This window comes from Mycolicibacterium komossense, from assembly GCF_025822605.1.
GTDB classification, from domain to species: Bacteria; Actinomycetota; Actinomycetes; order Mycobacteriales; family Mycobacteriaceae; genus Mycobacterium; species Mycobacterium komossense.
This window is the reverse complement of record NZ_JACKTY010000014.1, coordinates 1-57,671: the sequence shown is the minus strand read 5'-3', so window position 1 is coordinate 57,671 and position 57,671 is coordinate 1. Positions and strand designations below refer to the sequence as shown.

Sequence of the window (57,671 nt, the reverse complement as noted above, 5' to 3'; positions counted from 1 at the left end):
AGCTCACCGGCCGAGACAAGGACAAGCCCAAGGCACTGTCTGGGGGCCAGCGCCAGCGCGTAGCCCTGGCTCGCGCTCTGGTCAACCGTCCCGCGGTGCTCCTCCTCGACGAGCCGCTGGCCGCGCTAGACCTCAAGCTGCGCAAGGCTATGCAGTTGGAGCTCAAGCGTATTCAACGAGAAGTGGGCATCACGTTCGTGTTCGTCACGCACGACCAAGAAGAAGCGCTGACGATGTCGGACCGGATCGCGATCATCAGCGACGGCCGACTACACCAGTGCGGAACACCAGAGGACATCTACGAACGGCCGGCCACACGATTCGTCGCCGAGTTCATCGGTACGGCCAACCTGATGTCTGGCACGTACGCCGGCACCGGCATCACGCTGCCAGGCGGGGTGCCGCTTCACACCGGACCACTCGAGGGCTGCACGATCGGCGACGAGGTCTCGATAGCGGTACGGCCGGAGAAGATCTGGCTCTCGGATCTCACGCCCGACATGGTCCAGACCGATGGCATCCTCAAGGCCACCGTCTACGGCGGGGCAACCACCACCTACGTGCTGGAAATCGCTCCGGGAGTGGAGGTCTCGGTGTTGGAGCAGAACTTGCACTCGGCCAGGACCGAAGAGCGCTGGGCCGACGGCGAACGAGTCAGGATCGGCTGGCACGCCGAGCACAGCCTGGCACCACTGATCTGAGACTGGAGCAATCGCAATGACTTACGACATCCTGATCCTCGGCGCCGGGTTGGCCGGCCTGTGCGCCGCCCGTGACCTAGCCGCAGGCGGGGCCGACGTGCTCGTGCTGGAGGCTCGTCAACGGGTGGGTGGTCGCGTCGAGCAGGTAACGCTCGACGACGGCCGCATCGTCCAACTCGGCGGCGAGGTGATCGGCAATTCGCATACCGCCTACCAGCAGTTGGTCGCCGAGCTGGGACTCACATTGATCCCGAGTTACGTCGCCGAGCCGGGCGAGCTGACCTATGTGCTGCACGAGGGCACGTTCGTCGGCGACACCCCCAGCTGGTTCACCGATGCCGACCATGCCAGCATGCAACACGTCGAAGACGAATTCGCCACGCTCTGCGCAACGGTCGACGCGGACGATCCGTGGTCGCATCCCGACGCGCTGGCGCTCGACGCGATGTCTGTGACCAGCTGGCTGGGCGTAATCGGCGCCACCCCAAATGTCTGTCGCGCTTTGGAGGCCGGCCAGCTCGGTCTGTCCTCGGGATCTTTCGAACGCACGTCGCTACTGGCACTGCTGCGCAAATGCGCCAGCACGTCGACCAAGCAGCTGTACTCGTATGACGAATGGGAGAACATGCGCGTCGCCGAGGGTTCGGCGACCGTTGCCCTGAACATGGCGGCCGGACTGGAGACCCGGATCCGGCTGGGATCGGCAGTGCGCTCCGTCAAGGTGGCACCAAGTGGCTGCACAGTCCAGCTCGATTCCGGCGAGATGATTTCCGCGGGCGCCCTCGTCAGTGCGTTGCCCGCCGGCCCGTTTCGCGATATCGCCGTGGAGGGCGTCTCCGATGAACGGCTGGCGTCGCTGCATCGGCAGCGGCACGCGCTGGCCGCAAAGTTCGTCGCCGCCTACGATCTGCCCTTCTGGCGTGACCGCGGACAAAACGGACTCACCGAGTCCGAGGGCATCCTGGGGTCGTCATGGCCGCAGAACTACGGCGTGCTGTCCTGCCTCGTGCCGCCGGAGCGGCTCGCCGCCTACTTGTCGGCCTCCGCGCAGCACCGTCGGGAGGAGTCGCTCGGCGAACTACACGACTGGTTCGGCCCCCAGGCACTGACGCCGATCGCCACCTTCGAACGACTGTGGGGCACCGATCCGTGGACGCAGGGCTACGTCACTCATTGGCGACCCGGCGACGTCCACCGAGTGGGACCGTTACACGGCACCCACGAGCCACCGTTCTACGTGTGCGGCTCCGACCAGTGGGTGGCCGGATACATGGAGGGCGCGGTACGCACTGGACGCGCCGCGGCGCGCGAAGCCCTCGCGCGCGGCTGAACCAGCCGCAGAGCATCCACGAAAGGAGCTCCCGGCACGGGGATTGGCGCGAATCTGCTCCACCCCGCCGGTTCGGTCAGGTCGTTTCGAGGATGGCGACCGCGGCAGCCACATCACCCTCGTGGGTGAGCGACACGTGGATGGTCACGTCCATCAGATGCTCGGCGATGGCACCGGTGAGTCGGACCTTAGGTCTCCCCCACATGTCGGTGACCACCTCGATATCCCGATGGATAGCCTCCGGCAGCACCGGGCGTTGCGCGAACCGCGAACCCGACCACGCCTTGATGACCGCCTCTTTGGCCGCCCACCGCGCGGCGAGATGCCGCGCGGCGACCGAACTCTTGTCGGCCGCATCCCGACGTTCACCCGGGGTGAACGTCTCCGCGAACACCGTTCCCGGCTGGTCCACCTGCTCGGCGAAGTCGGGAATGGAGACCAGGTCAATCCCCACTCCGACTATCGACATATCGCACCATTCACGGCGCCGACACTAACCGATGGCTTACCCGATGTAGATGTCATCGTCCCCAAGTCGTGCTGCAGGGTTCAGCAGCATCGCCGACTCCTGGCGCTTCTCCGGCGAATCGTGGTCGAAACGACGATCCGCCGGCTTCTCGTACATCGGCTTGCCGCCGGCGATCGCCGACGCCAGTCGACGCTGTCCCGCCAACACACGAAGCTCGGCCCTAGCGGTGTACGAATCCCGTTCCTCCGGCGTCAGCGTGGCCAGGAAGGCTTCCGGATGCACCAGTGCGATCAGACCTGACACGTGCCCGAACCCGAGGCTGGTCACCAAACCGGCCTTGAGCGGGAACTTCTCACCCAACCGCAAAGTCTCACGCGGCCAGACGAAGTGACCGGACGTGGCCATCTCGTCGTCCACACAATCCAGGCTGCGGTTCGGTGGGATGACCCCGTCTCGAAGCACCTGGCACAGACCCATCATCTGGAACACGGCGGCGCCACCCTTGGCATGCCCGGTCAGTGTCTTCTGCGACACGATGAACAACGGGTTGCCCTCCGAGCGGCCCATCGAGTCGGCGAGCCGCTCGTGCAGCTCCGTCTCGTTGGGATCGTTGGCCAGCGTCGAGGTGTCGTGCTTGTAGATGACGGCGATGTCGTCGGCACCCACCCCCAACTTGGCCAGCGAGCGGGCCAGCACCGAATCCTTGCCGCCCCGACCGGCGCCGAGTGCGCCGAGTCCGGGAGCCGGGATCGAGGTGTGCACGCCGTCGGCGAACGACTGCGCGTAGCCCACCACTGCCAGCACCGGCAGGCCCATCTTGACGGCCAGGTCGCCGCGGGCGAGCAGGATCGTGCCGCCACCTTGGGCTTCGACGAAGCCGAGCCTGCGCCGGTCGTTGGCGCGGGAGAACTTCGAATCGCTGATGCCCTTGGCTCGCATCGCCTCGGTGTCGGCAGTGGCCGCCATGTCACCGAAGCCGATGATGGCCTCCAGCGTCAGGTCATCGAAGCCACCGGCGACGACCAGTTCGGCCTTACCGAGGCGGATCTTGTCGACACCCTCCTCGACCGACACCGCCGCGGTGGCGCAGGCGCCGACCGGGTGGATCATCGCACCGTAGCTACCGACGTAGGACTGAATCACGTGCGCGGCAACAACGTTCGGCAGAACTTCCTGCAGGATGTCGTTGGGCTTGCTGCGGCCGAGCAGGTTGCCGTGGTACATGGTCTGCATCGAGGTCATGCCGCCCATGCCGGTGCCCTGTGTGCTGGCCACCAAGCTCGGGTGCACCCAGCGCATCAGCTCGGTCGGGCTGAAGCCGGCCGATAGGAACGCGTCCACGGTCGCGACGATGTTCCACAGCGCCACCCGGTCGATGGAATTGACCATATCCGGGGTGATGCCCCACACCGTCGGATCGAACCCGGTCGGGATCTGCGCACCGACGGTACGGCTCAGCTTGGTTTTGCGGGGCACGCGAATCTCGGTGCCGGCCTTGCGGATCACCTGCCAGTCGCCGGACCCTGGGACCGGGCGGGCCACGGTGTGCTCGGCATCATAGGAGACGAACGCCCGCGCTTCGGCCTCACTGGAGACGACGAACGAGAAGTCCTTGTCCAGGAACACCGAGACCATGATCGGCGACGCATGATCGGGGTCGATCGCGCCGTCGTCCACGAATTCGCGGACCCCGCACCGTTCGACGACGGTGTCGTGGTAGCGCTCGACCAATTCGGCCTCGGGCACCAGCTCACCGGACGCGGTGTCATACCAACCCGGCTTCGGGTCGTCCTCCCACTTGATCAGCCCGGTGGTCCAGGCCAGTTCGAGGACGCCGGCGGCTGACAGCTCGTTGTCGACCTCCATCTCGAAGCGGGTCCGCGACGATCCGTACGGGCCGAGTTCGGCGCCACCCACGATGACCACCAGGTCGGCCGGATCGACATTCAGCGGAGCCCAGGCCGGCGGCGGCGCCGGGGTGTAGCCACGCGGGGGCGACGGCAGGGCGTCGATGGTGCCGCCCAGGTCTTCGTCGGCCTCGGCAGGTACCTCAGCTTCCATGTCCTTACGGGCCTTCGCGGCCAGTTCGGCCATGTCGATCTCGATCTCGCCGAGCCCGCCGGTGAAGTCGACATTGACCGGCGACGACGCAGCGGCAACCTTGTTCTCGACGGTGCACAGGCTCAGCAGCATGGCTGCCATCTCAGCCGACGTGTAGGTCGTCACACCGGCCTCTTCGACCGCACTGACAATGGCGTCGTTGTGCCCCATCAGCCCGGTGCCCTTGGTCCAGCCGATCAGCGCATGCGCCAGGCTGACCCGCTGCGCCCAGGACGATTCCGCACTCCAGCGGGTGACGAGGGCGTCCAGCGCGGCCTTCGACTCACCGTAGGCGCCGTCACCGCCGAACATGCCGCGGTTGGGCGAGCCCGGCAGCACGACGTGCAGTCGGGACGCGATATCGCGCTCGGCACCGATTCCGGACAGTCCACCGATGAGCCGCTGGACAGCCCACAGCAGAACCTTCATCTCCATTTCGGAGCGGGCACCGGCTTCCGACATGTCGCCGGCCACCCGCGGTGCCGCGAACGGGAACAGCAGCGTCGGCGTCTGGGCATCCTTGAGATGAATCGCTTGCGGCCCAAGGCTTTCGGTCTGCTCACTACCCACCCAGGAGACCAGCGCGTCGATGTCTGCGTAGGACGCCATGTTGGCGGGCACCACCCAGAGCGTCGCGCCGAAGCGGGCGTTCTCGCGGTAGAGCTTCTTGTAGAAGGCCAACCGGGAATCGTCGAGCTTCGAGGTGGTCGCGATGACGGTGGCACCGCCTTCGAGAAGTTGCGCCACCACCGACGAGGCGATGGAGCCCTTCGAGGCACCGGTCACCACAGCGGTCTCGTTGGTGTAGCGCCCCTTGCCGGGGTTCTCGGCACCGGCGGCGATCCGGCCGAACAGGGACGCGTGCACGTTGTGGCCGGCAGCCAGGGCCCGGCCCTGCCACCAATTCGCCTGCGTGGCAACGACGTGACCCGCACCCTCGAACCGCTCGGAGAGCCGCGGCCAATCGGCGTCGATCTCGTCCTCGTCGGCCAGCCACAGCTTGACCAGATCCTCGCGAGCACTGGCCCACCGGTCGTCGAACACCACGGCCTTCTTGGAATCGAAAGCCGGCGCCACCAATCGTGGCCAGTCCGAACCGAGTTCGGCCGACACCAGGTCGATCAGTTCGGCATCGGTGGACTTCTCCGGAGCCGACACCGGGGCGTCGAGCCCGAGCTGGCCGAGGATCGTCCGCGCCGCCGAGGCCAATACGCCATCGGGGCCGGTGACGGTTTCGGCGAATTCGGTCAGAGCGGCGGAGTCGACGACACCGCCGGCGGCACCGCCCGCGGACGGCAGGGACACGGGCACACCCTTGCGGGCACCCACTGCCATGACAGCGGCATCGATCACCTTGTCGACGGACGCAGCGTCAGCGAGTGCACCCTCGTGCAGTCCGCCGAGAGCACCGCCGCGGACACTCGATCCGTCGCGCGTTCCGAGCGCCACTTCAGCGGTGACGTGTTTGACCCAGCCGGGACCCAATTCCCATGCCTTGGTGACGCGCTCGGCGATGTAGGCCGGCCGCTTACCTGACGGGCCGAGGATCGTGCGCAGCTGATCGTTGATCGCATCGGAAAGGACGGGACCGAACGGTTTGTAGGTACGCGCCAGCTTGGTCACCTGACCCTTGAGCCCGGCAAGGTCTGCTTCCGCGGCACCGTCGATGGCGCCGAGGTTCAGCTCCGAACCAAGGTCGACCAGCAGCTGGTTGCGTCGCGAGGACGCGCCGTCGGTGATCGACTCGATGGAGTCGAGCGCCTCGATCTGATCAAGCCGCATCTTCGCCGACAGCGCGATCAGCGCCACCGTCGCGTCGGCGGCGTCGAAAGTGATGTCGTCGGGACGTGGGCCACCCGACGGTGCTGCCGGTGCCGCCGCGGGAGCTGCTGCAGGAGCGGCAGCTTCGGAGGCAGGCGCCGAAGGCGCCTCGTCCATCTCCGGCTCCGGCTCCGGATCGGTGTCGGTCGCGAACAGCACCGCAGCGTCGCGCTCGGAGTTGAGCACTTCCACTGTGCTGTGGGCGTACTCGGGCAGCTTGAGGGTGTTGGTGGCCAGGCCGGCGACCGTCGGCGCGGACTTCACGCCGATCTCGACGAACCGTTCCACACCCAGGCCGCCCGCGGCCTCCTCGATGAACAGCAGATCCTGGGTCTCGATCCAGCGCACCGGGCTGGCGAACTGCCAGGCCAGGAGCTCGATGACGATCTTGCGGCACAGCTCCATCGGCTTCTCGTTACGCCACGTGTCGTAGTCGGCGAGAATCTCGTCGAGCGGCTCGGCGGGCACGAGATCCCTGATCTCCTGGACGAAATCACGATCCAGGGTGAACGGGCGCGGCACCAGGTTGGGGATGTAGCGACCGACCAGCAGTGCCGGGTCGGCGTCGCGCGGCATCACCCGCTCCAGGCTGCGGCGGAAGTCGTTGACGCCCACCCGCAGCACACTTGAGTGGAACGGGACGTCGATGCCGGGCACCAGGATGAACGACCGCTTGCCGCCGGAGAGCTCGCGACGTCGGTCCACCTCTTCCTCGAGGGCTTCCAGACCGCGGACGGTGCCGGCGATCGCGTACTGCGCACCGCGCAGGTTGAAGTTCACGATCTGCAGGAATTCACCTGTGCGCTCGGCGATTTCGGCGACGAACGCGGTGACGTCGTCATCGTCGAGATCTATCTGCGACGGCCGGATGGCGGCCAGGCGGTAGTTGGACCGGCCCTTCTCGTCGCGGGGCACGATGTCGTGCATGTTGGAGCCGCGCTGGAACACGACCTCCAGCAGTGCCTCCAGCTGGTAGACGCCGCTGACGCAAGCCAGTGCGGTGTACTCACCGACGGAGTGGCCGCACGCGATGGCCCCCTCGACGAACGCACCCTGCTCGCGCATCTCGGCGACCTGAGCCGCCGCGACCGTCGCCATGGCGACCTGCGTGAACTGCGTCAGGAACAGCACGCCTTCGGGATGGTGGTAGTGCACACCCGCCGCGATCAGGCTGGTCGGGTTGTCGCGCACCACATGCAGCACGGAGAAGCCGAGCTTTTCGCGGGTGAAGATGTCCGCGTCGTCCCACATCTTGCGGGCGGCCTTGGAGCGCGAGCGGACCTCCATGCCCATGCCCTTGTGCTGAATGCCCTGGCCGGGGAATGCGTAGACCGTCTTCGGCGCGGCAAGGCGTGCCGTCGCCGACATCACCAGGTCGGACCCGATCCGGGCGGAGATCTCCAACACCTCGGCGCCGAGGTCGACACCGACACGGTCGACCCGGAAGTCGACCTCGTCACCGGGTTTGACCATCCCGAGGAAGCGGGCGGTCCAGCCGATGAGGCGGGCGGGCGGGGTGGCCCTGCCATCCGTGGCGGTCACGACGTGCTGGGCGGCGGCGGAGAGCCACATACCGTGCACGATGGGCGATTCCAGGCCGGCGAGCAGCGCGGCTGCACGATCGGTGTGGATCGGGTTGTGGTCACCGGAGACCATCGCGAACGGCCGCATGTCGACCGGCGCGGTGATGGTGACGTCCCGCCGACGCCGGCGCGGGGTGTCGGTCGCGTTGTCAGATACCGCGCCACCGGCCCGCAGCGGGTCGGTCAGCTCGGCCTCACCGGTGCGGCCGCGGATCGCGAAACGCTCCTCCAGGGTGGCCAGTATGCGGCCGGCAGCGCCTGCCCCTTCTCTGACCACGACCGAGACCGGGACGACGCGCCCGACCTCGGTGTCGTAGGCCACCGAAGCCGTTGCGGTGACCGTCAATTGGGCCTCGACACCCGGCAGGGAGTCGACGAGCTCGGCGGCGTGGTCCAGGTGCACCAGGCTCAGCAGGCCTTCGATCACGGGGAAGCCGGAATCGGTGACGGCCGAACCGATCGCCGAGAACACGGCCGGCCAGCAGCGGCCCACCAGTGCGTCGGGAACCACGGTCAACGTCGGCGCCAGCGGTGCGCCAAAGGTGGCGGTGACGCCGGTGTGGTCGGCGACCCGCTCGGGATCCCAGTCGACCGTGACGGTGACTGCACCCTCGTGAGCGACCGGCAGTGCCTCGGGTCCTTCGACGCCGGCGGCGATCGCCAGCACCGAGCGCATGGCGGCCGACGCGTCCTCGACTGAGACCACCGGGGCGCCGCCGTCGACGGTGGTGGCCGGCAACGTGAACTTGATATCGATCCAGGTGTCCGAGAGCGGCACGCTCAGCACCACCTGGTCGGCGGCGACGACTTCGAGTCGCGCACCGGTGGAATGGTCTGTCGCGCTTTGCTTGTCGCCGCTGGTGTGCACCTGCCACCCGGCTGGATCGGCGATGCGGTGCGCGGGGTTCGACGCGGTCCGGCCGGCCCACAGCACATCGGGGGCGTCGAGCACCAGCGCAAGCGGTCCGCTCACATCGGTGCGGGTCTGCAGACGCGAGATCACCGCAGGTGGCTCGACTCCAGCAGGCAGCGCCTGGACTGTTTCATTTATGGCGGCCTGCTCGAAGCGGTTCAGCAGGTCACCGATCGGCTCGTCGACCCGGGTGATCCCGGCGACGGCGGCGGTGCCGGGGATGATGCACACCTGGTCGGCGGTGTAGCGGGCGTCATGCGCCTGCCACAGCGAATCGCTGCGCCACCAACGGCGCACGTCTTTGTCGATCACGGGCACGAAGTTGACTGGCTTGCCCAGCGTCTTGCACAGCGTGATGAAGAACGGGACGTCGGCCGGGTGCAGGATGACGGTGTCGACGTCGGGGTACCTGGCAATGAGAGCCGCGATCGCGGTGTCGGGATCCTCCAGCAGCGCCTCACCCTCGGCGGTGGCGCCGAAAAGGGTTTCGATCGGACCGTAATCGCGGGTGTTGAGCCGTGATTCGGCGCGCTGCAGCATCTCGGTGAAGCGGTCTCGCCAGCTGATGTCCAGCCACGGCGAATCGGCTTTCTTGGTGTCGGCGGTGGAATCGCCTGCGCCGATGGCCAACTCGACGTAGCGACGCAGCCACTGCCCGTATGTCATCTCGGCGACATCGCCGAAGTACGGTTTGGCCGTATCAGCCATCGCGGCGATGATCTCGTCGCGGCGGGCGGCCACTGCCTCGGCGTCACCGGCGACGTCGTCGAGTAGGCGGCCGCAGCGGGAGGCGGCGTTGTCGATCTCATGGATGTCGGCGCCGAGCTGGCTGCGGCCAGAAGCCATGCCGCCCTGCGCTTTTCCGGCACCAACCCAGACGTCAGTGCCAACGGTGTCGACCAGCAACTGCTTGACCGCAGGTGAGGTGGTGGCCTCCAGTGCGGCCATCGCGGCGGTGCCGACCAGGATGCCGTCGACCGGCATCAGGGGGAATCCGTAGGACTGCGACCAGCGACCGGCCAGGTAGTCGGCGGCCTGCTCGGGAGTGCCGATACCGCCGCCGACGCACACGGTGATGTTCGACCGGCTGCGCAGCTCGGAATACGTGGCCAGCAGCAGGTCGTCGAGGTCTTCCCACGAGTGGTGACCACCGGCGCGGCCGCCCTCGATGTGGACGATGACGGGTTTGGTCGGGGCTTCGGCGGCAATCCGGATGACCGATCGGATCTGCTCGACGGTGCCCGGCTTGAAGCAGATGTGGCTGATGCCGATCTCGTTGAGCTCGTCGATCAGCTCGACGGCTTCTTCGAGGTCGGGGATGCCGGCGCTGACGACCAGGCCGTCGATCGGTGCACCGGACTGACGGGCCTTCTGCACCAGGCGCTTTCCACCCACCTGCAGCTTCCACAGGTATGGGTCCAGGAACAGCGTGTTGAACTGGACCGCGCGACCGGGCTGCAGCAGCGTGGTCAGTTCGGCAATGCGGTCGTTGAAGATCTTCTCGGTGACCTGACCGCCACCGGCCAGTTCGGCCCAGTGGCCCGCATTGGCCGCGGCGGCGACGATCTTGGCGTCGACGGTCGTCGGCGTCATACCCGCCAAGAGGATCGGCGAGCGTCCGGTGAGGCGGGTGAACTTCGTCGAGAGTTTGACCGAACCGTCGGGCAGAGTGATCAGGGACGGCGCGTAGCTCGACCACGGGCGCGCCACCTCGGGCACGGCTCCGATGGTGAACAGGTTGCGCTGGCCCCCGCGGGTGGCAGCCGGCACGATGCCGATCCCCAGGCCGCGGATCACGGGAGCGGTCAACCGGGTGAGGATGTCGCCAGGACCGAGGTCGAGGATCCACTTCGCGCCTGCGTCGTTGAGCCTGGTGATCTCTTCGACCCAGTCCACCTGGCGGACCAGGATCGCGTCGGTCATCTCGCGGGCCAACTCGGCGTCGATACCGACGGCCTCGGCCCAGCGTCCGACGATGTCGATGCCGTCGGCCAGGCGTGGGGTGTGGAAGCCGACCTCGACCGCAACCGGGTCGAACACCGGGGCGAAGACGGCGCCGCCGCGGAGTTTGGACTTGCGCTCGGCCTCTTCCTTCTCGGCGATCTGTTGGCAATACAGCTCGAAGCGGGAGAGCTGTTCGGGAGTGCCGGTGATGACGACGGATCGGCGCCCGTTGCGGATGGACAGCACGGGCGGCAAAACGGTCCGCACGTCCTGGGAGAACTCTTCGAGCAATGCCTGGATGCGCTCGGGGTCGGCGTTGGTCACCGACACCATCGGCGGCTTGTCCCCCAGGACGGAGATGCCGCGCCGGCGGGCCACCAGGGTGCCCGCCGCACCGATCAGCTGGGCCAGTGCGAGCAGCTGGACGTCCTGGGCTCCGCGAGCTTTGAGGGCCGCGACGGCCAGCACGCCCTGGGAGTGTCCGGCGACGGCCACCGGCGGGTGTTCGGTCAGGTCCATGCCCTGGCGCTTCAGCGCCCGGACGGCGGCGATCTGGCTGAGCAGCACGCCGGGAACCGAGACCGCCGCAGAGGTCAGCTGCTTGGCGCTGGGCACGGCCTCCTCGGCGGCCAGCGCGCGCACCCAACGCAGCGGCTCGAAGCCGATGGGCCGCACCACGACGAGTTCGCGTGCGACGGGCTCCAGCAGGAGGTCGGCCTCACCAGCCAGGGTCGCCAGTTCGGACTCGATACCGGCCGAGGACACCAGCTCTTCGAGGGTCTCCAGCCAGGCGCTGCCCTGACCGCCGAAGGCGACGGCATAGGGCTCGCCGGCGGTCAGGCGATCGACCAGGGCGTGGGTAATATTCGCGGGCTCGGCAGCGCTGCCATCGGGGGTCGTGGATCCGTCAGCAACTCTGTCGTGCTCGAAAATTGTCACCTTGTGTATCTCCCTAGTGCTTTTCGTATGTTTCGCGTCGTCGCCCAGCGCTGGCCGCCGGCGATCCGGACCTGCGCTGCCTTGCGGAGGTGGTCGGTGATTCTCCGTCGAATCGCGTCTTTGTTTCGCGCATTTCGTCGCGGCCTCTCAGTCCGGGCCGGACCGAGATCGGTGCGCCACCGGCGTTCGATCCCGACCCGTTCTGGGCCCGGGCCCGGGGGCGTCCCCGACTGCACTAAGAGTGTCATGAGAGCCAAGGACATTCTGGCGCCCGATATGGTTACTGGCGAGTTCTACGCACGAGTAACCACGCGTTGGATAACAAGGCGCTTCACTGCGGCGCTCGGCTTGGAGGACAAACGTCCTGCATGCAGGTGGTTACGGTCGAGTAGCTACAACCGCGCAGATCAAAGCAGTATTGTTATCTAATCGTTATGTGAAAGTTTCTCCTAACCGGCGGCGCCAAAAGGCCATCCGCAGACGGGGGCTACATAGCCCCCGTCAATGAGTCCGAAGTCACACCAGCCTCAAAAACTCAGAGGAAAGTTTGCTGGAGCGGGCACCCGGCAGGGCCCCCAGCGTCGGCTCAGGCCGTCGTCGGAGCCCCGATTCAGTCCCACTGCCCGAAACTGCGCTGCATGATGTTGTTCACATCCACCCCAACGCCCGCGACAGACCGCCTGTCGATCTCCACTTGATGCAGGTGTGCGGCCGGGTGGGCGAAGCCCTGAGGCGATCCCCAGTTGTGCTGCCAGAACCAGCTGCCAAGCCCGTCCTCTAAAGCCCAGTCGATGACCTTCGAGTTGCCGTAGACGCCGACCCGCTGATGACCGAGCACTGCCTCCCACCCCTTCAGATATGGGGCTACCTGCTGTTTGTATTGCCCAGGGGTGGGGTCATCGTCGATCGACGCGTAAATGGGTGCGCCGTAGGATCCGCCGGCCGCCAGATGCAGTTGCCAACCCCGCTTGGCATGCGCGACACCTGCGTCCTGACCACCGAGCCAGTCGGCGGTGTCCTGCTTGCCGTACTGGTAACAGGAAACGATCTTCAGCCCCTTGTGATATAGGTCACGGGCCTCGGGAAGCTGTATCGGCTTGCCCAACATCCAGTCCGCGCCGGGTCTCCTGTCGGAGACATAACGGATAGCTCCGATAGCGCCCGAGGCGACCAAGGCATCGGCCCCGATTACGCCCGCAGCGTAGTCCAGCAAGACACCGAGGGATGCCGCGGACGAGGCGGGGGCGGCCACCGAGGACACGACGGCGCCGAGACCGAGGACAGCCGGGGTCGCGGCCGCGAGCTTCAGCATGTCGCGACGGTTGATCGACACGCGCCTCAGAGTACGACAACTACCTCAACAATCTCATCAACACCGCAGGTCACAGGTGCACCAAAATTTCGCCGTGTTCGGGCGCCACGGCGGCACCGACAGATGCTACTTCTGCTGGGGATTCCGGCGACAAGACGCCATGGCGACCACGAAATCCGCAATGGCGCTGCGATCCGACAACGGTATCCATAGGATCCCTGCATGCCATCTGGGACAGCCTCGCTGCGTCAGTGGTCTGATGGCGATCAGAATCCCGCTGACCCGATAACCGACCCGCAGATCGAACTGATCGGTGTACGCAAGGAGTTCGGGGGCGCCGCGGGCGCCGGGGGTCACGCAGACACCGTGGTGGCCGTCGAAGGCGCCGATCTGACGGTGGCCGACGGTGAACTGTTCGCCATCCTCGGCCCGTCCGGATCGGGTAAGACCACCGTGCTGCGGATGATCGCCGGCTTCGAACAACCGACCGCGGGCGTGATCCGACTCGGCGGCCAGGATGTTACCGCCCTGCCCCCGGCCAAGCGCGACACGAACACGGTGTTCCAGCAGTACGCGCTGTTTCCCCACATGACAGTGGCCCAGAACGTCGAATACGGGCTGCGGGTCCGCGGCGTCGGTAAAGCCGAACGACGCCAACGCGCGGGCGCCGCCCTGGAGATGGTTCAGCTTTCTGGGCAGGCGGCGCGCAAACCTGCGCAGTTGTCCGGCGGCCAGCAGCAGCGTGTCGCTCTGGCTCGCGCCCTGGTGGGACGACCCAGAGTTTTACTGCTGGACGAACCACTCGGCGCCCTCGATCTGAAACTGCGCGAACAGATGCAGGTCGAACTCAAGGCGATCCAGCGAGAGGTCGGCATCACCTTCGTGATCGTCACCCACGACCAGGACGAGGCACTGACGCTGTGCGACCGCCTCGCGGTCTTCAACAACGGGCGCATCGAACAGATCGGTGCCGCCCGCGAGGTCTACGAGAATCCGGCGAACCGGTTCGTCGCCGATTTCGTCGGCACCTCCAACGTGCTCGACGGAGTGGCTGCCGAAACCGTGCTCGGCCGCTCGGGTACCTACGCAGTCCGGCCCGAACGCATCCTTGTCCTCGACCCGGCCAGCACACCGCCTGCCGGCATGCGCAGCATCGAGGCCACGGTCGACGAGGTCGTCTACGCCGGACCCATCACGCGGATCGCGGCCCGCAGCGAGGGCGGGGTCGCGCTGACCGCGACGCTGCTGAGCGCCGAAGCATCAGACGACCTGGCGCACGGCGTGCCAGTGGTGCTCGCCTGGCCTGACAGCGCTGTACGAGACCTCCACAACTGACCGTCCGACCCCACTTGCTCCCCACCGCCCCCACCCGCTCCCCACCCACCGAAGGAGATCCTCGATGACACCCAGGACATCCCGAATCCGCCGCCTCACGTTCGCACTGGCGGCGTGCGCGGCACTGATCGCTGCCTGTTCGGGCTCAGACTCCTCCGGCTCGTCGGGTGCACCGCCGAAGATCGAGCCGGCGAAGACAGTCGGCAACGGCGAGGGCGAGCTGAATCTCATCGCCTGGGCGGGTTATGCAGAAGACGGCTCCAACGACCCGAAAATCGACTGGGTGCACCCCTTCACCGAGAAGACGGGCTGCAAGGTCAACGTCAAGCTCGGCAACACTTCCGACGAGATGGTCCAGCTCATGCGCTCGGGCCAGTACGACGGCGTCTCGGCCTCCGGTGACGCCACCCTGCGGCTGATCTATGCCGGCGACGTCGCGCCGGTCAACACCGACCTGGTGCCCAACTACGCGACCATCTCGTCGTTCCTCAAGGACAAGCCGTGGAACTCGGTCGGCGGCCAGATGTACGGCATCCCTCACGGCTGGGGCGCGAACCTGCTGATGTACAACACCGATGTGGTGAAGGGGGCGCCGGATTCGTGGGGCGCGGTGTTCCCCGGTGCGCCGGAGTTCAAGGGCAAGGTCACCGCGTACGACTCGCCGATCTACATCGCCGACGCGGCGCTGTACCTGTCGAAGACGAAACCCGAACTGGGAATCAAGGATCCGTACTCGCTCACCAGTGATCAACTCAACGCTGCGGTCGATCTGCTGACCCAGCAGAAGGGCAATGTCGGCGAATACTGGTCGGACTACACCAAAGAAGTGCAGGCCTTCGAGACCGGGACCTCGGTGATCGGCACCACCTGGCAGGTGATCGCGAACACGATCGGCTCCGACAACAAGGTCCAGGTCAACACGGTCTTGCCCAAGGAAGGGTCCACCGGCTGGTCGGACACCTGGATGGTGTCATCGAAGGCCGCCCACCCGAACTGCATGTACAAGTGGATGGACTGGATCACTTCCCCCGAGGTGAACGCACAGGTGGCCGAGTACTTCGGTGAAGCACCAGCGCAGACGAAATCCTGTGCGCTGACCTCCGATAAGTCGTTCTGCGACATCTACCACGCCACCGACGAGAAGTACGCGGCTCAACTCCACTATTGGACGACCCCGCAGACCAAGTGTGTCGACGGCAGCGGTGACAACTGCACGTCCTACGACGAATGGGTGACCAAGTGGCAGCAAATGAAAGGATAAGCAGGGCCGACGCGTCGGTGAGGCCGAGGTGAATCACCGGTGAAAAGGCGGGCCGGTCTGGCTTTCCTGCTGGTGCCGCCACTGGCCTGGTTGGGCGTCGCGTATCTCGGTTCACTTGCCGTGCTGCTGGTTTCGGCGTTCTGGGGCACCAACTCGTTCACCGGCGCGGTGGTCCGCACCTTCACTACCGACAACATCGCGCGGGTGTTCACCGACGCGGTGTTCCGGACGGTGACGCTGCGAACGGTCGGTGTGGCACTGACGGTCACGGTGATCTGCATGCTGCTCGCAATACCACTGGCGCTGTACATGGCGAAGATCGCCTCGCCGGCCGGCCGGGTGGCTCTGGTGATCGCGGTGACGACGCCGCTATGGGCGAGCTACCTGGTGAAGGCCTATGCGTGGCGGATGCTGCTCTCACCGGAGGGGCCGCTGTCCTGGGCCACCGGCTACACACCGGGGTACGGGCTGGTCGCCACAGTGATCACGTTGTCGTATCTGTGGTTGCCCTACATGGTGATTCCGGTATTCGCAGCGTTCGAGCGGGTGCCCGACGCGCTGGTCGATGCCAGCTCCGATCTCGGTGCCTCCAGCCTGATGACAGTGCGTTCGGTGATGGCGCCATTGGTGTTTCCCGGTATCGCCGCCGGGTCGATTTTCACCTTCTCCCTGTCGCTCGGTGACTACATCGCGGTGACGATCGTCGGTGGGAAAACCCAGATGCTCGGCAACATCATCTACGGCCAACTCGTCACCGCCAACAATCAGCCGCTGGCCGCCGCGCTGTCGATCATCCCGTTGGCGGCCATCGTGTTGTACCTGCTGGCGATGCGACGCACCGGGGCGCTGGAAAATGTGTGAGGTCTGATGCTGTCCTCGGGTATGCGACGGGCCACCAGGATCTGGACCGTCCTGGTGCTGGTATTCCTCTATGCGCCATTGCTTCTCGTCGTCGTCAACGCTTTCAACTCATCGAAATCGTTCGCCTTCCCGCCGAGCGGTTTCACGCTGCAGTGGTGGAAGGTCGCCCTGCACAGCGACGGGATGTGGCACTCGCTGGCCAACTCCGTCGTCGTCGGCCTTGGGGCGACGGCGGTCGCGCTCGTGCTGGGCACGATGGCCGCCTTCGCGGTTCAGCGTTACGAGTTCTTCGGCAGGAATGTGATCAGTTTCCTTGTTGTGCTGCCGATTACGCTGCCCGGCATCGTCACCGGTATCGCGCTCAACGCAACCTTCACATCAGCGCTGGGCGTCACCCTCGGCCTTGGCACGGTCATCGTCGGACACGCCACATTCTGCGTCGTGATCGTCTTCAACAACACCCAGGCGCGGCTGCGTCGCCTCGGCACAAATCTCGAAGACGCTTCTTCCGATCTCGGTGCGTCGAGTTGGCAGACGTTCCGGTTCGTCACTTTCCCGATGATGCGTGGGGCGCTCGTCGCCGGTGCGATCCTGGCGTTCGCCCTATCGTTCGACGAGATCGTCGTGACCACATTCACGGCCGGGCCGACCGTACAGACGCTGCCGATCTGGATCTTCGGCAATCTGTTCCGGCCCAACCAGGCGCCGGTGATCAACGTCGTCGCCGCGGCTCTGACCCTGGTGGCGATCGTGCCGGTGTGGCTGGCCCAGCGGATCGGCGGCGATCCCGCGTCGACCAGGGTCTGAGCCGGTTCGACTAGCCGGCTGCTCGTTCCGAACGGCTCAGGTCTGCGTCGCGCCGTCGGGTCGCCGCTGTGATCGCCCGCAAGCCGAGGAGGTCGGCGAGGTCGTGTCCCTCACGCACCGCCTCGAAGAAATCAGCGATGTGGGCCGAATTGAATCCTTTGCCGAGCAGTCGGTTGATGACCTGCAGCTGGGTCAGATGGCGGTCGCCGTAGACGGCCGTCCTGCCGACTCGACGGGGCGGCTCCAGCAGCCCTCGCTCGCGGTAGGCGCGGATATTGCGTGAGCTGACACCCGACACCTTCGCCAGCTCCTCGATCCGATATTCAGCCATTACGGCGATCCGGCGTCTGGCCGTGGCAATGCATGGTCGAGATTTTATACGCCTAGACGCAGACTTAGCAAAGTTTCAGAGTTTCGCGTCACGAATCTCTGACCCAACTCAAATGAGCCACTAACAGCGGCAACTCTCCGGCGACTCACAGACACCAGACGCCGACGATCGAAATCAGCCAAGAAATCGCGCACACTGCCGAGGACCGGTGTCAAATTCCGGTGAGTGATATCACCGAACGTAGATGCCGACAAACCGACGACGATGGGGCACGATGTCAAAGCCGGACAACAGCACATTTGGAGAAATCCGGCGGCGTTCATCCGCCGGCCCCACCGTTGCCGGTCGTCAAGGCGGGTGACCCGTCCTACCCTTTCCGGTGCCCCCAACGCGTACCTCGAAAGGCGGACCCAAGCGTGCGTGCCTGGATCGTGTGGTCCACCGGCCTGCTGGCTTATATCGTCGCCGTGCTGGACAGGACCACCCTCGGCGTCACGGGTCTCGACGCCGCCGAGCGCTTCGGCGCCAGTCCCAGCATGCTATCGACGTTTGTCGTGCTCCAGGTCGTCGTCTACGCCGGCGCCCAGATTCCTGCCGGTCTGCTGTTGGACCGCTACGGGTCCAGGGTGATGATCGTCAGTGGCGGCACCCTGATGGCCGCCGGGCAGCTGACGATGGCTCTGGCCGAATCGCTGCCGGCGGCCGTCATCGCACGGGCGATCGTCGGACTCGGCGATGCGTTCACCTTCATCTCGGTGCTGCGCCTGGTTCCCTACTGGTTCACCGAGCGGCAAATCCCGCTGGTGACGCAGTTGACCGGCATCTTCGGCCAACTCGGTCAAGTGCTCTCGGCGCTGCCATTCCTGGCCCTGGTGCTCGGGCCCGGCTGGAGTACCGCATACCTGTCGGTCAGCGCCTTCGGGGTACTGGCGGTGGTGCTGAGCCTCACCCTCGTCAAGGACACCCCGACCGGCCGGGCCGCTCCGGTGAAATCGGCAACAGTGCGCGAGACACTCGCCGGCCTCAAGACGACCTGGCTCCGGCCCGGTACCCGGTTGGGGTTCTTCACCCACATGGGCACCCAGTTCTCGGTCACTGTCTTTGCGCTGATGTGGGGCGTGCCCTATCTGACCGTCGCTCAGGGACTGTCGCGCGGCATCGCGGGAACTCTGTTGACGGTCTCGGTCGCCGCCGCGATAACCTCAGGCATCGTCATCGGCATCTTCACCGGACGGAACCCGCACCGCCGTTCCCACGTGATCCTCGGGATCATCGTCAGCAACGCGCTGATCTGGACAGTGGTCCTGGCGCTGCCGACGCGTGCCCCCTTGTGGCTGCTCGTCACTCTCGTCGTGGTCATCTCCGCCGGTGGTCCGGGTTCGATGGTCGGATTCGATTTCGCCCGCACGTTCAACCCCAGTCGGACGCTCGGCACCGCGGTGGGCATCGTGAACATGGGCGGATTCCTGGCCTCGCTTGTGGTCATGCAGTCGATGGGAATGATCATCGGCGCCGCGGGCGGGTATTCGTTCGCATCGTTCCGGCTGGCTTGGATGGTTCAGTACGTGGTCTGGGTGATCGCCATCGTCGCGGTACTCATCACTCGCAAGAAGGCCCGCAGGACCATCGGGGAAATCGACGAAAGCCAGTACCTGCTGGAGTTTTTCGACGACGGTCGGCTGGCGCGGTAACCCAGCTCCGGCCGCGGACGCGATCGTGCGACACGACCGACCGAGAGACGTTCTACGGTAGTGAGATGACTGCACTGAGCGATGATGTGATCGAATTCCTTTCGACCGGTACCCGAACCGGAATGCTCGGGTACCTCGCCTCTGACGGACGTCCGCTGGTGGCGCCGGTCTGGTTCGTCGTCGAAAACGGCGAGCTGGTGCTGAACACGGGCAAAGACACCGCGAAAGGCCGCGCGCTGGAACGTGACCCGCGAGTGGTGCTCTGCGTCGACGATCCCCATCCCCCGTACTCGTTCGTACAGGTTCAGGGGATCGCCACTCTGTCAGAGGAACCCGATGAGCTCCTGGACATCGCGACCAGGACCGGAGGACGCTACATGGGCGCCGACCGGGCCGAGGAGTTCGGGCGTCGCAACGGTGTGCCCGGTGAGCTCGTCGTCCGCATCAGACCGACCAAGGTGATCAAGGGCTTTGATACGGCGAGTTGACTAGTACTGGATGGCCTCGATCAGCGGACCGGGCTCATCCATCAACGCCCAGAACCGATCCCGGATCGCGACGGTCACCGGACCCGGCTCGCCAGCCCGATCGCCACGGCCGATCGGCTCACCATCGAGCGAGTTGATCGGGGTGACGCCACCTGCGGTGGTGACGGCCATCAGTTCGTCGGCCTCATAGAGCTCGCGGCTGCTGACGTCGCGCAAGGTGGCGTCGATACCCATCTGGTCGGCGAGTTCGAAGACGGTCTTGCGGGTGATGCCCGGCAACGCGTTACGCGACGGTGACGCCAGCTTGCCGTCCTTGACGATGCAGACGTTGAAACCGGGGCCTTCGGCCACGAAGTTGTCGGAGTCCAGCAGCACCGCCGTCCGCGCCCCGCGGTCCTTGGCCTCGAAGCTGGCCGCCGTCAGGTCGCCCCACTGATAGTTCTTGATCGTCGGGTCGACGGTGTTGCGGCCCGCGCGACGGACGTGGCGCGGCACGATCGCCGTGGTGCCGAAGATCTGCTCAGCCGGGGGGAACGCCCACAGATACGGAATGGCGTAGATGTACACCTGATGGGTGAGCTTGGTCAGATCCTTCTCCCCCTTCTTCTTGCCGTAGCCCCGCGTGACCGTCAGGTTCACGAACGACTCACGCAGCTGGGACATCGACACACACTTCTTGGTGATCTCAGCTAGCTCTTCCTTGCTCATCCCGGCATCGAGGCGCAGCTTGCTCGCTCCGTCCAACAGTCGGTCGAGGTGGTCGCCCAATCGGAAGATGTTGCCGTGCCACACATGAGCCACTGTGTAGGTGAGATCCGAGTGCCCGAAGCCGGTATCGAAGATCGAGATCTTGGCCTCTTCGGCGGGCATGTACTCGCCCTCGATCCAGGCCACGCCGCCGGCGAAGGGACTGGTGGTGTCGAGCTCGTAATCGCTGTACTGGATTACCGATCCGGGCGGGGTGTCCTCGCGGATGGCGCCGGGCTCGACGGCGACGAGATTGCTCGAGAGACTGGTGGTGGAGTGTTCGAGCGAAGACTGCGTAAGGGTCATGTCAGCTAATTCCTTTGATTGTCAGCGTGATTCAGGCGAGGTGAGTCTTGGAGAAGTCGGGGCCGGCTTCGCCGGTGGCCAGTCGCTTGCGCAACCCGGTGAAGGCCCAGAGGGTGGCGAGCACGAGCAGGCCGAGAAACACATAGCCGTTGCCCGCGAATTGCGGCAGGAAGATCAGCGCCGCGCAGACCAGGGTGAAGCAGATGGCCGCAACCACGGCGACGGGCACGCGCGCCTTGCCGAGGTCGAACGTTCCCGGCTCGGGAGTCGGGATGGTTCCACGGCGGCCGGCGATCAGCACCGCGATTGTCTGCAGGAGGTACATCGCGCAGACCGCCAGCGACGAAAGTCCGAGAATGAGGAAGAACGCTTTCTCGCTGACCAGCGCCGATAGCAGCAGGATCGTCGAGAGCCCGAAAATTCCGAGGACGGCGTACGTCGGTGTGCGGTTCGACGGGGACACGTGCCGCCAGATGTGGGAGAACGGCAGCATGTTGTCACGGGCCATCGAGTAGGTCAGCCGGGTGGCCACCAGGATGTTCGCCAGGATGCAGGCCAACACGTTGGTCAGGGCCACGGCGACGACGATCTTGCTGATCACCGGACCGACCTGTTGGGTCATGATTTCTTCGATCGGCGCCGCCGTTGCGGCCGCAACGGCGGCCTGGTCCTTGATCGCCAACACGTACACGACGTACATGCCGAACTCGATCACGATCGAAGCGGTCAACGCGTAGAACATCGTGCGCGGAATGACATGGCGGGCGTTGACGGTCTCCTCGGCGATATCGGCGCTCGCCTCCACTCCGATGAGCCCGAAGAAGGGACCCAGCGATGCGGCGAGCCACGCGAGAACGTACGGGGTGCTGCCGTCGGACGTGCCGCCGGTGAAGAGTACCGACACGGATTGGTGATTGTCCGGCGAGGAGAAGGCCACGATTGCGACGAGAATCGTTGCGCCGACGGTGATCACCAACTCGAGGCTGACGCCGATGTTGTTGACCATCGTCGCGAACCGCACGCCGTACAGGTTGATGAGCATGCAGACGGCCATGACGCCGATGGCCACGAGGATCTGCGAGGTCTGGCCCATGTTCCAGCCGAACAGGCTGCCGAGGTAACCGGAGAGGATGAAGCCGACACCGGTCATGCCGCAGATCCATCCGGCCAGTGCCAAGACGCCGGCGAACCACGCGAGCATCGAGCCGTGGATACGGCTGGTCCATTGGTAGGCATAGCCGGCCAACGGAATCTTGGCGGTCAGGTCTGCTGCGATCAGCGTCCAGATCACGAAGACGGCGGCAGCGAGCAGCAGGGTCCATACGAATGGTCCGCCCGCGGTGAAATACCCCGCACCGAAGCCGGTGAACACTGCCGTCGTGGCGCTGATCGTCGCGAAGCCGATCGCGAACGAGGCCAATCGGCCGACCGACCGATCAAGCTTCTGGGTGTAACCGAATTGGGCGAGACGGGTGTCCTCGTCATCAGCCGGTGACGAAGATGACTGCGGTGTCACAGGTGGTGCGGTTTCGGTCATCGGGACTCCAGGTCAGAAGGTGAACGTGGGGTTACTACCTCGTGGTCAAGTGATGCGAGATAACCCCATGTGAAGCCTGCAGCGGAAGTTCCAAATACTGATCTACTGATAACCCGGGGTTATCACCGGATCGCCGATAACCTCAGCCGACTCGGACGATTCCGCCGCTGGAGATGGTGAAGCCGCGACCGTTGGGGATTGTGCAGGTGACCCCGGTGGTCTCCGAACGACACGTGAATGGACCGCTGCCCGCCGTCTGTCCATAGGCAAGGGTCGGCGCATCGCCAGGATCGCCGCGATTGCACTTCGAGCTGAAGTCGGCATGGTCGACGTCCATACAGCTGTTGATGACCCCACCGTCGTCCATCGTCACGGTCTGGGGCGGCGAGGCGGTCTGGCAGTAGACCTGATTGGGGATGCCGCCACGCTGCCAGTCGATCTCGCAGCTGATACCGCCGAGCGGGGAAACGAAAAAGACGCCGTCAGGTTCGGCAACAGCATGCGGAGCTGATATCAGTGCCGCGGCAAGACCGACTCCCGCCACTGCGATCTTCATGTGGTAACACCTTTCTCGGAATCTAAAAATAGGTGGCGGGCCGTTCCATCGAGTGCCCTTCGTCAAAACTCCACTCGTCGTGTACCTGTCGGATCAGCAGTGCCGCGTCCGCACCGAGGCGGGCGGGATGCCAGGCCAACGCGGTGTAGTTGCGCCGGCGATCGACGATGGGCACGTACGCGATACCGGGTCGGTTGTAGAGCCGGGCACTGGCCTCGCTGGTGAAGCTGATGCCCAGGCCGCGCGCGATCGTCGTGGTTTCCTCTTCGTAGGTGGCGGCGACCGCAGCGATCGTCGGGGGCTTACCGTCGCGCGCATCCATCGCCATCCAGTAGTCGCGCCACCGGCCCGCGCTGCCCGGCGCGACCACGATCGGGTCATCCAGCAATTCGGTGATCCGTACTTCGGAGCGCCGCGCCAGCGGATGGTCCCGCGGCAGACAGGCCACCCAGTCTTCAGCGTCGAGGATCAGCATCCGATGTTCGGGCAGGTCGACCGGCGGTCGGATGATGGCCACCTCCGTGCTGCCGTCCGCCAATCCCGCCGTCGGATCGTTGAAGTCGAATTCTTTTGACTCCACTCGTATTTCGGGATAGGCGGCCTCGAAGTGGCGAACCAACCGGAACAGGATGTCGGCGCCGGTGCCGATCAGGTAGCCCAGTTTTATGCGCCGGTTGCTCCGCGAGAGCATGACGAGATTCTCGACCGCCGAATCGACCCCGGTCAGCGCCGTCCGCACCTGAGGCAGCCATGCCGTGCCGAACTCGGTCAGCGACACCTCACGGGTATTACGGGTGAACAACGGGACACCGAATTGGTGCTCTAGCGCTTTGATCGCCGTCGACAGGGCCGGCTGGGTGATGAAGAGCCGCTCCGCGGCGCGCCGGTAGTTCAGTTCTTCGCCGAGCACCACGAAATACCGGAGCTGGCGCAATGTGACGTCCGCGCTCGTGGCACTCCTCCTCACTCGGGGCGGGTGTTGTCCGCACCCCTAGGGTGTCACGCGACGACGGTTTCGGTTCCCTTCTTCGCCGCCGACACTTCGTCGATGGCCACCTCGGCCTCGCGCAGCCACCCGCTGTGAGTGCCGTCAACCTTGGTAAGCCTTGGCCACCCGGGTGACGAACTGGTACACGCCATCCTCGTCGGGAGCCAGCGGCCCCGGACGGGCATGCGGTGAGCTGAGCCCGCGCTGCACGGATTCGCAGGCAGCCCAATCCTGGCGGTTGGTCAGGTCCCAGAAGTCGACCGCATACGACGGGTCGAAGCCCGGCTTGTCGGCAACCTCCCTGGGGAACGCCCACGCGCATTCGACGTGGGTGCGATCGACCGCCAGCGGTGTCATCAGGTGGGTCATGATGTAGTCGGGGTGCAGGCTGACCAGCAGGTTCGGGTAGCCGACCAGATACATCACGGAGCGCAGTTCATGCTCGGACAGGCCCTTGATGGCGACGCCGCCACTCTTGCCGTCCAGCGACATCGTCTCGGCCTCGTCGATCATCGACATCCAGCCGCCCATCCACGAACCGGGCAGGTTGAGGTTCTCGCCGCTGTCAGGTGGGCTGATCCGGGACAGTTCGGGGTGAATCGACGAACAGTGGTAGCACTCCTGGTAGTTCTCGGCGATGACCTTCCAGTTGGTCGCCAGCTCGTAGGAATGCCTGGCCACGATCGTCAGGTTTTCCGGCTGATACGGCGCGATGACATCCTCCAAGCCCGCGACGTGTGCACTGAAGTCGACGTCGAGCCCGCTCGGGTCGACGAACAGCCAGCCGTGCCAATTGACCAGCCGCAGTTCGGCCAGCCCGAATCCACTGGCGTCGAAGGCACCGGAATCCTTGAAACCCGGTGCGTTGCGCAGACTTCCGTCCAGGCGATACGACCACGCATGGTAGGGGCACACGATGGACCGGCGCTTGGTTTCGGCACCGCAGGTGAGCAATTCGTGGCCCCGATGACGGCATGAGTTGGCGAAGGCGCGAACCAGGCCGTCCTCGCCACGCACGAGCAGCACACCGTTGGCTCCTGAGCCGACAGCTTTCTGGCCGCCGATCGCGGCGATGTCGTCGGCATGCCCGACACATCGCCAGCCGGAGAAGATGCCGCCCTGCTCCCATTCGAAGACCGCCGGGTCTACATAGGCTTCGCGGGGCAGCATGCGGGACTGCCCGAACGGTGCCAGCGAGGCCGCTAGATCGTCGGCGGGAACAGGGGCCGGACCGAGCTGTTTGAACATACAGTCAGGATACTGGCTCGGAGGTCAACGGTCCAGAGATGTGTCCGCAGCGAACGCTCACCCAAGTACAGATTTGGGGCTCAGCAGGTGCAAGACTGCACGCTGGTGGCCTACAGTTCGCCCGCGAAGGCGCCGATCCCGCGGTCACCGGTGGTGTCGTCGTTACGGGTCATCCGCCGGAAGACCAGGAAGCCGACGACCACCGCGGCAAGCGAGGCGACCAACAGCAGGGTGGCCAACGCATTGAGCGCGGGCGTGGGGGCAGCACGCGCGGTGTTGTAGATCTTCACCGAGACGGGTTCGGTCGATGCACCCATGGACAGATAGCGCACCAGCACGAAGTCGTCGATCACGTCGGCGAAGACCAGCACGGTGCTGGCGAAGATGGCGGGCATCAGCATCGGCAGCGTGACCCGGCGCAGTGCCCCGAATGCCGAGGCGCCGAGATCTGTTGCCGCTTCTTCGTATTGCTTGCCGATGGTGGCCAGCCGGGCACGCACCAGTACCGCCGGATAGGCCACCTGATAAGTGACCAGCCCAACCACCTGCGCCGAGGTGCCGAGCCCGATCGGCAAGGCCAGCGTCGTCACCACGAACAGCAAGGCCACCGCCAGCAGCACCTCGGGGATGACGAACGAGATCAGCATCAGCACGTTCGCCCCGGATGGCAGCCTGCCGCGCCACCGGTCGATACCGATCGCGAACAGCACCCCGAGCGGGACGGTGATGATCGTGGTGATCAGGCCGAGCTTGAGCGTCTGCAGCAGGGCGGTGTGCAGCGCGGCGTCATGCCAGACCGAACGGGTCTGGTCACCCCAGTACCACCGGAACGAGAAGCCCTGCCAGTTGGTGCGGGACCGGCCGTCGTTGAACGAAAACAGCACCGCGATCAGCACCGGCAGCAGTGACCACGCCAGGTAGAGGACAGTGACGCCGGCCAGCACTCTGGGCCGGCGCCAGGGATCGCGGTACCAGCCGATCGGCCCCCGCAGCGCGCGAGTGCTCATGTGCGCACCTCGTCGCCGCGCAGGGTGGTGCGCACGTAGTAGATCATCGGCAGCACCGTCGCGATCAACACCAACATGACGAAGGCGCCCGCCTGACCGGTCTGGCCCGGGGCCTGCACACTGTCGTTGATCAGGTTGCCGACCATCGCCGTCTTCGGCGACGCGGAGAGCAGGTCGTTGGTGAAGTAGTCACCGAGCATGGGCAGACACGTCAGCAGGACCGCGGCCAGGACCGTCGGGCGGCACAGCGGCAGCGTCACCCGCATGAACGACGAGACCCGACTGGCACCGAGATCGCGGGAAGCCTCCAGCATCGACTGCGAGAGGCGGTCCAGGCCCGCGTAGAGCGGCAAGATCATATAGGGCACGTAACCGTAGGCCAGGCTCAGGATCACCACCAGCGGTTGCCCGGTCAGCCAATCGATCTGCACGTGGAACAGGCCACCGAAGTTCAGCACCCTGTTGACCAGGCCGTCGTTCTGAAGAAGATTGACCCAGGCCAACATCCGCATCATGTAACTGATCCAGAACGGAGCGATCAGCAGAGCGATCAGCACACCCTTACGCCGGCCAGCCAGTCGCGACACGTAATACGCCACCGGGAACGCGATCGCCAGGCACAGGATGCTCGCCGCCCCCACATAGCCCACGGTGCGGATCAACGCCGGAAAATAGATACCACCGGGGCCGATCCGGGACAGCACGTAGAGGAACTGATCGGCGTTCCACGCCAACGGGTTCCACACCGGTACCGCGGTGCGAAAGAGCGGATCGACCTGGCCGAAGACAATGGCCAGCACCACGTACAGCGGCGCCAGGAAGAACAACAGCAACCAGACGACACCCGGGGTGGCCAGCGCCACCCACAACCGGGTATTGCGTTCTCGCGACCGCTGGAGCACTTATCTCCTCTAGAAGGTGTCAGGAACCGCCTGCATTGAACGCGTTCCAAACATTGTGCCAGGCAGCGTCATTCGCCGCATCGAGTTCAAGCAACCGGTACCCGGCGTCGAAATACTCCGGTTTGACGATCGCCGACCGCAGATTCTCCGGGATGAACTCCTCCGCGATCAGCGAGTCGGCGGTAAGGGTGTTCTGCGGCGGCTGGTAGCCGATGGCGGAGAAGTTCTCCTTGGCCACCGCGGGGTCGAGCATGTGATTGAGGAACAGGTGCGCAAGCACCGGGTTCTTACCGCCTTTGAGCGTGACGAGCATGTCGTTGTCGACCAGACCTTTGCCGTCCTGCGGGAACCAGTAGCGCAGGATCTCGGCGCTGACGCCCTCGGGCAGGTAGGACTGGGCGTTGATCGCGTCGCCCGACCACATCTGACACAGCCCTATCTGCCCGGCCGGCAGATCGCTGTACATCGTGATGGTCACCTTCGGTGACGTCGCCTTCACCAATGCGGTGAGCTGATCGCCCACCATCTTGAGATCGTCGGCCGACGACGTGTTGACGTTAGTGTTGCCCTGCTTGAGCAGGACCATCGCCATCGCGCTGTGCCAGTCGTCGAGGATCGCGGTCTTGTTCTTGTACTGCGGATCCCACAGGGATTCGTAGGGGTTCTTCAACGCGCCGATATCGGCGGGCACTTGGTCACTGCGCCAACCGATTCCAGTGGTGTAGATGGTGTACGGCACGGTGTACTGCCAACCTTGGTCATACCAGGGATTGGTGAAACTCGGCCACACATTCGAGATGTTGGTGATGTAGCTGTGATTCAGCGGGCGCAGCAGCCCGCCCGTCACCAGCCTGCCGATCTCGGTGTAGTTGGCGTTGTAGATGTCGAAGTCGACGCCGCTGCGCAACTTGGTGATGGCCTCGTCGCCATCGTTGAAGGTCGAGACCTCGATCTTGCAGCCGTACTTGTCCTCGAATCCCTTGATCGCCTGCGGGCTGAGATAGTCGGCGTAGTTGTAGATCTTGAGCGTCGCCCCCTGTTCCGGCGCGAGACCGTCGGCAATGGGCTTGTTGTCGTCGGGGATGTTCCACTTGACCGGGTTGTTCGGCGCCGCCAACGTCAGACTCGGGCCCGAGGACGCAGGCCCACTCTTGGCGCAAGCGTCGAGGAATGCGGTCAGCGCAGGCGCGCCGGCAGCGAGGATCGCGGCTCGTGTCAGGAACTGTCTCCGACTGGGGCCGCGGCGGGGCATCCCATGCGGCAGTTCACTTCCGGTGGGAACGGGCATCCGGGCCTCCCAGATTCGCAGCCTTGTCGCTGCATGGACTCTCGCATAGACTGAACGCTCAGTCAATATTTCAGCCATCTAGTCCGGATGGCTGCAAATTGATATCTGAGAAGAGGTATTCCAGTGGCTCCGTCAGTGGCCCTGACCCCAGTCCGCGATTCGATCGACCAGCTCATCGCCCATGAGGAAGGGGTGTTCCTGCGCCGCCAGCCGCGCAGCACCGAGCTCATCGCGCAGGCCCGCGAGCATCTCGCCGGTGGTGCCACCTCGAATTGGCAGATCGCCCAACCGCAGGCGGTATGGATGAGCCACGGCGCGGGGTCGAAAGTGTATGACGTCGACGGTACCGAGTATGTCGACATGCACGGTGGTTACGGAGCGTCGATCGCCGGCCACGCGCATCCGGCGATCGTCGCGGCTGTCAGCGAACAAGTAAGGCGTGGAACGCATTTCGCCCAACCGACCGAGGATGCGATCTGGATAGCCGGTGAACTCTCCCGGCGCTTCGGGCTGCCGTTGTGGCGATTCGCCAACTCCGGTACCGAAGCCACCATGGACGCCATTCACCTGGCCAGGGCGTTGACCGGGCGCGACCTGATCATCAAGGTCGAGGGCTGCTATCACGGCCACCACGACTCGGTGCAGGTCTCGGTACTGCCCGACGCCGACGATATCGGGCCGCGCGAGCACCCCACCGGAGTGGCGGGCAACAGCGGCATTCCGGCAGCAATCCGCGATCTGGTGATCGTCGTGCCGTTCAACGATGCCAACGCGGTGGCCCGCGCGCTGGCCGAGCATCGGGGCCAGGTCGCCGGGATGATCCTGGAACCGGTGATGATGAACGCCGGCATCATTCCGCCCGTCGACGGTTACCTGGCCGCCATCCGCGATCTCGTGCACGCGGCCGGCGCGCTGCTGATCTTCGACGAGGTGAAGACCGGGTTCACCACCGGACCCGGCGGCGTGACGGCCTTGTCCGGCGTGGTGCCCGACGTGGTCTGCCTGGCCAAGGCCCTCGGCGGCGGGATCTCGGTAGCAGCGATCGGCGGCACGGAAACCGTGATGTCCCAGATCGCCGACGGCCGCTACGAGCAGGTCGGCACCTTCAACGGCAATCCGCTGGCGATGGCGGCGACCAGGGCCACTCTGACGGACGTGCTGACGCCGCAGGCGTATGAGCATCTCGGGGTGCTGGCTGGACATCTGCGCACGAAATTGGAAACCGTGATCTCCGATAGCGGCCTGGACTGGCATGTCGTCTCCGTCGGTGCCAAGGGTTGTGTGACCTTCCGCCGCGACCCGGTCCGCGAATTCCGCGATTTCCTGGGCGTCGACGATCGACTGGGGCACGCGCACTGGCTCATGCAGCACAATGGCGGCGTTTTTCTGCCGCCATGGGGGAAGGTGGAGCAATGGCTGCTGTCCGTTCAACACGACACCGACGATGTCGATCGGTTCGTCACCAACTTTGCGAAACTCGCCTCGGCGGTGACGCCCTGATCCCGCCCTGTTCGGCCTTGTCGTCGGGCCCGGTGTCGAACCCGGCCGGAGCCCTCTGATGACCGGCGGCGCAATCCGGCTGCACCAGCTGGCCAAGGCTTTCGACGGGGTGCCCGCCGTAACCGGTATCGACCTCGATATCCCTGGGGGGCAGTTCTATTCACTGCTGGGCGCCTCGGGCTGCGGTAAGACCACCACGCTGCGGATGATTGCCGGATTCGAGAAACCGGATTCCGGGCGGATCGAGTTGGACGGCCGCGACGTCGCGGGCGACCCGCCGCACAAGCGGCCGGTGAACACCGTCTTCCAGACGTACGCGCTGTTCCCGTTCATGAGTGTCGCCGACAACGTCGCGTTCGGGCTGCGCTACCTCAAGACCTCCAAGGACGAGACCAAACGCCGCGTCGGGGAGGCCCTCGAGCTGGTCCGGATGAGCGATTTCGCCAAACGCCGCCCCGGTCAACTCTCCGGCGGGCAGCAACAGCGCGTTGCCCTGGCCAGAGCATTGGTCCTGCGGCCCCGGGTGCTCCTGCTCGACGAGCCACTCGGAGCGCTCGACGCCAAACTGCGCAAGCAGCTACAGCTGGAACTGCGCGCGGTCCAGCGCGAGGTCGGGATCACGTTCGTCTACGTGACCCACGATCAGGAAGAGGCGCTGACCATGAGCGACCAGATCGCCGTGATGGCCGGCGGCCGTGTCGAACAGATCGGGCCGCCGGAAGAGATCTACTCGGCGCCGGCCACCACCTATGTGGCCGGATTCCTGGGCGCCGCCAACATCTTTGACGCCGACGTGATCGAATCAAGGGCCGGTTCTGCGGTGTGCACGGCACTGTCGACGACGGTGCACGCGGCCGTGAACGGTGTCAGCGGACCTGGCCCGGCTGCGATCGTCATCCGCCCGGAGCGGATCACGCTGCTCACCCCTGGCGATGCCATCGATCCAGGCTGCAACGTGATCGCCGGGACGGTCTCGGAGGTGGTCTACCTCGGCTCCTCGACGCAGGTCCACGTCGATGTGGGCCAGCCGACGGCCTTGGTCGTCGAAGTCCCCAACCACGCCGGCCCTCGATCGGTGATCCAGCAGCCCGGCGCGCAGGTGCAGTGTCTCTGCACCGTCGATGCCGTCCGGGTGTTGACCCGCAGCTCGACTCCTGTCATCACCGATCCGGTTGCCGACAGTCTCGTCGAGACCGGGCTTTCAGCGCCTGCCGCGCGCTAACACCTTGTCGGATTTGGAGGTACCGGCTTTCTTGGCGGACTTGCGGGCGGGTTTCTCCGCCGGCGCAAGGTCGAGCTCACGCTCGGCGAAGCGCATCGCTATCTGGTAGGCCACCTCGGAATCGACCTCGGGATCCTCCAGCGCCACCTGAATCGACAGCCCGTCCAGAAGCGCGGCGAATTCGAGGGCGAACATTTTCGCGTCGATTCCCGAACCGAGCTCTGCGGAGTCAGCCACCCGCAAGGCGTCGATGATCATGCGCCGCCAGCGCGCGTCCAGTTCGATCCGACCCGCCCTGACCTCGTCATGCCGAAATGCCTGCGCCCACAAGTCGAACCACAGCCCCCAGGCGCCGGGGATCTCGTCCGCACCCTGCCCTTCGGGTACACAGGTCCAGCGGATCAGGAGTGACAACCGCTCCCGCAGGGATGGCACCTCGGCCAACATCTTCTCGCCGGCCTCGTAGAAGGATTCTTCCGAGTAGCGCAGTGCGTCGACGAGCAGCCGGTCACGGGTACCGAAGTAGTAGATGACCAGCGCGGAGCTGACTCCGGCCCGCTTGGCCACGTCGGCGATTCTGGTCTCGGAAAAACCACGCTCGCAGATCAGCTCGGCGGCAGCACGCAGCATCTGGATGCGACGGCCTTCGTTGTTCTCCGTCGCGGGTGCGGGTTCGGCCATGGTTCCCTCAGTCTCCCCTATCGCGTGGCAGCGCTGCCTCTTGTCGGAATCCTAACACTTGGTTAGATTGAACAGTCAGTCAGGAAGTGCGCTCTGGGCGCACGGAAAGTTGGACTCGGATGTCGAATGGTTACGACGCGATCGTCATCGGTGGCGGACACAACGGTCTCGTTTCGGCCGCCTACCTCGCCCGCTCGGGGGCCAGGACGGTGGTGCTCGAATCGCGCGCCAGCCTGGGCGGCGCGGCGACCACCGAATCACCCTGGGAGGACGCACCGCATCTGCGGGTGACCCGGCTGTCCTACGTGATGAGCCTGATGCCGCCGACGATCGTGCGCGACCTCGAGCTGGAGCGCCACGGCTACAAGGTGCATCCAATGGGGCCCTACTACCAGGCATTTCCCGAAGGTGGCTCGCTGACGATCTACGAGGACGACCCCGCGCGGACCCACGAGCAGCTGGCCAGATTCTCAAAAAAGGACGCCGACGCCTTCCCGAAATGGAACGAATGGCTCGAGGGGATCGCCGAGGTGATGGGCCCACTGCTGACGCAGGTCCCGCCCAATATCGGCTCGCACAAACCAGCCGATCTGTTCGAGCTGGCCAAGCTGGCATGGAGCCAGAAAGGCATCACCACCCGGATGACCGCCGACGTCACCCGATTGCTGACGATGAGCATCGCCGACCTACTGGACGACTGGTTCGAATCACCCCAAATTAAAGGTGCGCTCGCCGTCAACGGCGTGATCGGAACCTGGGCCGGCCCCTACGAGCCAGGTACCGCCTACGTCATGGCGCATCATTCGATCGGCGATGTCGGTGACGGTCAACTCGGCAGCTGGGGTTATCCCGAAGGCGGGATGGGCGGCGTGTCGGAGGCGATCGCCCGTTCGGCCCGCAGTTTCGGCGCCGAGATCCGCACCAAGGCCGCGGTTTCCCGGGTTCTCGTCCGTGGTGGGCAGGTCCAGGGCGTGGTGCTCGACAACGGGGAAGAGATCACCGCTCCCTTGGTCGTCACCACGTTGCATCCCCGCACGGCCTTCCTCGACCAGATTCCGCGCAGTGAGCTGCCGGATGATTTCGTCGCCGATATCGAGCACTGGAAGACCCGCAGCGGCGTGGTGAAGATCAACCTCGCGCTCGGCGAGCTGCCGAACTTCACTGCCGATCCGAGTTCCGGGCTGGCCGAACATCACACCGGCTCTGTCGAGATGGCGCCGACGATGGAGTACATCGAAGCCGCCTTCCAGGATGCCAGGACCGGCAAAGCCGCCCTGCTGCCGTTCAGCGACGGCGTCATCCCCACCACGCTGGACAAGACGCTCAATCCCGATGGCACGCACATCATGTCGCTGTTCACGCAGTGGGTGCCCGCCGAATGGGCCGCAGAGCCGCACGCGGAAGAGCTCGACGCCTATACCGACCGGCTCATCGAGCTCTACGACCAGGTGGCACCGGGCTTCAAATCCTCGATCCTGCATCGCGACATCGTCGGTCCGCACGAGATGGAGCAGGAGTACGGGCTCATCGGTGGCAACATCTTCCACGGTGAGCTTTCTCTGGAGCAGCTGTTCCACATGCGACCCGCGCCCGGATTCGCTGACTACCGAACCCCGGTCGCCGGACTCTACAACGGTAGCTCGGCCACCCACGCCGGCGGTGGCGTCTGCGGCATTCCAGGCTGGCAGGCCGCCAAAGCTGCACTGGCCGACAAGAAGCGGAGCAACAATCGCCTCCGCGCGGTGCTGAGCAGGCGCTCCTGAGCGCCCTCCCAGAGCAGATGACCGACGTGGCCGGCCGGGCAGCAGCGGTCGGCGCGATGCTCGGCGCCCGGTCAGTGGCCGTAGTGGGCGCCAGCGCCCGCCCTGACAGCTTCGGCGCGCGGATGGTGCTCGAAGCACAGCGCGGTTCAGCGCAGACGCATCTGGTGAATCCGCGCTATGACATGGTCGGCTCCCAGCAGTGCCTGCCGTCGTTGGCGGCGCTCGACCACTCCCCCGATCTGGTACTGCTCGGGGTGCCCGATTCTGCGCTGGCCGAGCAGTTGCGGCTGGCCGCCGCCATCGGTGCCCGCTCGGCGGTGCTGTTCGGCTCCGCGCACACCGCCGGCCTGCGCGAGACGGTGCAGGCCATCGCCGCCGAGGCGGGGATGGCCGTCTGCGGGGCCGGCTGTATGGGCTTCGCCAACAATGCGCTCGGCGTGCGCGCACTCGGCTACCTGGAGCCCGATCCGCTTCCGGTAGGCGGTGTTTCACTGGTCACTCACTCCGGCTCGGCGTTCTCGACCCTGCTGCGCTGCAACCGCGGATTCGGTTTCCGTCTTGCGGTGTCGTCCGGGCAGGAACTGGTCACCGATACCGCGGATTACGTGTCCTATGCGCTGGACGACCCCGACACCCGAGTGATCGCACTGCTGTTGGAAACCCCTCGGGCCGCGTCGCGGCTGCGCGTCGCGTTGCGCCGCGCCGCGGACCAGGGTGTGCCCGTGGTGATTCTGACCGTGGGTGGTTCACCTCTGGGGCGTTCGATGGTGGCCGCTCACTCCGGCGCTCTTGCCGGCGACGCCGCCGGGTGGGCGGCGTTCTGCGCCTCCACCGGCGCGATCCGAGTCACCGACCTCACCGAATTCACCGACACCATCGAACTTTTCGCCACCCCGCGACGCGCGGTGGCCCGAGGTGGTATCGCCACCGTGCATGATTCCGGTGCCGAACGGGCTTTGTGCGTTGATCTCGCACACGACCTCGGCGTGCCCTTCGCCGGCTTGGCTCAGGACACGCTCACCGCGCTCGGCGATCTGCTCGACGAGGGCCTGGTGGCCACCAATCCGCTCGATGTCTGGGGCACCGGCGCCGACACCAGAGCACTGTTCGGTGCCTGCCTGCGGGTCATCAGCGAAGACCCCGCCGTCGCCGTGACCGCGCTCGCCGTCGACCTGGTCACCGAGTACGACGGCGATACCGATTACGCCGATGCCGTGCTCGATGCTGCCAAGAGCACCGTCGCCCCCCTGGCCGTACTCGCCTCGGTACCGTCCGCGATCGATAGTGACGTGGCACGAGTGTTACGCGAGAACGGGATTCCCGTCCTGGAGGGGACCCGTAGCGGCTTGGCCGCGCTGGGGCACCTGGCGTCTTGGCCGCTGCCGTTGCCGCCTGCCACCGACGCAACAGAGACCCCGCGGCGGCGGCATTGGCTCGACCGGTTGGCGTCAGGCCCGGTACCGGCGTTCGAATTACTCGCCGGCTACGGCGTGCCCGTCGTGCAATCACGGGCAGCACACTCCCTGGAAGAAGCATTATCGGCCGCGGATGCCATCGGCTACCCCGTGGCCCTGAAAACACTTGGTGCCGAACACAAGAGCGACGTCGGCGGCGTCGCGTTGGGGATCGCCGATGAAGCGGCATTGTCGATCGCCTACGCAGCGATGGCCGAGTCCCTGGGACCGGTCGTCAGCGTGGATACGATGGCCGACGACGGCATCGAGATCTCCGTCGGTTTCGTACGTGACCCAGCCTTCGGCCCGCTGATCGTCGTCGCGGCCGGTGGTGTGCTGGTCGAACTCCACGCCGACCGGGCTGTCGCCTGCCCGCCGCTGGCATCTCGTGACGCTCGTCAACTGTTGGATCGGCTACGGATCCGGCCGTTACTCGACGGCTGGCGCGGCTCCCGCGCCGTCGATGTTGACGGTCTGGTCGACGTCATCGTCGGATTCGCCGCGATGGCAGATGATCTCGGCGAGGCGGTCGATGCCGTCGAAGCCAACCCGGTGATCGTGTCGCCGGAAGGTGTTGTCGCGGTCGACGCACTGGTGATCTGAGCCGGCGCGCGCTGAGCCCCGGCGGTGGCATGGTGGTCCCATGAGACAGCCCTGGCGTGACGAGTTCCCGCTGGCGCGGGAACTCGTGATGCTCAACCACGCGTCGTACGGTTTGGCACCACGGGCGATGCTCGACTATTGCGCAGCTCTTCGACGTGAGCTGGAGACCGACCCGATCGTTCACCTCGGCGACGCGCTGCAAGCGCGTCTGGCGTCGATCGCCGAACTGGTGGCGACCGAACTGGGTCTGCCCGATGCGGCGAACTGCGCGCTGACGTCAAGCTCCACGTCGGGGGCGGCAGCGGTGCAACGGTCGTTGCCCCTGTCCCGCGGCGACACCGTCGTGATCCTCGACTGCGAGTATTCGTCGGTCATCCGCGGCTGGCAGCGACGGTGCGACGAGGCAGGTGCCCGGCTGCTCGTCGTTGGGGTTCCCCTGCCGGTGTCGGACGGTACCGAACTACTTGATCACCTGTCGCGAGCGGTCAGCGATTCGGTGGCCGTCCTGCAGTTCAGCGCGATCACCTCATCCGCCGCGCTGATGCTCCCGGTCGACGACCTCGCCCGCTGGGGACACGAGCGGGGCGCGACGGTCGTGGTGGATGCCGCGCACGCTCCGTTCCACGTGGACGTGGGAGCTTGGCAAGACGTCGACGTTGCATTTGGCACAGTGCACAAGTGGCTGCCGGTTCCCCGCGCGGTGGGCATTTTGTGGGCGCGCGCGGCGGTGGCTACCGGGTTGCGCCCGGCCGAGACGTCGCTCACCGTCGACGAGCACCACCTTGCCACCCGCTTCGGCTGGCCGGGAACGTTCGATCCCGCCGCACGACTGGCCGTGCCGGCCGCACTGGAACTTTGGCGTCAGTGGAAGTCTGTTGGCGCTGTTGCCCATTGCACACAGCTAGCCGACTACGCGGCCGAAGTGCTGCCGGAGATCGGCGCAGTCCCGACCGGCGGGGACACTTTACTGTCACCACGCATGCGCGCCTTCCTGTTGCCGCACAACGACATCGGGGCACTTCAGCAGCGACTGCTCGACGCCGACATCCGGGTGTGGTCCGGACGGTACAACGCGACGTCGTCCATCGTCCGGCTCGCCACCCATGTCTACAACGACAGGGCGGACATCGACGCGCTCACCGAGACGCTCGCAGCCGTGCTGGGCAGCCGATCCCGATGAGCCCCGGCTCAGTGCGCGACCAGCGGCCTGCCCGACTCCAGCGATACGTTGACTTTGATCACTCCGCGCTGGGAGAGCTCGGCGAGCATGATCGTGGCAAGCAGCGTCGACCGATCCATATTGGCCACGCGCGCACCATCGACATCATGGCGCCGGATCGCGTCGGTCTCGGTCTCGTAGGACGCTACGAATTCGGCATGGACCGCGAGATACGCCCTCCAGAAATCCGGCGGGATGAAGCTGCGGGTGGTGCGGATCAGCGCGGACAGGCGTGGCCCCGCGTAGGCGTCGCAGATGACTCGTCGATACTCCCCCACCGCCTCCTGAAAGGACCCCGCGTCCGTCGCCGACCGCATCATTTCGACGACCTCGTCGAGTCGCTCCACGATGGAGGAGTTGAGGTCGGCGGCTGCCCGCGCGGCTGCCAGGCCGTTGAGCTGACCGTAGATCTCGTGATGTTCGCGGATGGTCGCTTCGTCGAATCGCTCCACGAAAGCGCCGCGGTGATACCGGGTGACGATGACACCGTCGTGCTCGAGCTGGACCATCGCCTCTTGAATCGGCACGCGACTGAGACCCATATTCTTGGCCAACTCGTTACGGTCGATTCGATCGCCCGCCCGCAGCTTGCCGCTAAACACGTCGCCGAGAATATGCATGACGACAAGGTCCTTCTCCATGACCCCATAGATCTTTGGCATCACATTCCCCCTGCGCGGCTTATTTCACAACGGCTTGTGAATGTCCATAGTGCACTCTTCCCCGAAAAAAGTGTCTGAACCCGCAACTTTCCAGAGAGTCCACAGTCTTTTGCCAGTTCGGGATCGTTCGGATCAAAAGCACCCAGTTGGCAATGGCAGTGATCGCTGATTTGAATATAATGTGCCAAATTACCCGACCCACCAGCCAATCTTGGTTGCTTGCGGACAGGCGTGAAGGACAATATTTTTCATCACAAATGGTGTCCCATGCGCGTCGCAGCGCCTTCAGTAAGACCTTGCATAGTCAAATATCAGGACTGCGCCGGTAATGCGACCGTCTTTTTCGCAATCGAGTCATTGTCAGATCATTGGATCGGTGCCGTTATTAACGAATTCGTGAATTAGCCGAGCCCCATCGCGGCCGCCATTCGACGCCCGCGGGGAAGGCGTGTCGAATTGACTGGGAGGGCATTTTGCTGGCGTGGCCGGCCCGGTTGCCGCCGGCCTCCCAGACACGCCAGAACGCCCCCGCGGCCCTCGGCGGGGGCGTTCGATTGGCAGTTTGCTGACGACAGTGGTCGGCCCTTCACGCGTCAGCTGATGCCGACCACCTCCGCAGCGATGGCCGCGACGCGGGTCTGAGCGGCAGACACCACGCGGGCACGGTTCTTGTTCGCCTCCTCATAAGCCACGATCGCCCGGATATCGGACGAATCCGTCAGGTCCTTGACCGCGGCAACGGCCTCGGTCACGTTGAGCTCATCGAAGCCCTCGATGGGGAGCTCTTCGGAATCGAGAACACCGGTGGCCGCGCGCGCCTGATGCAAGGCATCGGCTGCATCGGTGGCGCCTTCGCGGCGGATGACTTTCTCCGCGCCGGCCAGTGCACCGTCGCGCGATGCGGCCAGCGCCTTGCCCGCGATCTCACCGGCGTGCGCGCCGCGGTTGACGACGTCCTCGACGGCTGGTCGCGCAGTGCGCAGCAGCTCAAAGGCGTGGTCGACACCGCGAGCTGACCAGTTCAGTGGCAGATTGGCCAGCTTGACCGCCACTCCGGCCACAGCCTGCAGTGGCGTCCGCCGCAAGGCGGCCGGACCGCCGAGCGCATCCTCGGCCAACACGGTGGTCAGCCATGTCACAGTCGCGGAGTGCGCCGTGATGAGCCGTTCGGCCAGCCTTTCCACCTCCGGCTGCTTGGCCGCCACGGCAAGTGCCTTGATGTAGCGAGCACGGTCGACGAGCTGATCCTCCAGGGCGAGATCACCCAGGAGTGCCTCGTCGAACGGTTCGGCCTGCTCGGTGAGCGCTTTGACCGCGGCCGCGGCGCGACCCAGGATCGGGCCGATGACGTCGGGGAATCCACCGAGGTCCCGAATGGCGGACTCGATGGCCGCAGCCCGCTCACGACCGTTTTCGGCGTTCTGGCTCAGTTCGTCGCGTACTGCGTCGGTCCGCGCCTGGGCGACGCGGGTCTCGGCGATCTGGATCTCGGTGTGGGTCAGATCGAGAACCGTACGCAGCTGCGTGAGCAGTGTCGAAGTATCCGGTGTAGTCATAGTGATTTGCCTTTCAGCATCGACAGCAATGGTGGGCGCCGTATGCACCTCTTCGACTCGGCTACCCGGCCCATCTGCCGGGTACACGCTGAGCGGGTTTTGTGACGAACCACCCAAGAACGCATGACTGAGGCCCAAACGGGTACGTTCGCTCCACCTCGGTAGCACAACCAGTGAGGCTCACGCGGCTACTGAGACCCGTGGGGCAGGGCTGTCCAGACACGCTCCCCGAGCCCCGCCTGTCACGCAATCCACTGTCGCCGCGGTGCCCTATCTTGGACCGTCGACGCATGACGCACGGAGACCAGACGGGAGGGAGGCGCCAGTGGAGGACACCGCCGAAGTTTCGGCCCCGGATCTGCTCGAACTCAACCGAGAGATCCAGGGCTCCCCGACGATCCGTCTGCTGGCCACCCTCAACCTGGGCCTTTATGCGACGCTGATGGAACGTCACCTCAGCGGTGGCGTGATGGGTGAACCCGATCTGGTGGTCCGCCTCGAACGCGACCTCGACGAACTCGGTCCGCCGGGCGGTGAGCAATCCGGCCTGGCGTTGATCAAGTCGTGGGCCAGCCAGGGCTGGTTGCACCGGGTCGCCGACCAGCGCACCGGCGTCGAACGCAACCTCTGTTACCTGACCCAGGAGGCGCGCCGAGCGCTGGACTTCCTACGCGGTATGCGCCGCCAGGACACCATCGCCACCGGCGGCTCGATCAACGGGATCGCCTCCCGGCTCAAACAGATCGCCGTTCGGGTGGGCAACGATCCCGACCGCATCCGCGCCGGCATCGAGGCCGAGATTGCCGCACTGCACGCCGAACTCGATGCTCTCGACCACGGCGATCTGGGCCGCCCACAGCCCGAGGTCGACCTGATCGACGTGTACGACGAGGCGCGCGCGATCGCCCTGCAGATGGAACGACTGATCACCGACATCGGCCAGTACGGCACGATGATCGAGCAGGCCACCGCCGCCCTTGACGAGCCAATCGACAGCAATGTCGAATACCGCGATCGCCAGCGCCAGATGTATGCCGACTATCAACTCGCCTGGGACTCCCAGGGCCGCGACTCCCACCGCGCCTTCCTGCGGATGATCAACGACCCAGATCAGCGCGCCGAGTTCGAAGCCGACGTCGCTGCGGTGGCGGAGGCGCTTCCGGCGCTGGATCCGGCGCTGCGGAAGGTGATGGCCGGGTTCTTCGAGCTGGTCGGCTACCAGATCGACGAGGTGGAACGCATTCAGCAGCGCTGCGCGCAGCGGGTCAAACGCTTCACGGCCTTCGGCACACTCGAACAAAGTCGTGGCGTGGCTCGCCAGCTCAACGAGGCGATCGGCGCCGCCCGCGCCCTACTCAAGGAATCGCTGACCGATTCTCGCCTCGACCTGGAGCTGCCCCTTGCCCGGCATGCGATCAGTTCGATTGGCGCGCTGAGCTTTCGGATCGGCGACCTGTCGAATCCGAAGCCCGCCCAACCCGCGGGCACCGAAGTCGATCTGGCCAGCTTCGCCGCGCTGACTACGCAGGTGGACGCGCCTGCGATGTCCGACATGATCAACAGCGCGATCGTGGCCGGCCCGCTGTCACTCCCCGACGCCGTCGGGATGCTCGATTCCGCGTACCTCGGCCACGTCATCGTGCTCTGGTCCTGGGCGCTCAAACAGCCCGCCCAGGACCCACACACAGCCCAGCCCGTCACGGTCCGGTTCCAGTCCCTGGACGGTCGCGACCGTGAGATGGAGGTCCCGCACCTGATGTTCACCGAGCCGATCTCGAGCCTGCTGGGAGCCACGGCATGAGTACCGAACAGGACATCGATTTCTCGTCGTTGCCCCAGGTCGACCAGACCGCCCGCCCGCCGCACCAACGCCGACCCCGCTTCGACGGCGATGTCAGTGAACTGCCCGACCGCGCCTGCTGGGCGCTTCAGCAACTGCTGACGCGGCGCTATATCAGCGCCGAATCCGACCGTGACCTCTACACGTGGGTGCTGGAGTACCGTGCCCAACTGAGCGTGCGCCTCTCGGAACTGGACCTCCTTCTGCGCATCGTCGAAACCGCTTACGCCGGTGAAGGAGTCGCTTTCGTCGAGCAGGCCCGCTACGAATCGGCAAGGGGTGTCAAGCTTCTGCGCCGTGAGCCACTGGGCACCTACGACTCGATCCTGGCGCTGCACCTGGCACAGATGATGCGCGCCTCCGGCGACCAGACCGTCCTGATCAGCCGTGACGAGGTGCATGCCCTGTTCTCCGGGGTGCTCAACGACACCGACCGAGACACGGTGACCTTCACGGCCCGCATCGACGCGGCCATCGCTCGCCTGACCGGACTGGAGATCCTCCGCAAGAGCCGCGACGACGACGACAGCTACACCGTGAGCCCGGTGATCACCGCGATCATGACGGCTTCGGTTATCAACGAGTTGCAACAGCAGTTCGAACTGCTGTTGGGTGGCGGGAGCCCGAGCCTGCCGGACGACGAGGATGTCACTGCAGATGCCTGAGCAATTCCACCTGTCCCGCCTGCAGGTCATCAACTGGGGTGTGTTCGACGGGTACCACTCCATCCCGTTCAGCGAGGGCGGGGCACTGATCGCAGGCGCCTCCGGTAGCGGCAAATCCTCACTGCTCGACGCTATTTCGCTAGGCTTCCTGCCGTTCAACCGGCGCAACTTCAACGCCTCCGGCGACAATTCGGCTGCGGGTTCCAGCGCCGGGCGTCGTACCGTCGACAAGTACGTCCGTGGCGCCTGGGGGCAGCGCAGTGACGGCGGCGCCAGCAAGGTCATGTACCTGCGCGGCGACGGCGCCGCGTGGTCTGCGGTCGCGGTCACCTATGCCAGCAACACCGGCCGATCGGTGACCGGCCTGGTACTCAAATGGCTTACCGGCGAGTCCCGATCGGACTCGTCGAGCCGGTTCGTCCTGGCCGACGGCGACCGCGACATCGAGGACATCTGCAACCGGTGGGCGGCCGGACGGTTCGACTCCGCCGTATTCAAAGACGACTGGCGATTCTCCACCAAAGTGGAGTCGCAGTACCTCGCGCAGCTGTATGCGACGATCGGCATCCGCGCCTCCGACGCCGCTCAGCAGTTGCTCGGCAAAGCCAAGTCACTGAAAAGCGTTGGCGGACTGGAACAGTTCGTCCGCGAATTCATGCTCGACGAGCCGAGCAGCCTGACCCGTCTCCCCGACGCGCTGCGCCAGATCGATCCCCTGGTAGACGCCCGCGAATTGCTGGCGGTCGCCCAGCGCAAACGCAAGATCCTCGGTGATATCGAGAAGATCCAGCAGCGCTACGGCTCCGAATCCTCCGACCTGGGCATCATCGACCTGGTGGACCAACCGATGGTCCGCGCGTACACCGACCACGTCCGCCTGGCGCAGTGCCCGGCCCAGATCGACTCACTGGACGCCACGATCGACCAACTCGGCAACGAGTACGAAGATGTCACCCGCCAGCTGAATCTGGCCAAGGCCGAGGGTGATTCGCTCAACGCGCAGATCAGCGGGTCGAGTGCCACCGTAGGACCACTGCAGTCACAGGTTGGCGGCGCCGAAGCCCAGGCCGAAGAGGTGTCGCGCCGGCGCGCGGCCTACGAATCGCTGATCACCGCCCAGGGCCTCGACATCCCGGATACCGCCGACGATTTCTGGAATCTGCGGGAGGAGCTCAGCTCCACGGCCACCGAACTGCTGGCCAAACTTGACCGCGGCAGAGAAGCGTCCACCGATGCCGAGTACGCGCAGAAATCCGCCCGGATCGTCCGTGACGACGCCGCCAAAGAGCTCAAACGGGTCGAGCACGTCGGCTCGGCGCTGCCGGAGTTCGCGATCACGATGCGCGAACACATCTGCGCGGCCGTCGGTGTCGAGCCGGGTGAGCTGCCGTACATCGCCGAGCTGATGGACCTGCGGCCCGAGCAGAGCCGATGGCGCGTCGCCGTGGAGAAGGTGCTGCGTGGGGTGGGCCTGCGGCTGTTGGTCCCGGACAGTCACTACGCGGCAGTGTTGCGGTTCGTCAACGAGACGAATATGGGCGGGCGGCTGCAACTGCACCATGTCCGTGCCTCGTTCGTCGGAGCCAACCCTGTCGAAGCCGAGCTGAATACGTTGGCGGGCAAGCTGTTCGTCGTCGACCCGGCCCACAGCTGTGCCGCCGAGGCGGCTGATGTGATCGCTGCGGCCGGCGATCACATCTGTGTCGACACCCCCGACGTGTTTCCCCGGTTCCGGCGCGCAGTCACCGATGCCGGCCTGTACAAGGACTCGGACCGCTTGGCGATCAAGGACGACCGGCGCCCGCTGCGGCAATCCGATTACCTGTTCCAGGGTGACGTGGCCGCCAAGATAGACGCGCTGACACTCGATCTCGCCAACGCCGAGGAGGCCTACCACCAGGCCCGGCGCGCTGCCGACGATATCGCCGCGCAGCGCCAGCAGTGGCGTGACCGCGCCGCGGCCTGCAAGGCCATCTGCGAGCAGTTCCCGCAATGGAATCAGATCGACACCGAGACCGCTGACCGGCATTCCGACCGGCTGCGCGAACAGTATGAACTTCTGCTCGCCGACCATCCCGACATCGAGGCGCTCAACGCGCGCGCCGATCAGTGCTGGGAGGAGATCCAGACTCTGATGACCCGCCGCGGCGCCATCCAGACGCGTCGCGACGACCTCGACGGTCGACGTACCCGGCTGCTAGAACTGCAGGAACGACTCACCCCGGCGTTCGTTTCCGAGCCGCTGACCGAACTGCTGGACCGCTACGCCGGCGATGTTCCGGTGACGTTGGAGCTGCTCAACCCCGAACCGCACCGGGAGGCCGTGTTCAACGCGATCCGCCGCGAACGCGAACAGCTGCGCGAAAGCCGAAGGCGCTCTTATGACGAGCTCGCCCGGATCCTCAACACCTTCGATACCGCGTTCCCCGACGCGATCCCCAACGACAGCGATGTGTTCGACGAACGGGTGCACGACTACGTGGCGTTGTGCCGGCACATCGACGAGCGCGAGCTGCCCGAGGCCTACGAGCGCATGATGCGTCTGGTCACCGAACAGGCTCCCGACGCGATCCTGACCCTGCACCGGGTGGCCGAGCAGGAGACCCGGCGGATCACCGACCAAATCAACCGGGTCAACACCGGTCTGGGTTCGGTGGAGTTCAACCGCGGCACCCGACTGACGCTGCGGGCCACGCCGCGCAGCCTGACTGCGGTCGCCGAACTCACCGAGATCGTCAAAGCCATCTCGCGTCGCATCGCCGAGGTCGGACTCGGTGACAAACAGGCGATCCTGGACCAGTACGCCGACATCCTGCGGTTGCGAAACCGGATGGCGTCGGCCGCCCCCGAGGACAGGGCCTGGACGCGCGATGCGCTCGATGTCCGTAACCGGTTCACCTTCGACTGCGCCGAATGGGATGTCAGCACCGAGGAGCTGATCCGCACGCACAGTAACGCCGGCGACAACTCCGGCGGCGAGCAGGAGAAGCTGATGGCCTTCTGTCTGGCGGGCGCACTGAGTTTCAACCTGGCCAACCCGGACAGCGCGGACAACAAGCCGGTCTTCGCACAGTTGATGCTGGACGAGGCGTTCTCCAAGTCCGACCCGCAGTTCGCTCAGCAGGCCCTGCAGGCGTTCCGCAAGTTCGGCTTCCAACTGGTCATCGTCGCGACGGTGCAGAACGCCACCACCATCCAGCCTTATATCGACAGCGTGGTGATGGTGTCGAAGAAGGACGCCACGGGCCGCGACGCCCGTCCGGTAGCCACCGTGGCGACGAAGACGATTTCGGACTTCACTGCGCTCCGGCAGGAAATGACGCTGTCCGCCGCAGCGGCGCGCGTGCCGACACCGGTCTGAGGCCGCGCCACCCGCCGGCTGACGCTGACTACTCTGTCGGACGTGCTCGACGCCCGATGGAATTCAGCTATCCGACATCCGTTCCTCGACGCCGTTCGTGACGGCACGATCACCGAGGTGGCGTTCGACCGGTGGTTGGCCCAGGACGCCGTGTTCGTGGCCGACCTGGTCACCTTCCAGGCCCGCCTGCTGGCGCGCGCCCCGCGGCCGGCTCAGGGCGTGCTCGCGGGCGGATGTGTGGCACTGATCGCCGAGCTCGACTGGTTCGACGTACAGGCGGCGCGCCGCGGGGTCGAACTGGATCAGCCGCCGCTGCCGGCAACCCTGGCCTATCGCACGCTCCTGCAGCGTCTGGACGACGCGCCCTACGATGCCGCGGTGACGGCGTTGTGGGCCCTGGAGCGGGTGTACCTGCTCGGCTGGGCCTCGGCGGCGTCTCCGACATCACCGTTCGCCGAGTTCGTCGAACACTGGACCGATCCGGGGTTCGCGGCCTACGTCGAGGGACTGCACGAACTGGCGACTCCCGACGTGTACAGCGAGCTGATCGGCGACGTGCTGACCCACGAAATTGCGTTCTGGGACATGGCACTGACGTAGCCAAGCGTCGCCCGAGTACCAGACTGCACCGCACCGCGCAAGGTCCCGACGGAGGAGTTCAGCTCAGGTTTCGCCGGCTTCGTGGCCGATTCGGGCGGACCTGCAACGCCGAAGACTTGAAGGGCCAATTGGTCGACCACAACCCTTCGGAGCGAGCGTGCCAGCCCCATCTCGACGACAGTTTCTCTTCGGCCTGGCGGCGGCTCCGGTGGCGTTGTCGCTGTCCTGTTCGAATGTGACCACCCCGGCCCCACGGTGGGACGCCGGCACCTCTCGTCCACTGCCGATCCCACCGCTGGCCGACTCCACCGTCGACCGCGACGGCATCCGGACGTTCAGGTTGCGGGCGGCGCCGGGAGTGACACCGATGGTCGTGGGGACGAACACCCCCACCTGGGGTTACAACGGTTCGATCCTCGGACCGACCCTGCGGGCCCGCAGCGGGGAGACCGTCTGTGTGCAGTTCGACAACGCGCTGTCGGTGCCGACCACCGTGCACTGGCACGGCATGCACCTGCCCGCCCGATGTGACGGCGGCCCGCATCAGACCGTCCAACCCGGCGGGCACTGGGAGCCGACGTGGACGGTTCGACAGCCGGCGGCAACGCTGTGGTACCACCCGCATCCGCACGGCGAGACCGAAAAGCACATCTACCGCGGTTTGGCCGGCCTGTTCATCATCGATGACGATCATCCGAGCGCCGGGCTGCCGGGTGACTACGGAGTGGACGACATTCCGTTGATCATCCAGGATCGACGGTTCACCGACACCGGCGCGCTCGATGAATCCGATCGGACTGACGTCGGCCTTCTCGGCAACACCATCGTCACCAATGGTATTGCGGGAGCATATCTTCCGGTTCGATCCGAGCGGGTTCGGCTGCGAATTCTGAACGGTTCAGGAGGTCGGCTGTACAATCTGGGCTTCGGAGACGACCGTGAATTCCACGTGGTCGGTAGTGACGGCGGTCTGCTCTCCACACCGGTGCCGATCAGCCGCATCCAGCTCAGCCCCGGTGAGCGAGTCGAGATCGTCGTCGACATGCGCTCTGGTGAGCCGGTCTCGCTGCGGTCGTTCCCCATCGCGAATCGCGCCGGATTGAAACCCGCCGAAGCAGCACGATTCGGCATCGACGACACCTTCCACATTCTCGAGCTGCGGCCCGAGCGGATACTGCGACCGAGCGCCGCCCTTCCCTCTCGACTGGCCGACCTGCCGGCCACCGATACCGCACAGGTGGGCCTGCAGAGGTCATTTGACCTGCAGTGGTTCATGATCAACAAGAACCGGATGGACATGAACCGCATCGACTTCAGCACCACGGTCGACGTCGATGAGATCTGGACGGTGCGCAACGTCGACAACTGGCCGCACAACTTCCATGTGCACGACGTCCAGTTCCGGATCATCGACATCGACGGATCGCCACCGCCCGCAGAACTCGCAGGCTACAAAGACACGGTGTACGCCCCTCCGGGACAACGAATTCGGCTGGCGATCAGGTTCGCCGACTACACCGACGCGGCGTTGCCCTACATGTACCACTGCCATCTCGCGATGCACGAAGATCAGGGCATGATGGGCCAGTTCCTCGTACTCGCACCGGGCCAGGAGCAAGCTCCGATGACGATGGACATGCCTGGTCACGCCATGCGCTGATACCCGTAGACGGCCAGTTGAACCCGGTTCTCCGAGCCGGTCTTGTCCATCAGGTTTGCGATGTGCGTCTTCACCGTCGTGACGCCGAGGTGCAACTGATCGGCGATCTCTTGGTTCGACAGCCCCTCGACGACCAGTGGCAGCACTTCCAGCTCGCGGGTGGTGAGGGGCGCCGGGGCAGACACCAGGCCAGCGGCGGCGTTTGCAGGTTGCGATTCCACCGCCCGCTCGACCAAGCGCCGCAACAGGTGTGGCGAGACGGTGATATCACCACCGGCCGCCCGCCGGATGGCCGCGACGAGATCGGCCGGGCTGGTGTCCTTGACGAGGAAGCCCGCCGCCCCTGCCGCCAGCGCCGGGTATAGATGTTCGTCATCATCGAATGTGGTCAGCGCCAACACCTTTGATTCCGGCCTGGTAGACATCAGCAGGCGGGTGGCCTCGACACCACCCAGCCCGGGCATCCGCAGGTCCATCAGGATGACGTCCGGCGTCAGCTCTGCGGCCAGTCGGACCGCCTGTGCTCCATCGGCAGCCTCGCCGACCACGTCGATGTCGACCGTGGACTCGCACAACATGCGCAGACCGGCGCGCACCAGTCTCTGGTCGTCGACGATCAGCACCCGGATCGCGGTCATCGCGCAGCGTCCTGCGCTGCGTCCGCAGCCCGGGGTAGCCACGCGTCGATCACCCAGACGGGCGGGCTCGTTCGGACGTCGAGCCGGCCGTCGACGAGTTGCAGGCGCTCTGTCATTCCGATGATTCCGTGGCCGTCGGCATTGGGCGCGGACTCAGGGGCGTATGCGCTGCTGACGCGAACCGCGACGCCATCACCTTCTCGACCGATCGTCAGCTCCACGGGAGCAGACCCGAGAGCATGCTTCATCACATTCGTCAGCGCCTCTTGCGTCACACGCAACACTGTCAGACGCGCGAGTGCGTCCAACCCGTCGATGTGGCGGTCGATATCGGCCGCCACGGTGAACCCAGCGGCGCGAGTGCGGCCGATGGCCGATTCGATCTCGGTCCACATTGCGTCCCGTTCGATCATCGCGACGTCGGTCAACGCCGGATCACGCAGCGCGTTCTGCAGCCGCCGGATGTCGGCCAGCGCATCGGAGGCCGTGCGGTGAACGTCGCCCAGCACGTCAGCCACCCGCGGATCAACCCCGTCGAGTACGTGCTCGGCTACCGCGACGCGCAACACGATCGACGCCATGTGATGCGCGACGAGGTCGTGCAGTTCACGTGCCATCGCCGCGCGCTCCTGTGAGCGGATGGTGAACTCTGCCGCCGCTCTGCGCATTTCCGCATCCCGCGCACGCTCCCGATAGACGATCGCCAGGCGTCGTTGGCCCCGCAGATACAGACCGAGCAGGACCGGCGCACCTACGCCCGCCACGATGGTGACGGCGTTGACGGCATTCCACAACGACGTGTGCGCGTCCAGCCAATTACCCAGCAACAGGGCCACCGACCAGCACAGCGCCGCCGCGGCGATGTCTCGGTCGCGATCGCTGCGGGCAGCCAGATCAGCCACCGCCACCGCACCCAGGTACGGCACCAAACCCGACAGCCCCCACGCCTCGGCGGCGAACAACGGCACCGCCAACACCGACAACACGATCGAAGTCGACAAAGGCCACCGCCGACCGAGGGCGAATACGCCGGCCGCCAGGCATGACAGCACCCAATAGCCGGGTGATACGTGAAACTGGCCGGGAAACGTGCTGGCCGCCAACATCGCGGGCACCAGCAGTAGCGGTGCCATTCGTATCATCGGGACGGGGCGCACCCCGTCACGGTATCGGCACCCGCGACCGGCAAACCAGAATTCATCCAGGTGCCGCGGTAGTCCGCATCGCCTCGAACGTGAATCGAGCTGACGCGTAGACGGCCCTGCGGCGCGGACAGCGGGAAAAGCCCGCAGCATCGACTGGCCGATTCACCACCCCCTGGGAGCTGGCTGAACTTACTGTTTCCCTGACCAGCAGTACGTCACCACTGTTTGGACCGAGCTCGTGCGCTCCGCACCCACCCGACAGGAACCGAAATGAGCGTCACCAAAGCCAATCCCGTCATCTTCATCCACGGCTTGTGGGTCCACTCCAGCGCATGGCAGCCCTGGCTGGAGTTGTTCGCCGAGCACGGCTACGACGTCAGCGCCCCGGGCTGGCCCGGTGACGGCGACACCGTCGCCGCCACCCGCGCCAACGCCGACGCACTCAACGACGTCGGCATCGGGTCGATCGTCGAGCACTACACGGGGTTGATCGGCAACACCGACCACAAGCATGAGAGCAAGCCGATCGTCGTCGGGCATTCTTTCGGCGGCCTGATCGCCCAGGAACTTCTGGCGGCCGGTGACATTGCCGCCGCCGTCGCGATCGACCCCGCCCCGATCAAAGGAGTCAAGGCGCTCCCGCTGGCGCAGCTCCGCTCGGCGTTCCCGGTACTGGGCAATCCCGCGAACAAGCATCGCACAGTCTCGTTGACCGCCAAGCAGTTTCACTACGCGTTCGGCAACGCCCTGTCCGAGGAGGAGTCCGATCAACTGCACGGACAGTGGACGATTCCCGGCCCGGGACTACCGCTGTTCGAGGATGCAGGAGCCAATTTCTCCAGGCACTCGCCGGCCAAGGTCGACACACATCTCGCCGATCGTGGTCCGCTGCTGTTGACCTCGGGCACCGAGGACCACACGGTTCCGCTGAAGGTCACCAAGGAAGTATTCGGGATGTACGCCAAGGGGAAGTCCGACACCGAACTCCACGAGATCGACGGTCGCGGACATTCGCTGACGATGGATCACGGGTGGCGCGATGTCGCCGAGGTCGCCTTGAACTGGTTCGCGGCCAAGGGCTTCTGAGGGCACGCGCGATGGCTGAGATGACCGCTCTGCGCGCACACCGCCGCGGCGGCCCCGAGGAACTGACCGTCGAGCGCGCACCGGTTCCGGTCCCCGCTGACAGGGAAGTGCTGGTCGCCGTCCACGCGGCGGCCATCACCTTCGATGAACTCACCTGGGAGGAAACCTGGACCCGCGACGGCGTCGACCGGACGCCGATCATCCCATCCCACGAGGTCTCCGGTGTGGTGGCGGCGATCGGTACCGATGTCACCGACATCGCAGTCGGCGACGAGGTGTTTGGGCTGATCCAGTTCGATCGCGACGGTGCGGCGGCCGAATTCGTCGCAGTACCGGCCTCCGACCTCGCACCTCGACCGGCCACCGTTTCTCACGTCGCGTCGGCGGCGCTGCCGCTGGCGGGGCTGACGGCCTGGCAGGCACTGGTCGACCACGCCGTGGTGACCGAGGGGGATCGGGTGCTGGTCCACGGCGGCGCCGGCGGAGTGGGCGCTCTGGCCGTCGAGCTCGCCAGTGGTCTCGGCGCCGAGGTCACCACCACGGTACGAAGTGATGCCCGGGACTACGTCGTTGCACTCGGCGCCCGCCACGTGATCGACACGCGGACCGAAGACTTCGACACCGCCGTGCGGGAATTCGATGTTGTGATCGATACCGTCGGTGGTGGCACGCTGGACCGTTCGTTCGCGGTCCTGCGGCGGGGCGGTCGGCTGGTCACGTTGTCGGCCCCTCCACCGGCCGGCTTGGCCGACGCCTTCGAGGTGCAAGCGACATTCTTCATCGTCACCCCCGACCGGTCTGAGCTGGCCCATCTTGCGCACCTGGTCGACGACGACCGGCTGCATATCGCGATCGCCGATACCTTCGCACTGGAAGACGGTCGTGCGGCGTTCGAGAGCGGAAAGCTGCCGCACCGGCGGCCCGGTAAGACCGTTCTGATCGTCCGACCAGGAGCAAGCGATGGTTGACTTCGAAGAGGTTGTCCTGCAACGTCACTCGACGCGGCTCTTCCTGCGGGACAAGCCGGTGCCCAACGAGTTGGTCACCGAGGCCCTTGCGCTCGCCACCCGCGCGCCCTCGAATTCGAACATCCAACCGTGGCAGGTGGTCATCGCCTCGGGTCCGGCACGCGACCGCCTGGTGGAGGCACTGCTGGCAGAGGCAGACGCGGGTGCCCCGCGGGTGCCGGTCCTGCCTCCGGAGTTCGCGCACTTCCGGCGAGACCTGGGCTCACTGGTGTACGGCGCGATGGGAGTGCCCCGGCACGATGCCGAGGCCAGACGGCTGGCCGTCCGGCGAAACTGGGAGTTCTTCCGAGCGCCCATGGCAGGCATCGTCTGCATGCATCGCGATCTGGATTTCGTCGACAGCCTCGGCGTCGGCATGTTCCTGCAGACATTCCTGCTGGGGCTGACCGCACGTGGACTCGGCAGCTGCGTGCAGGTGTCGATTGCCGGCTATCCCGACACGGTGCGCGAACAACTGGGCATCGGCCCGGATATGCGGGTGCTGTGCGGAATCGCGATCGGTTACCCGGACCCCGACTTCCCCGCCAACGCAGTGCATGTGCCCCGCAATGCGCTCGACCAGAACGTCGTTTTCCTGCAGAGCTGAGGAACCGGCCGGCGCGAACCCGATGGTGCGAGCGCCGGCTAGCGATACCGCCAGGTGTGCACAGCCATTGCCGCTGCCACCATCATCACCGCATACGTCCCTGCCATCTCGTCACCGCCGTGCCCGTTTGCCGATAGCGCACCCGCGCCGCTGTGGATGCCGCCCCTATGGGGGTGGATCGTAAACCGGAATCGACTGTCTCAGCGAGAGGATAGACCGCATGGGCGGTAGTCGACGCAGAGTCGGTTGGCATGCCGCCTACGTTGTACCCCCGGCCGACGACGACACTGCATCGCCCTTCCTGGAGTCGCGGGCATAGTCCGGGTCGGTAGCCAAGCGGCTGCTCCGTCGACCGTGGGCGAAGTAAACCACCAGGCCCAGCGCCATCCAGAGAAAGAACCGGATCCATGTCGCGGTGGGCAGGTTGAGCATCAGATAGAAGGCGGTCAGGGCGGCAAGGACGGGCACGATCGGTACGGCGGGGCAGCGGAAGGCGCGCTTGAGATCAGGACGGGTACGGCGCAGCACCAGGACGCCGATGGCGACGAGGACGAACGCGAACAGTGTGCCGATGTTCACCAGCTCGGCCAACGCGGTCAACGGCACGAACGTCGAGATCAATGCCACCGCGACACCGGTCAGGATCGTCGTGCGCAGCGGCGTGCCGAACCGAGGACTGACTCTCGCAAATGATTCCGGCAGCAACCGATCTCTGCTCATCGCGAAAAAGACCCGGCTCTGGCCGAGCATGAGCACGAGGATGACGGTCGTCAGCCCGACCAACGCCCCGACCGAGATCACCGTCGCGAAGGCTGGATGGCCCACCGAGCGAAACGCCTCCGCCAGTGGGGCGTCGACCTTGATGTCGGTGTACTTGACCATCCCGGTCACCACCAGCGACACCGCGACGTACAGGACCGTGCAGATCCCCAGCGAGCCGAAGATGCCGATCGGCATGTCCCGTTGCGGCTTCTTGGTCTCCTCTGCCGCGGTCGCGACGATATCGAAACCGATGTAGGCGAAGAACACCAGAGCTGCCCCGGTGAAGATCCCGCTCACCCCGAACGCGCCCGGCGACACACCCAGATCTTGCAGCAGCGAGGCTGTCTCCTTGCCGCCCGAAGCTGCCGGCGAACCCGATGGTGGAACGAACGGCGAATAGTTGCTCCATTTGATGAAGAACATGCCTGCCACGATGACCAGCAGCACAATGGCGACTTTGATAGCCACGAAAACGAAGTTGACCTGCGAGGAGATCTTGATCCCCATGCACAGCACAGCGGTGAGCATCAGCACGATGGCAGCGGCGACCAGGTTGTGACCCTCGCCGTACGCCCAGCCGGGAATGCGAAGGCCGGCCCCGTCCATCAGGTCCGCGAAGTAGCCCGACCAGCCCACCGCCACCGTGCTGGCACCGAGCGCAAGTTCCAGGATCAAGTCCCAGCCGATGATCCAGGCGACCATTTCCCCGAGGCTGGCATAGGAAAACGTGTACGCCGAGCCGGCCACCGGAACCGTGCTGGCGAATTCCGCGTAACACAATGCAGCCAAAGCACAAGCAATGCCCGAGAACACAAACGACAAGGCAATGGCCGGCCCGGCCTTCTCCCCGGCGGCCTCCCCCGTCAGCACGAAAATCCCGGTGCCGAGGATGACGCCGACTCCGAACACCACGAGTTGCACGGGACCCAGCTCTTTGCGGAGCTGATGCTCGGACTCTTCGGTGTCGGCGATCGACCGCTCGACGCTTTTGGTGCGAGTGAGGTTCATCGTTTGACTCCTCAGCGTGATGCACCCGCATCGTCGCGAGCGTCCCGAAAGGTATGCCCGCCAGGCACCCGGTGAAACACCGAACTCCGGAGGAAGACAGTGAGCGCTCGGCCGCCCGCACCGGCTCGGTGTCGACCACCGCCTCAGCCGAAGGGTTCCACCGGCGCAGTCAGTAGTCGGAGGTGGGGGCCGATCGCGCGTCGGCGAGCTCAGCGAGCCGGTCCAGCGGCCCGAGCGACTGCCGGATGGCGTCCCGTTCTTCTTCGCTCAGGGTCGCCAACGCGGCAGTGAGTACCGCGATCCGATCGGCCAGCGACTGACGATGATGAGACAGCCCGAGCGGTGTGACGGCGATCAGGACGGCCCGGTGATCCGATGGGTCAGAGGACCTTTCGACGAGGCCGAGCTTCTCAAGTCGGCGGATCGCCACCGTGATGGTCGGGGCGCGCAACCTCTCGCGCGCGGCCAGGCTCGCCAGCCGCATCGGGCCCTGGTCGAAAAGAGTGAGCAGGATTGACAATTGCGACATCGTCAGTCCGCCGCCGACCTTGAGATAGTGCGACTGACCGCGACGCAGGAACAACCACAGTTTCATCAGGACCTGCTGTAGGTCCGAATCCAGTTCGGCGCTTCTCGGTTCGCCCTCGGTTATCGTGGCGCACCCGGATCGATCATCGCCGGCGACGCTCACAGCAGTGCTTCCTCTTTGGGCGGGACGGCCGGCCACGGCTCGGCGACGGGACGCTGCCGCACGCGCTGCGGCCACCAGAACCACTTGCCCAGCAGAGCGGCAATAGACGGCGTCATGAAGGACCGGACCACCAGGGTGTCGAACATCAGGCCCAGTCCGATGGTGGTACCGACCTGAGCCATCACCGTCAGCGGGCTGACTGCCATCGAAGCCATCGTAAACGCGAACACCAGACCGGCAGAGGTCACGACCGATCCGGTGCCGCCCATGGATCGGATGATGCCGGTGTTCAATCCGGCGTGAATCTCCTCCTTGAACCGCGACACCAGTAGCAGGTTGTAATCCGCGCCCACCGCCAGCAGGATGATCACCGACATCGCCAGCACCATCCAGTGCAGCTCGATACCGATGATGTGCTGCCAGATCAGTACCGACAACCCGAACGACGCACCCAGCGACAACGCAACCGTCCCCACGATGACGGCCGCGGCGACGACACTGCGGGTGAGGATCAGCATGATGATGAAAATCAGGCACAGCGAGGCGATTCCGGCGATCAGCAGGTCGTAGTTCGCACCTTCCTGCATATCGTGGAACGTCGCTGCGGTGCCACCGAGGAAGATCTTCGACCCTTCCAGGGGTGTGCCCTTCATCGCCTCCTTGGCAGCCTGCTTGATCCCATCGATCTTCGCGATGCCCTCGGGGGTCATCGGGTCACCGTCATGGCTGATGATGAACCGGACCGCCTTGCCGTCAGGTGAGAGAAACTGCTTGATACCGCGTTTGAAATCAGGATTGTTGAAGGTCTCCGGCGGCAGGTAGAACGAGTCGTCGTTCTTGGACTCGTCGAAGGCCTGTCCCATCGCGGTCTGATTCTCCGACGCCGCGGTCTGCTGATCCTGCATGCCTTTCTGGGTGGCATACATGGTAAGCATCATCGTCTTCATGCTCTTCATGGTCTCGACCATTCCGGGCATCAAGGCCACCATCTGCGGCATCAGAACGTCGAGCTTCTCCATCTGCGGCAGCAATGCCTGGATGTCGTCGGTCATGGTGTCGATACCGTCAAGGGTGTCGAAGATCGAGCGGATCGACCAGCACACTGGGATGTCGAAACAGTGTGGCTCCCAATAGAAGTAGTTCCGCAGTGGCCGGAAGAAGTCGTCGAAGTTGGCGATGTTGTCACGCAACTGCTGGATGTCGACGGTCATGTTCTTCATCTGGGCGACCATGTTGTGCATGACGCCGGCCATCTGCTCGGTGATGCCCTGCATCTTCGTCATGGTGTCGATGGTGTTCTGCATGTCATCGGCCTGTTTGAGCATGTTGGCCGTCATGTCCTGGTTGTACTTCTCGTTCATCTTCTGCGTCGTGCCCTGCATGCTCAGCTGGAACGGAATCGTCGTGTGCTGGATCGGCGTACCCTGCGGGCGCGTGATCGCCTGCACGCGTGAGATTCCCGGCACACGGAAGATCGCCTTGGCGATCTTGTCGATCACCAGGAAGTCGGCCGGATTGCGCAGATCGTGATCGGATTCGATCAGCAGCAGCTCCGGATTCATCCGCGCCGGCGAGAAATGCCGGTCGGCAGCCTGGTATCCCAGCTGTGCGGGCAGGTCAGCGGGCAGATAGTTCCGGTCGTTGTAGTTGGTCCGGTATCCCGGCAGGGTCAGCAGCCCGACCAGAGCCAGGGCGATCGTCGCGACCAGGATCGGTCCCGGCCAGCGGACCACCGCGGCCCCGATTTTGCGCCAACCTCGCACCCGCAGTGCGCGTTTGGGTTCGAGCCGGCCGAAGCGGGTGACCACGGTGATGACGGCCGGCCCGAGGGTGAGTGCGGCAAAGACCACCACGACCATGCCGATCGCCAGTGGGATGCCCAGGGTCTGGAAGTACGGCAGGTTGGTGAAGTGCAGACAGAATGTTGCGCCCGCGATCGTCAGGCCGGAGCCAAGGACGACGTGCGCCGTCCCGTGAAACATCGTGTAATAAGCGGTCTCTTTGTCCTCACCTGCGCCGCGGGCCTCCTGATAGCGGCCGATCAGGAAGATGGCGTAGTCCGTCGCGGCGGCGATCGACAGGGTGACGAGGAGGTTGGTGGCGAAGGTCGAGAGCCCGATGATGTTGTAGTAGCCCAGAAAGGCGATCGCTCCCCGAGCCGCCGACAGCTCCAGCACCACCATCAAGAGCACAATCAACACGGTCACGAGGGATCGGTAGACCCAGAGCATCATCACGATGATCACCGAGAACGTCAGCCCGGTGATGATCTTCACGGCTTTGTCGGCGGCGATGTGCTGATCGGCCGAGATGGCCGCCGGACCGGTGGCGAAGACGTGCAATCCGGCGGGCGGCGGGTTGGCCTTGATGATGTTCTGGACAGCCTCGACGGATTCGTTGGCCAGCGATTCGCCCTGATTGCCGGCCAGATGAACCTGGACGTAAGCCGCCTTGCCGTCCGGGCTCTGCGCACCGGATGCGGTCAGGGTGTCACCCCAAAAATCCTGCACGTTCTCGATGTGCGTGGTGTCGGCTTCGAGCTTCTTGACGAGCCCGTCGTAATAGTGGTGGGCTTGGTCGCCGAGGGGCTGGTCTCCTTCCAGGACGACCATCACCGAACTGGTCGACTTGAACTCGTTGAAAACGTGGCCGACTTCTTTCATCGCCACCATTGACGGAGCGTCCTGTGGACTCAGCGGTACCGAGCGCATCTGCCCGACCACCTCGAGCTGGGGCACAACCACATTCAGCACCGCGATGATGAAGATCCAAAGCACGATGATCGGCACGGCCAGGCGCCGGATCCACATCGCGATACCGCCGCCGTGATCGGCCTTCGGGTGGCCGGGTTCCTGCGCCGTCGAGATGGCGTCCGTCCGCGCCTCGCTGTCTGTTTGGCTCATGCCGATTTCACCAAGCAGAAGGTCTGGGCGGTCACGCCGGAAGAGGATCGTTCGTCTTTGACCACGTCATCGACAGTGACCCGACAGCTCACATCGGTGCTGCAAGCAGAAGGTCTGGGCGGTCACGCCGGAAGAGGATCGTTCGTCTTTGACCACGTCATCGACAGTGACCCGACAGCTCACATCGGTGCTGTCACCCTGGGCCACGATATTGGGAAACACCGACGGATCGGTAGTACTCAACGTCAACGTGAACGGCAACGACGCATGATCAATCCGCTGCGGCTGAGCATCAAGGTCCAGATAGTTGATATCGGCGTACGTCCCATTACCCCACACCTCGTACTTGACCACCTTCGGATTCTGAGCATCAAGGTCCAGATAGTTGATATCGGCGTACGTCCCATTACCCCACACCTCGTACTTGACCACCTTCGGATTGAACGGCTTGGTGTCATCAGCNGGCTTACTGGACTGACTCGCCGGATCCGGCGCCCCGAAAAACGTCTTGATCCGCATCACGGTGAAAGCCCCGATCAGCACCACCACGACAATCAGCACCGGAATCCAGGC

Annotated in this window: 42 protein-coding genes and 1 pseudogene (1 of these 43 running past the window's edge); 21 read left to right on the top strand and 22 right to left on the bottom strand. The window is 65.2% G+C overall.

All coding sequences use genetic code 11. The annotated features are described in order from the left end of the window. Both H7J73_RS04750 and H7J73_RS04745 read left to right on the top strand, forming a co-directional pair. Window positions 1-701, top strand: the 3' portion of a protein-coding gene (locus H7J73_RS04750; protein ID WP_264066093.1) for an ABC transporter ATP-binding protein. The gene continues 448 nt to the left of window position 1, outside the view; 701 of the gene's 1,149 nt are visible here — the last part of the coding sequence; its start codon lies off the left edge, out of view; it ends in the stop codon at window positions 699-701. 16 nt (window positions 702-717) lie between these two features. Further along, window positions 718-2,031, top strand: a complete 1,314-nt coding sequence (locus H7J73_RS04745) for a flavin monoamine oxidase family protein (protein ID WP_264066091.1) — start codon at window positions 718-720, stop codon at window positions 2,029-2,031. 76 nt (window positions 2,032-2,107) lie between these two features. Here the strand turns inward: H7J73_RS04745 and acpS are convergent, their stop codons facing one another. The 3 genes from acpS to H7J73_RS04730 form a co-directional block, all read right to left on the bottom strand. Continuing rightward, the gene (acpS, locus tag H7J73_RS04740) at window positions 2,108-2,500 is read right to left on the bottom strand and encodes a holo-ACP synthase AcpS (protein ID WP_264066090.1); all 393 of its coding nucleotides are present in this window, start codon (window positions 2,498-2,500) and stop codon (window positions 2,108-2,110) included. Between the two features lie 36 nt (window positions 2,501-2,536). Then, complete coding sequence (locus tag H7J73_RS04735) at window positions 2,537-11,800, bottom strand: polyketide synthase (RefSeq protein WP_308207388.1); 9,264 nt, start codon at window positions 11,798-11,800, stop codon at window positions 2,537-2,539. A 610-nt stretch (window positions 11,801-12,410) separates the two neighbouring features. Continuing rightward, window positions 12,411-13,133, bottom strand: coding sequence for a DUF1906 domain-containing protein (locus H7J73_RS04730; protein WP_264066089.1), 723 nt, complete (start codon window positions 13,131-13,133; stop codon window positions 12,411-12,413). Window positions 13,134-13,334: 201 nt separating this feature from the next. Between H7J73_RS04730 and H7J73_RS04725 the strand changes: the two genes are divergently transcribed. The 4 genes from H7J73_RS04725 (at window position 13,335) to H7J73_RS04710 (ending at window position 17,376) form a co-directional block, all read left to right on the top strand. Continuing rightward, window positions 13,335-14,447: an ABC transporter ATP-binding protein gene (locus H7J73_RS04725; RefSeq protein ID WP_264066088.1), complete on the top strand. Its 1,113-nt coding sequence runs from the start codon at window positions 13,335-13,337 to the stop codon at window positions 14,445-14,447. Window positions 14,448-14,511: 64 nt separating this feature from the next. Further along, window positions 14,512-15,708 (top strand): ABC transporter substrate-binding protein, encoded by a 1,197-nt coding sequence (locus H7J73_RS04720; RefSeq protein ID WP_264066086.1) that lies wholly within the window; start codon window positions 14,512-14,514, stop codon window positions 15,706-15,708. A gap of 39 nt (window positions 15,709-15,747) precedes the next feature. Then, a complete protein-coding gene (locus H7J73_RS04715) occupies window positions 15,748-16,569 on the top strand; it encodes an ABC transporter permease (RefSeq protein WP_264066085.1) in 822 nt (273 codons plus the stop codon). A gap of 6 nt (window positions 16,570-16,575) precedes the next feature. Continuing rightward, window positions 16,576-17,376: an ABC transporter permease gene (locus tag H7J73_RS04710; RefSeq protein WP_264066083.1), complete on the top strand. Its 801-nt coding sequence runs from the start codon at window positions 16,576-16,578 to the stop codon at window positions 17,374-17,376. Window positions 17,377-17,389: 13 nt separating this feature from the next. Here H7J73_RS04710 and H7J73_RS04705 read toward each other — a convergent pair. Further along, a pseudogene (locus tag H7J73_RS04705) lies at window positions 17,390-17,707 on the bottom strand (MerR family transcriptional regulator); the annotation flags it as partial. Between the two features lie 416 nt (window positions 17,708-18,123). Here H7J73_RS04705 and H7J73_RS04700 point away from each other — a divergent pair. Further along, window positions 18,124-19,398, top strand: a complete 1,275-nt coding sequence (locus H7J73_RS04700; RefSeq protein WP_264066082.1) for an MFS transporter — start codon at window positions 18,124-18,126, stop codon at window positions 19,396-19,398. Between the two features lie 65 nt (window positions 19,399-19,463). Continuing rightward, a complete protein-coding gene (locus H7J73_RS04695) occupies window positions 19,464-19,886 on the top strand; it encodes a PPOX class F420-dependent oxidoreductase (protein ID WP_264066081.1) in 423 nt (140 codons plus the stop codon). On the opposite strand, the gene H7J73_RS04690 is transcribed toward H7J73_RS04695, so the two are convergent. The 8 genes from H7J73_RS04690 to H7J73_RS04655 all read right to left on the bottom strand — a co-directional run bounded on the left by H7J73_RS04690 (window position 19,887) and on the right by H7J73_RS04655 (window position 28,465). Next, entirely contained in the window at window positions 19,887-20,939 is a 1,053-nt protein-coding gene (locus H7J73_RS04690; protein WP_264066080.1) for an aminotransferase class IV, read from the bottom strand. Window positions 20,940-20,970: 31 nt separating this feature from the next. Continuing rightward, on the bottom strand, window positions 20,971-22,476 hold the full coding sequence (locus H7J73_RS04685) for an APC family permease (RefSeq protein WP_264066079.1): 1,506 nt from the start codon (window positions 22,474-22,476) through the stop codon (window positions 20,971-20,973). A 142-nt stretch (window positions 22,477-22,618) separates the two neighbouring features. Further along, a complete protein-coding gene (locus H7J73_RS04680; RefSeq protein WP_264066078.1) occupies window positions 22,619-23,032 on the bottom strand; it encodes a hypothetical protein in 414 nt (137 codons plus the stop codon). Window positions 23,033-23,054: 22 nt separating this feature from the next. Continuing rightward, window positions 23,055-23,966 (bottom strand): LysR family transcriptional regulator, encoded by a 912-nt coding sequence (locus H7J73_RS04675; RefSeq protein ID WP_264066077.1) that lies wholly within the window; start codon window positions 23,964-23,966, stop codon window positions 23,055-23,057. A 156-nt stretch (window positions 23,967-24,122) separates the two neighbouring features. Further along, entirely contained in the window at window positions 24,123-25,268 is a 1,146-nt protein-coding gene (locus tag H7J73_RS04670) for an aromatic ring-hydroxylating oxygenase subunit alpha (RefSeq protein WP_264066076.1), read from the bottom strand. 110 nt (window positions 25,269-25,378) lie between these two features. Further along, complete coding sequence (locus tag H7J73_RS04665; protein ID WP_264066075.1) at window positions 25,379-26,275, bottom strand: ABC transporter permease; 897 nt, start codon at window positions 26,273-26,275, stop codon at window positions 25,379-25,381. Then, a complete protein-coding gene (locus H7J73_RS04660; protein ID WP_264066074.1) occupies window positions 26,272-27,177 on the bottom strand; it encodes an ABC transporter permease in 906 nt (301 codons plus the stop codon). Before H7J73_RS04660 ends, H7J73_RS04665 begins: the two co-directional genes overlap by 4 nt. 19 nt (window positions 27,178-27,196) lie before the next feature. Further along, complete coding sequence (locus H7J73_RS04655) at window positions 27,197-28,465, bottom strand: polyamine ABC transporter substrate-binding protein (RefSeq protein WP_264066073.1); 1,269 nt, start codon at window positions 28,463-28,465, stop codon at window positions 27,197-27,199. A 123-nt stretch (window positions 28,466-28,588) separates the two neighbouring features. Here H7J73_RS04655 and H7J73_RS04650 point away from each other — a divergent pair, with 123 nt between their 5' ends. Continuing rightward, window positions 28,589-29,965 (top strand): aspartate aminotransferase family protein, encoded by a 1,377-nt coding sequence (locus H7J73_RS04650; RefSeq protein ID WP_264066072.1) that lies wholly within the window; start codon window positions 28,589-28,591, stop codon window positions 29,963-29,965. Window positions 29,966-30,023: 58 nt separating this feature from the next. Further along, window positions 30,024-31,187: an ABC transporter ATP-binding protein gene (locus H7J73_RS04645; protein WP_264066071.1), complete on the top strand. Its 1,164-nt coding sequence runs from the start codon at window positions 30,024-30,026 to the stop codon at window positions 31,185-31,187. Here the strand turns inward: H7J73_RS04645 and H7J73_RS04640 are convergent. Further along, a complete protein-coding gene (locus H7J73_RS04640) occupies window positions 31,167-31,868 on the bottom strand; it encodes a TetR/AcrR family transcriptional regulator (protein WP_264066070.1) in 702 nt (233 codons plus the stop codon). The genes H7J73_RS04645 and H7J73_RS04640 overlap by 21 nt on opposite strands. Before the next feature lie 119 nt (window positions 31,869-31,987). Between H7J73_RS04640 and H7J73_RS04635 the strand changes: the two genes are divergently transcribed. Genes H7J73_RS04635 through H7J73_RS04625 form a run of 3 tightly spaced genes read left to right on the top strand, consistent with a single transcriptional unit; the run spans window position 31,988 to window position 36,868 of the window. Further along, complete coding sequence (locus tag H7J73_RS04635; protein ID WP_264066069.1) at window positions 31,988-33,631, top strand: phytoene desaturase family protein; 1,644 nt, start codon at window positions 31,988-31,990, stop codon at window positions 33,629-33,631. Window positions 33,632-33,648: 17 nt separating this feature from the next. After that, window positions 33,649-35,688 (top strand): acetate--CoA ligase family protein, encoded by a 2,040-nt coding sequence (locus H7J73_RS04630; protein ID WP_264066068.1) that lies wholly within the window; start codon window positions 33,649-33,651, stop codon window positions 35,686-35,688. Window positions 35,689-35,728: 40 nt separating this feature from the next. After that, a complete protein-coding gene (locus H7J73_RS04625; RefSeq protein ID WP_264066067.1) occupies window positions 35,729-36,868 on the top strand; it encodes an aminotransferase class V-fold PLP-dependent enzyme in 1,140 nt (379 codons plus the stop codon). Window positions 36,869-36,876: 8 nt separating this feature from the next. On the opposite strand, the gene H7J73_RS04620 is transcribed toward H7J73_RS04625, so the two are convergent. Together H7J73_RS04620 and H7J73_RS04615 are read right to left on the bottom strand one after the other, a co-directional pair. Beyond that, window positions 36,877-37,569 (bottom strand): GntR family transcriptional regulator, encoded by a 693-nt coding sequence (locus H7J73_RS04620; RefSeq protein WP_264066066.1) that lies wholly within the window; start codon window positions 37,567-37,569, stop codon window positions 36,877-36,879. A gap of 593 nt (window positions 37,570-38,162) precedes the next feature. Then, complete coding sequence (locus tag H7J73_RS04615) at window positions 38,163-39,125, bottom strand: coiled-coil domain-containing protein (protein WP_264066065.1); 963 nt, start codon at window positions 39,123-39,125, stop codon at window positions 38,163-38,165. A 325-nt stretch (window positions 39,126-39,450) separates the two neighbouring features. Here H7J73_RS04615 and H7J73_RS04610 point away from each other — a divergent pair, with 325 nt between their 5' ends. From H7J73_RS04610 to H7J73_RS04590, 5 genes are all read left to right on the top strand, one after another. Continuing rightward, the gene (locus H7J73_RS04610; RefSeq protein WP_264066064.1) at window positions 39,451-40,926 is read left to right on the top strand and encodes a DUF3375 domain-containing protein; all 1,476 of its coding nucleotides are present in this window, start codon (window positions 39,451-39,453) and stop codon (window positions 40,924-40,926) included. Then, complete coding sequence (locus tag H7J73_RS04605; RefSeq protein WP_264066063.1) at window positions 40,923-41,630, top strand: DUF4194 domain-containing protein; 708 nt, start codon at window positions 40,923-40,925, stop codon at window positions 41,628-41,630. The genes H7J73_RS04610 and H7J73_RS04605 overlap by 4 nt, the downstream gene beginning before the upstream one ends. Beyond that, entirely contained in the window at window positions 41,623-44,991 is a 3,369-nt protein-coding gene (locus H7J73_RS04600; protein ID WP_264066062.1) for an ATP-binding protein, read from the top strand. The genes H7J73_RS04605 and H7J73_RS04600 overlap by 8 nt, the downstream gene beginning before the upstream one ends. 42 nt (window positions 44,992-45,033) lie before the next feature. Continuing rightward, window positions 45,034-45,591, top strand: coding sequence for a TenA family protein (locus tag H7J73_RS04595; RefSeq protein ID WP_264066061.1), 558 nt, complete (start codon window positions 45,034-45,036; stop codon window positions 45,589-45,591). A 157-nt stretch (window positions 45,592-45,748) separates the two neighbouring features. Beyond that, complete coding sequence (locus H7J73_RS04590; protein WP_264066060.1) at window positions 45,749-47,251, top strand: multicopper oxidase family protein; 1,503 nt, start codon at window positions 45,749-45,751, stop codon at window positions 47,249-47,251. Here H7J73_RS04590 and H7J73_RS04585 read toward each other — a convergent pair. Both H7J73_RS04585 and H7J73_RS04580 read right to left on the bottom strand, forming a co-directional pair. After that, a complete protein-coding gene (locus tag H7J73_RS04585) occupies window positions 47,236-47,889 on the bottom strand; it encodes a response regulator (RefSeq protein ID WP_264066059.1) in 654 nt (217 codons plus the stop codon). The genes H7J73_RS04590 and H7J73_RS04585 overlap by 16 nt on opposite strands. After that, window positions 47,886-49,022 (bottom strand): sensor histidine kinase, encoded by a 1,137-nt coding sequence (locus tag H7J73_RS04580; protein WP_264066058.1) that lies wholly within the window; start codon window positions 49,020-49,022, stop codon window positions 47,886-47,888. The genes H7J73_RS04585 and H7J73_RS04580 overlap by 4 nt, the downstream gene beginning before the upstream one ends. A 282-nt stretch (window positions 49,023-49,304) precedes the next feature. Here H7J73_RS04580 and H7J73_RS04575 point away from each other — a divergent pair, with 282 nt between their 5' ends. From H7J73_RS04575 to H7J73_RS04565, 3 genes are read left to right on the top strand one after another with little or no spacing between them, the layout of a single operon-like run. Further along, window positions 49,305-50,120 (top strand): alpha/beta hydrolase, encoded by an 816-nt coding sequence (locus tag H7J73_RS04575; protein WP_264066057.1) that lies wholly within the window; start codon window positions 49,305-49,307, stop codon window positions 50,118-50,120. 20 nt (window positions 50,121-50,140) lie between these two features. Beyond that, window positions 50,141-51,088, top strand: coding sequence for an NADP-dependent oxidoreductase (locus tag H7J73_RS04570; RefSeq protein WP_264066340.1), 948 nt, complete (start codon window positions 50,141-50,143; stop codon window positions 51,086-51,088). Continuing rightward, window positions 51,081-51,734 (top strand): nitroreductase, encoded by a 654-nt coding sequence (locus H7J73_RS04565; RefSeq protein ID WP_264066056.1) that lies wholly within the window; start codon window positions 51,081-51,083, stop codon window positions 51,732-51,734. The genes H7J73_RS04570 and H7J73_RS04565 overlap by 8 nt, the downstream gene beginning before the upstream one ends. 258 nt (window positions 51,735-51,992) lie before the next feature. Here H7J73_RS04565 and H7J73_RS04560 read toward each other — a convergent pair whose 3' ends face one another. The 5 genes from H7J73_RS04560 to H7J73_RS04540 all read right to left on the bottom strand — a co-directional run. Continuing rightward, window positions 51,993-53,504 carry an amino acid permease gene (locus H7J73_RS04560; protein ID WP_264066055.1) on the bottom strand — a complete coding sequence of 504 codons (1,512 nt, stop codon included), beginning with the start codon at window positions 53,502-53,504 and terminating at the stop codon, window positions 51,993-51,995. A gap of 169 nt (window positions 53,505-53,673) precedes the next feature. Further along, a complete protein-coding gene (locus H7J73_RS04555) occupies window positions 53,674-54,099 on the bottom strand; it encodes a MarR family winged helix-turn-helix transcriptional regulator (RefSeq protein WP_264066054.1) in 426 nt (141 codons plus the stop codon). Window positions 54,100-54,191: 92 nt separating this feature from the next. Continuing rightward, window positions 54,192-57,098: an MMPL/RND family transporter gene (locus tag H7J73_RS04550; RefSeq protein WP_276030927.1), complete on the bottom strand. Its 2,907-nt coding sequence runs from the start codon at window positions 57,096-57,098 to the stop codon at window positions 54,192-54,194. Next, on the bottom strand, window positions 57,095-57,163 hold the full coding sequence (locus H7J73_RS04545; protein WP_435405427.1) for a hypothetical protein: 69 nt from the start codon (window positions 57,161-57,163) through the stop codon (window positions 57,095-57,097). Before H7J73_RS04545 ends, H7J73_RS04550 begins: the two co-directional genes overlap by 4 nt. A gap of 1 nt (window position 57,164) precedes the next feature. Beyond that, window positions 57,165-57,671 (bottom strand): MmpS family transport accessory protein (locus H7J73_RS04540; RefSeq protein ID WP_264066053.1); only part of this gene is annotated, 507 nt, incomplete at its 5' end.

Excerpts from the sequence above, each read along its gene's own strand:
- H7J73_RS04745 (WP_264066091.1), top strand. The coding sequence starts at position 718 with ATGACTTACGACATCCTGATCCTCGGCGCCGGGTTGGCCGGCCTGTGC.
- acpS (WP_264066090.1), bottom strand. The coding sequence starts at position 2,500 with ATGTCGATAGTCGGAGTGGGGATTGACCTGGTCTCCATTCCCGACTTC.
- H7J73_RS04725 (WP_264066088.1), top strand. The coding sequence starts at position 13,335 with ATGCCATCTGGGACAGCCTCGCTGCGTCAGTGGTCTGATGGCGATCAG.
- H7J73_RS04720 (WP_264066086.1), top strand. The coding sequence starts at position 14,512 with ATGACACCCAGGACATCCCGAATCCGCCGCCTCACGTTCGCACTGGCG.
- H7J73_RS04710 (WP_264066083.1), top strand. The coding sequence starts at position 16,576 with ATGCTGTCCTCGGGTATGCGACGGGCCACCAGGATCTGGACCGTCCTG.
- H7J73_RS04695 (WP_264066081.1), top strand. The coding sequence starts at position 19,464 with ATGACTGCACTGAGCGATGATGTGATCGAATTCCTTTCGACCGGTACC.
- H7J73_RS04690 (WP_264066080.1), bottom strand. The coding sequence starts at position 20,939 with ATGACCCTTACGCAGTCTTCGCTCGAACACTCCACCACCAGTCTCTCG.
- H7J73_RS04685 (WP_264066079.1), bottom strand. The coding sequence starts at position 22,476 with ATGACCGAAACCGCACCACCTGTGACACCGCAGTCATCTTCGTCACCG.
- H7J73_RS04680 (WP_264066078.1), bottom strand. The coding sequence starts at position 23,032 with ATGAAGATCGCAGTGGCGGGAGTCGGTCTTGCCGCGGCACTGATATCA.
- H7J73_RS04670 (WP_264066076.1), bottom strand. The coding sequence starts at position 25,268 with ATGTTCAAACAGCTCGGTCCGGCCCCTGTTCCCGCCGACGATCTAGCG.
- H7J73_RS04665 (WP_264066075.1), bottom strand. The coding sequence starts at position 26,275 with ATGAGCACTCGCGCGCTGCGGGGGCCGATCGGCTGGTACCGCGATCCC.
- H7J73_RS04655 (WP_264066073.1), bottom strand. The coding sequence starts at position 28,465 with ATGCCCGTTCCCACCGGAAGTGAACTGCCGCATGGGATGCCCCGCCGC.
- H7J73_RS04645 (WP_264066071.1), top strand. The coding sequence starts at position 30,024 with ATGACCGGCGGCGCAATCCGGCTGCACCAGCTGGCCAAGGCTTTCGAC.
- H7J73_RS04640 (WP_264066070.1), bottom strand. The coding sequence starts at position 31,868 with ATGGCCGAACCCGCACCCGCGACGGAGAACAACGAAGGCCGTCGCATC.
- H7J73_RS04635 (WP_264066069.1), top strand. The coding sequence starts at position 31,988 with ATGTCGAATGGTTACGACGCGATCGTCATCGGTGGCGGACACAACGGT.
- H7J73_RS04630 (WP_264066068.1), top strand. The coding sequence starts at position 33,649 with ATGACCGACGTGGCCGGCCGGGCAGCAGCGGTCGGCGCGATGCTCGGC.
- H7J73_RS04625 (WP_264066067.1), top strand. The coding sequence starts at position 35,729 with ATGAGACAGCCCTGGCGTGACGAGTTCCCGCTGGCGCGGGAACTCGTG.
- H7J73_RS04620 (WP_264066066.1), bottom strand. The coding sequence starts at position 37,569 with ATGCCAAAGATCTATGGGGTCATGGAGAAGGACCTTGTCGTCATGCAT.
- H7J73_RS04615 (WP_264066065.1), bottom strand. The coding sequence starts at position 39,125 with ATGACTACACCGGATACTTCGACACTGCTCACGCAGCTGCGTACGGTT.
- H7J73_RS04605 (WP_264066063.1), top strand. The coding sequence starts at position 40,923 with ATGAGTACCGAACAGGACATCGATTTCTCGTCGTTGCCCCAGGTCGAC.
- H7J73_RS04600 (WP_264066062.1), top strand. The coding sequence starts at position 41,623 with ATGCCTGAGCAATTCCACCTGTCCCGCCTGCAGGTCATCAACTGGGGT.
- H7J73_RS04585 (WP_264066059.1), bottom strand. The coding sequence starts at position 47,889 with ATGACCGCGATCCGGGTGCTGATCGTCGACGACCAGAGACTGGTGCGC.
- H7J73_RS04580 (WP_264066058.1), bottom strand. The coding sequence starts at position 49,022 with ATGGCACCGCTACTGCTGGTGCCCGCGATGTTGGCGGCCAGCACGTTT.
- H7J73_RS04575 (WP_264066057.1), top strand. The coding sequence starts at position 49,305 with ATGAGCGTCACCAAAGCCAATCCCGTCATCTTCATCCACGGCTTGTGG.
- H7J73_RS04570 (WP_264066340.1), top strand. The coding sequence starts at position 50,141 with ATGACCGCTCTGCGCGCACACCGCCGCGGCGGCCCCGAGGAACTGACC.
- H7J73_RS04565 (WP_264066056.1), top strand. The coding sequence starts at position 51,081 with ATGGTTGACTTCGAAGAGGTTGTCCTGCAACGTCACTCGACGCGGCTC.
- H7J73_RS04560 (WP_264066055.1), bottom strand. The coding sequence starts at position 53,504 with ATGAACCTCACTCGCACCAAAAGCGTCGAGCGGTCGATCGCCGACACC.
- H7J73_RS04555 (WP_264066054.1), bottom strand. The coding sequence starts at position 54,099 with ATGAAACTGTGGTTGTTCCTGCGTCGCGGTCAGTCGCACTATCTCAAG.
- H7J73_RS04550 (WP_276030927.1), bottom strand. The coding sequence starts at position 57,098 with ATGAGCCAAACAGACAGCGAGGCGCGGACGGACGCCATCTCGACGGCG.